Source organism: Gilliamella sp. B2828, from assembly GCF_026537125.1.
In the GTDB taxonomy this organism is placed as follows: Bacteria; Pseudomonadota; Gammaproteobacteria; order Enterobacterales; family Orbaceae; genus Gilliamella.
In genome coordinates, this window is sequence record NZ_JAFNMU010000013.1 from 1 (window position 1) to 56,699 (window position 56,699).

General features: G+C 34.7%; 51 protein-coding genes and 2 pseudogenes. 35 read left to right on the plus strand and 18 right to left on the minus strand.

Annotated features, from left to right (window positions below; genetic code table 11):
• From J3U19_RS10065 to J3U19_RS10085, 5 genes are all read left to right on the plus strand, one after another.
• The coding region (locus J3U19_RS10065; RefSeq protein WP_267346212.1) for a glycoside hydrolase family 108 protein at positions 1-854 on the plus strand (854 nt) is incomplete at its 5' end.
• A 3-nt stretch (positions 855-857) separates the two neighbouring features.
• Complete coding sequence (locus J3U19_RS10070; RefSeq protein WP_267346214.1) at positions 858-1,265, plus strand: hypothetical protein; 408 nt, start codon at positions 858-860, stop codon at positions 1,263-1,265.
• A gap of 56 nt (positions 1,266-1,321) precedes the next feature.
• Positions 1,322-1,759 (plus strand): hypothetical protein, encoded by a 438-nt coding sequence (locus tag J3U19_RS10075; RefSeq protein WP_267346216.1) that lies wholly within the window; start codon positions 1,322-1,324, stop codon positions 1,757-1,759.
• Positions 1,760-1,920: 161 nt separating this feature from the next.
• A complete protein-coding gene (locus J3U19_RS10080) occupies positions 1,921-2,046 on the plus strand; it encodes a hypothetical protein (protein WP_267346217.1) in 126 nt (41 codons plus the stop codon).
• A 416-nt stretch (positions 2,047-2,462) separates the two neighbouring features.
• Positions 2,463-3,992, plus strand: a complete 1,530-nt coding sequence (locus J3U19_RS10085; RefSeq protein ID WP_267341948.1) for a tannase/feruloyl esterase family alpha/beta hydrolase — start codon at positions 2,463-2,465, stop codon at positions 3,990-3,992.
• Positions 3,993-4,287: 295 nt separating this feature from the next.
• Here the strand turns inward: J3U19_RS10085 and J3U19_RS10090 are convergent, their stop codons facing one another.
• Complete coding sequence (locus J3U19_RS10090) at positions 4,288-4,815, minus strand: DUF4865 family protein (protein ID WP_267346218.1); 528 nt, start codon at positions 4,813-4,815, stop codon at positions 4,288-4,290.
• 126 nt (positions 4,816-4,941) lie between these two features.
• Here J3U19_RS10090 and J3U19_RS10095 point away from each other — a divergent pair, with 126 nt between their 5' ends.
• A complete protein-coding gene (locus tag J3U19_RS10095; protein ID WP_267346219.1) occupies positions 4,942-5,679 on the plus strand; it encodes a LysR family transcriptional regulator in 738 nt (245 codons plus the stop codon).
• 14 nt (positions 5,680-5,693) lie between these two features.
• On the opposite strand, the gene J3U19_RS10100 is transcribed toward J3U19_RS10095, so the two are convergent.
• The gene (locus J3U19_RS10100) at positions 5,694-6,563 is read right to left on the minus strand and encodes a helix-turn-helix transcriptional regulator (protein ID WP_267346221.1); all 870 of its coding nucleotides are present in this window, start codon (positions 6,561-6,563) and stop codon (positions 5,694-5,696) included.
• 27 nt (positions 6,564-6,590) lie between these two features.
• Positions 6,591-7,655: pseudogene (locus J3U19_RS11470) on the minus strand (LysR substrate-binding domain-containing protein).
• Here J3U19_RS11470 and J3U19_RS10115 point away from each other — a divergent pair.
• The 5 genes and pseudogenes from J3U19_RS10115 to J3U19_RS10135 all read left to right on the plus strand — a co-directional run.
• Positions 7,617-7,868 (plus strand): annotated as a pseudogene (locus tag J3U19_RS10115) (NAD(P)-binding domain-containing protein); the annotation flags it as partial. The pseudogenes J3U19_RS11470 and J3U19_RS10115 sit on opposite strands and share 39 nt — an antisense overlap.
• Before the next feature lie 59 nt (positions 7,869-7,927).
• Positions 7,928-8,107: a hypothetical protein gene (locus tag J3U19_RS10120; protein ID WP_267341940.1), complete on the plus strand. Its 180-nt coding sequence runs from the start codon at positions 7,928-7,930 to the stop codon at positions 8,105-8,107.
• 293 nt (positions 8,108-8,400) lie between these two features.
• Positions 8,401-9,063, plus strand: coding sequence for a fructose-6-phosphate aldolase (gene fsa / locus J3U19_RS10125; RefSeq protein WP_267341938.1), 663 nt, complete (start codon positions 8,401-8,403; stop codon positions 9,061-9,063).
• Positions 9,064-9,254: 191 nt separating this feature from the next.
• Positions 9,255-10,052 carry a siderophore-interacting protein gene (locus J3U19_RS10130; RefSeq protein WP_267341937.1) on the plus strand — a complete coding sequence of 266 codons (798 nt, stop codon included), beginning with the start codon at positions 9,255-9,257 and terminating at the stop codon, positions 10,050-10,052.
• 18 nt (positions 10,053-10,070) lie between these two features.
• The gene (locus tag J3U19_RS10135; RefSeq protein ID WP_267341936.1) at positions 10,071-10,658 is read left to right on the plus strand and encodes an ACP phosphodiesterase; all 588 of its coding nucleotides are present in this window, start codon (positions 10,071-10,073) and stop codon (positions 10,656-10,658) included.
• Between the two features lie 68 nt (positions 10,659-10,726).
• On the opposite strand, the gene J3U19_RS10140 is transcribed toward J3U19_RS10135, so the two are convergent.
• Both J3U19_RS10140 and ilvY read right to left on the minus strand, forming a co-directional pair.
• A complete protein-coding gene (locus tag J3U19_RS10140) occupies positions 10,727-12,814 on the minus strand; it encodes a 3-hydroxybutyrate oligomer hydrolase family protein (protein WP_267341935.1) in 2,088 nt (695 codons plus the stop codon).
• Positions 12,815-12,943: 129 nt separating this feature from the next.
• Entirely contained in the window at positions 12,944-13,840 is an 897-nt protein-coding gene (gene ilvY / locus J3U19_RS10145) for an HTH-type transcriptional activator IlvY (RefSeq protein WP_267341934.1), read from the minus strand.
• 206 nt (positions 13,841-14,046) lie between these two features.
• Here ilvY and prfC point away from each other — a divergent pair, with 206 nt between their 5' ends.
• Positions 14,047-15,639: a peptide chain release factor 3 gene (prfC, locus tag J3U19_RS10150; RefSeq protein ID WP_267346225.1), complete on the plus strand. Its 1,593-nt coding sequence runs from the start codon at positions 14,047-14,049 to the stop codon at positions 15,637-15,639.
• A gap of 89 nt (positions 15,640-15,728) precedes the next feature.
• On the opposite strand, the gene J3U19_RS10155 is transcribed toward prfC, so the two are convergent.
• Genes J3U19_RS10155 through J3U19_RS10170 form a run of 4 tightly spaced genes read right to left on the minus strand, consistent with a single transcriptional unit; the run spans position 15,729 to position 20,560 of the window.
• Positions 15,729-17,027: a hypothetical protein gene (locus J3U19_RS10155; RefSeq protein WP_267346227.1), complete on the minus strand. Its 1,299-nt coding sequence runs from the start codon at positions 17,025-17,027 to the stop codon at positions 15,729-15,731.
• Complete coding sequence (locus J3U19_RS10160) at positions 17,017-18,444, minus strand: glycosyltransferase family 2 protein (protein ID WP_267341931.1); 1,428 nt, start codon at positions 18,442-18,444, stop codon at positions 17,017-17,019. The genes J3U19_RS10155 and J3U19_RS10160 overlap by 11 nt, the downstream gene beginning before the upstream one ends.
• Entirely contained in the window at positions 18,441-19,382 is a 942-nt protein-coding gene (locus J3U19_RS10165; RefSeq protein ID WP_267341930.1) for a hypothetical protein, read from the minus strand. Before J3U19_RS10165 ends, J3U19_RS10160 begins: the two co-directional genes overlap by 4 nt.
• Positions 19,370-20,560, minus strand: a complete 1,191-nt coding sequence (locus J3U19_RS10170) for a YaiO family outer membrane beta-barrel protein (protein ID WP_267346228.1) — start codon at positions 20,558-20,560, stop codon at positions 19,370-19,372. Before J3U19_RS10170 ends, J3U19_RS10165 begins: the two co-directional genes overlap by 13 nt.
• A gap of 485 nt (positions 20,561-21,045) precedes the next feature.
• Between J3U19_RS10170 and ptrA the strand changes: the two genes are divergently transcribed.
• The 11 genes from ptrA (at position 21,046) to J3U19_RS10225 (ending at position 34,497) form a co-directional block, all read left to right on the plus strand.
• A complete protein-coding gene (ptrA, locus tag J3U19_RS10175; protein WP_267346230.1) occupies positions 21,046-23,919 on the plus strand; it encodes a pitrilysin in 2,874 nt (957 codons plus the stop codon).
• 114 nt (positions 23,920-24,033) lie between these two features.
• Positions 24,034-24,906, plus strand: a complete 873-nt coding sequence (locus J3U19_RS10180) for a helix-turn-helix domain-containing protein (RefSeq protein WP_267346231.1) — start codon at positions 24,034-24,036, stop codon at positions 24,904-24,906.
• A 31-nt stretch (positions 24,907-24,937) separates the two neighbouring features.
• Positions 24,938-26,218, plus strand: coding sequence for a 3-phosphoshikimate 1-carboxyvinyltransferase (aroA, locus tag J3U19_RS10185; RefSeq protein ID WP_267341926.1), 1,281 nt, complete (start codon positions 24,938-24,940; stop codon positions 26,216-26,218).
• A 1-nt stretch (position 26,219) separates the two neighbouring features.
• On the plus strand, positions 26,220-26,900 hold the full coding sequence (cmk, locus tag J3U19_RS10190; RefSeq protein WP_267341925.1) for a (d)CMP kinase: 681 nt from the start codon (positions 26,220-26,222) through the stop codon (positions 26,898-26,900).
• A 113-nt stretch (positions 26,901-27,013) separates the two neighbouring features.
• Entirely contained in the window at positions 27,014-28,696 is a 1,683-nt protein-coding gene (gene rpsA, locus J3U19_RS10195; RefSeq protein ID WP_267341924.1) for a 30S ribosomal protein S1, read from the plus strand.
• A 100-nt stretch (positions 28,697-28,796) separates the two neighbouring features.
• Positions 28,797-29,087, plus strand: coding sequence for an integration host factor subunit beta (locus J3U19_RS10200; protein WP_267341923.1), 291 nt, complete (start codon positions 28,797-28,799; stop codon positions 29,085-29,087).
• A 327-nt stretch (positions 29,088-29,414) separates the two neighbouring features.
• Positions 29,415-31,724, plus strand: a complete 2,310-nt coding sequence (locus J3U19_RS10205) for a DNA internalization-related competence protein ComEC/Rec2 (protein WP_267346232.1) — start codon at positions 29,415-29,417, stop codon at positions 31,722-31,724.
• Positions 31,725-31,820: 96 nt separating this feature from the next.
• Positions 31,821-32,834, plus strand: coding sequence for a tetraacyldisaccharide 4'-kinase (gene lpxK / locus J3U19_RS10210; protein WP_267341957.1), 1,014 nt, complete (start codon positions 31,821-31,823; stop codon positions 32,832-32,834).
• Complete coding sequence (locus tag J3U19_RS10215; RefSeq protein WP_267341919.1) at positions 32,831-33,016, plus strand: Trm112 family protein; 186 nt, start codon at positions 32,831-32,833, stop codon at positions 33,014-33,016. Before lpxK ends, J3U19_RS10215 begins: the two co-directional genes overlap by 4 nt.
• A 20-nt stretch (positions 33,017-33,036) precedes the next feature.
• Entirely contained in the window at positions 33,037-33,801 is a 765-nt protein-coding gene (gene kdsB, locus J3U19_RS10220; RefSeq protein WP_267341918.1) for a 3-deoxy-manno-octulosonate cytidylyltransferase, read from the plus strand.
• Positions 33,802-33,804: 3 nt separating this feature from the next.
• A complete protein-coding gene (locus tag J3U19_RS10225; RefSeq protein ID WP_267341916.1) occupies positions 33,805-34,497 on the plus strand; it encodes a DUF2461 domain-containing protein in 693 nt (230 codons plus the stop codon).
• A gap of 15 nt (positions 34,498-34,512) precedes the next feature.
• Here the strand turns inward: J3U19_RS10225 and J3U19_RS10230 are convergent, their stop codons facing one another.
• Positions 34,513-35,175 carry a MarC family NAAT transporter gene (locus tag J3U19_RS10230; RefSeq protein ID WP_267346233.1) on the minus strand — a complete coding sequence of 221 codons (663 nt, stop codon included), beginning with the start codon at positions 35,173-35,175 and terminating at the stop codon, positions 34,513-34,515.
• Positions 35,176-35,283: 108 nt separating this feature from the next.
• Positions 35,284-35,805, minus strand: a complete 522-nt coding sequence (locus J3U19_RS10235; protein WP_267341914.1) for a single-stranded DNA-binding protein — start codon at positions 35,803-35,805, stop codon at positions 35,284-35,286.
• 227 nt (positions 35,806-36,032) lie between these two features.
• On the opposite strand from J3U19_RS10235, the gene corA reads away from it, so the two are divergent.
• The 4 genes from corA (at position 36,033) to J3U19_RS10255 (ending at position 38,815) form a co-directional block, all read left to right on the plus strand.
• On the plus strand, positions 36,033-36,974 hold the full coding sequence (gene corA, locus J3U19_RS10240; RefSeq protein ID WP_267341913.1) for a magnesium/cobalt transporter CorA: 942 nt from the start codon (positions 36,033-36,035) through the stop codon (positions 36,972-36,974).
• A gap of 194 nt (positions 36,975-37,168) precedes the next feature.
• A complete protein-coding gene (locus J3U19_RS10245) occupies positions 37,169-38,128 on the plus strand; it encodes a glucokinase (RefSeq protein ID WP_267346235.1) in 960 nt (319 codons plus the stop codon).
• Between the two features lie 19 nt (positions 38,129-38,147).
• Positions 38,148-38,396, plus strand: a complete 249-nt coding sequence (locus J3U19_RS10250; RefSeq protein ID WP_267341911.1) for a YcgL domain-containing protein — start codon at positions 38,148-38,150, stop codon at positions 38,394-38,396.
• Positions 38,393-38,815 carry a YcgN family cysteine cluster protein gene (locus J3U19_RS10255; protein ID WP_267341910.1) on the plus strand — a complete coding sequence of 141 codons (423 nt, stop codon included), beginning with the start codon at positions 38,393-38,395 and terminating at the stop codon, positions 38,813-38,815. The genes J3U19_RS10250 and J3U19_RS10255 overlap by 4 nt, the downstream gene beginning before the upstream one ends.
• Positions 38,816-38,854: 39 nt before the next feature.
• On the opposite strand, the gene J3U19_RS10260 is transcribed toward J3U19_RS10255, so the two are convergent.
• Positions 38,855-39,412 carry a YggT family protein gene (locus J3U19_RS10260; RefSeq protein ID WP_267346237.1) on the minus strand — a complete coding sequence of 186 codons (558 nt, stop codon included), beginning with the start codon at positions 39,410-39,412 and terminating at the stop codon, positions 38,855-38,857.
• A gap of 37 nt (positions 39,413-39,449) precedes the next feature.
• Positions 39,450-40,151, minus strand: coding sequence for a YggS family pyridoxal phosphate-dependent enzyme (locus J3U19_RS10265; protein WP_267341908.1), 702 nt, complete (start codon positions 40,149-40,151; stop codon positions 39,450-39,452).
• A 36-nt stretch (positions 40,152-40,187) separates the two neighbouring features.
• Between J3U19_RS10265 and J3U19_RS10270 the strand changes: the two genes are divergently transcribed.
• The 4 genes from J3U19_RS10270 (at position 40,188) to J3U19_RS10285 (ending at position 43,011) form a co-directional block, all read left to right on the plus strand.
• Positions 40,188-41,132 carry a type IV pilus twitching motility protein PilT gene (locus tag J3U19_RS10270; RefSeq protein WP_267341907.1) on the plus strand — a complete coding sequence of 315 codons (945 nt, stop codon included), beginning with the start codon at positions 40,188-40,190 and terminating at the stop codon, positions 41,130-41,132.
• Between the two features lie 129 nt (positions 41,133-41,261).
• Complete coding sequence (gene proC / locus J3U19_RS10275) at positions 41,262-42,071, plus strand: pyrroline-5-carboxylate reductase (protein WP_267341906.1); 810 nt, start codon at positions 41,262-41,264, stop codon at positions 42,069-42,071.
• A 306-nt stretch (positions 42,072-42,377) separates the two neighbouring features.
• A complete protein-coding gene (locus J3U19_RS10280) occupies positions 42,378-42,587 on the plus strand; it encodes a cold shock domain-containing protein (RefSeq protein WP_267341905.1) in 210 nt (69 codons plus the stop codon).
• A 154-nt stretch (positions 42,588-42,741) separates the two neighbouring features.
• The gene (locus J3U19_RS10285; RefSeq protein WP_267346239.1) at positions 42,742-43,011 is read left to right on the plus strand and encodes a DUF5339 domain-containing protein; all 270 of its coding nucleotides are present in this window, start codon (positions 42,742-42,744) and stop codon (positions 43,009-43,011) included.
• Positions 43,012-43,028: 17 nt separating this feature from the next.
• On the opposite strand, the gene J3U19_RS10290 is transcribed toward J3U19_RS10285, so the two are convergent.
• The 3 genes from J3U19_RS10290 to J3U19_RS10300 all read right to left on the minus strand — a co-directional run bounded on the left by J3U19_RS10290 (position 43,029) and on the right by J3U19_RS10300 (position 46,036).
• Positions 43,029-43,514, minus strand: a complete 486-nt coding sequence (locus J3U19_RS10290) for a thermonuclease family protein (RefSeq protein WP_267346240.1) — start codon at positions 43,512-43,514, stop codon at positions 43,029-43,031.
• Positions 43,515-43,787: 273 nt separating this feature from the next.
• Positions 43,788-44,309, minus strand: a complete 522-nt coding sequence (fabA, locus tag J3U19_RS10295; RefSeq protein ID WP_267341901.1) for a bifunctional 3-hydroxydecanoyl-ACP dehydratase/trans-2-decenoyl-ACP isomerase — start codon at positions 44,307-44,309, stop codon at positions 43,788-43,790.
• A gap of 146 nt (positions 44,310-44,455) precedes the next feature.
• Positions 44,456-46,036 (minus strand): AAA family ATPase, encoded by a 1,581-nt coding sequence (locus J3U19_RS10300; protein ID WP_416380275.1) that lies wholly within the window; start codon positions 46,034-46,036, stop codon positions 44,456-44,458.
• Positions 46,037-46,414: 378 nt separating this feature from the next.
• Between J3U19_RS10300 and J3U19_RS10305 the strand changes: the two genes are divergently transcribed.
• The gene (locus J3U19_RS10305) at positions 46,415-48,190 is read left to right on the plus strand and encodes a DUF3413 domain-containing protein (protein ID WP_267341898.1); all 1,776 of its coding nucleotides are present in this window, start codon (positions 46,415-46,417) and stop codon (positions 48,188-48,190) included.
• Positions 48,191-48,393: 203 nt separating this feature from the next.
• Here the strand turns inward: J3U19_RS10305 and lipA are convergent, their stop codons facing one another.
• A complete protein-coding gene (gene lipA, locus J3U19_RS10310; protein WP_267341897.1) occupies positions 48,394-49,353 on the minus strand; it encodes a lipoyl synthase in 960 nt (319 codons plus the stop codon).
• Positions 49,354-49,371: 18 nt separating this feature from the next.
• Positions 49,372-49,989, minus strand: coding sequence for a lipoyl(octanoyl) transferase LipB (gene lipB / locus J3U19_RS10315; RefSeq protein ID WP_267341896.1), 618 nt, complete (start codon positions 49,987-49,989; stop codon positions 49,372-49,374).
• Positions 49,990-50,366: 377 nt separating this feature from the next.
• On the opposite strand from lipB, the gene aceE reads away from it, so the two are divergent.
• Genes aceE through lpdA form a run of 3 tightly spaced genes read left to right on the plus strand, consistent with a single transcriptional unit; the run spans position 50,367 to position 56,098 of the window.
• Complete coding sequence (gene aceE, locus J3U19_RS10320; RefSeq protein ID WP_267346241.1) at positions 50,367-53,033, plus strand: pyruvate dehydrogenase (acetyl-transferring), homodimeric type; 2,667 nt, start codon at positions 50,367-50,369, stop codon at positions 53,031-53,033.
• Between the two features lie 12 nt (positions 53,034-53,045).
• On the plus strand, positions 53,046-54,656 hold the full coding sequence (aceF, locus tag J3U19_RS10325; protein WP_416380274.1) for a dihydrolipoyllysine-residue acetyltransferase: 1,611 nt from the start codon (positions 53,046-53,048) through the stop codon (positions 54,654-54,656).
• 17 nt (positions 54,657-54,673) lie between these two features.
• Positions 54,674-56,098, plus strand: coding sequence for a dihydrolipoyl dehydrogenase (gene lpdA / locus J3U19_RS10330; protein WP_267346243.1), 1,425 nt, complete (start codon positions 54,674-54,676; stop codon positions 56,096-56,098).
• Positions 56,099-56,699 lie beyond the last annotated feature (601 nt).

Sequence of the window (56,699 nt, forward strand, 5' to 3'; positions counted from 1 at the left end):
AACTTAACTTATTGGGCATAATAAATGGGTTAGAAGATAAGTATAAATTATGGGAAAAAACCAAAGAAAAAGCGACAAAAATGCTGTGGTGGGATGATGTCGCCAAAGGTTTAGCTAAGCAAAGTCAACAGACAGAACAAAGTGACGCAGAAACTAAAAAAGAGCAATCAGCAGACACCTCAACTAATCAAACCGAAACTTTATCAACGCCTGCCACGTTAAGTCAAAATGGTCGGGTGTGGTTTATGCATCCTGTGGGTATTTCTATTTTCACAGAAAAGAAAATAGATTGTTGTTCTATAAAATTTCATAGAATTTCAAAAATTGTATTGAGACATGAAGGAGGATATGTAAATAATCCAAATGATTCTGGAGGTGCAACTAATAAAGGAATAGCTTGGAATACGTGGGTGGCATATGCAAAAAAAGATTTAGGAATAGAACCTACTTTAGAAAACTTAAAACAACTGACAGATGAACAAGCTGAAGTTATCTATAGAAAACGATATTGGCAACCGAAAAGATTCTGCAAAATAGAAAACGATAGATTAGGGTTAATGATATATGATTGGTCAATTACTTCCGGAGGCGCAATAAAAAAAGTTCAACAACTTCTAGTCGATGAGTTTGATCAAAATATCACTATTGATGGAAAAATGGGAGAAAGAACAGCTGTTATTATAAATTCTATTGCTGATCAAGATAACTTATTAACACGTATTACAGAAATCAGACGAGAATATTATACTAATTTAGCTATTAAAGCGGATGGAACTCATACAAAAAACTATGTATTTCTAGAAGGTTGGTTAAATAGAGTGGATGATTGTTTAAATGTGAAAATTGAGGATTAGTTTATGCGATATATATTTTTTGTTTTGCTTTTTTTATTTCATTTTAATTCCGCTTGTGCCTTAGCTATTAAGCAAACTTGGACAGAAGAAGTTCATTTAGAAAAAAATGAAATACCTTATAGTATTTTCTCAATACAATTGAAAATTGACACTAACAATAAAGTAGAGGGGGAATTATGTTCTATAGTTAATTATGGTAATAAAATAGATTGTCCTATACCTTTTGTATCTAAATTAATCAATAATGAAATCGAAGTTCATTTTGATAGTACTTTTGGTGGTAAAAATGGTGTAGCTATTCTTAGATTACAAGGAAAAAATTTAATTTGGGATTTAATCACTATTCCTAGTGGTGAATATTATTTTACGAAGAAAGCGAAATTACTTCCTGAAAATATTAAAAAACATTGATGATGAGTTAATTAGTAAAAAATATCCAATTATTATTAAATAAAATAGAAGAAAAAATGCTAAAAAAAATTAAAGCTACATTGGTATTAGTATTACCAACTTTGATAATTTTCAGTGGTATAGTTAATGCAAATGCTAATCCAAAAGATTGTGTATCGATTTTTGAAGAACTCATTAAAACCAGTAATTTTCTACCAGAAGTGAAATCAAGAAAATATTTTAAAATTGATTTATATGATGTTTCTGTAACAGATGAATCTATTTTTTTTAAAATTTATGATTCTGCTAGTACTAGACAGTATGGAAAGACAGTAAGTCAGGCTACTTTAGGTTGGATAAAATATAACTATAACCTAAAAAATATGGAGAATATAACATATGATGAAATTAATCCTATAAAAGTTATTTATAATAGAGAAATTGAAATGAAATTTTATAATTGCATGAATATTAATAAAATAAATATAAAACAATTTGCTACTGAGTATGAGTAAAAAAATTATCTGGAAAACTAATTTGCCAATGTATTTATTAGGATTAATAAAAAGCTTTTTACAAGCCCAGGATTCGAACAACAAAAAAGAGATTATCAACGTTTTCCCCCTGATTTTAAAGATGCCCCGACAAGAAATTAACACCGGAGCAACTTAAATTATTGGGCATAATAAATGGGTTAGAAGATAAGTATAAATTATGGGAAAAAACCAAAGAAAAAGCGACAAAAATGCTGTGGTGGGACGATGTAGTCGAAGAATTAGCTAAGCAAAGTCAACAGACATAACAAAGTGACACTGAAACTGAAAAAAGTCAAACATCCCCCCCTCAACTGAGCAAACCGAAACTTCATCAACGCCTGCCACCTTAAGTCAAAACGGTAAAGTTTGGTTTATGCATCCGCTTACATTATTTAATTTTTTTTTATGGTAAAGCCTGATAGACATTGAATTTTCTTTACTAAGAATAGGTTACCTTTTCTTCCAAAGTTTTCTTTTCCAATGAAGGTTTCATCGCGATTCACTACGACATATTGCAACTTACAAGTCTTTAAAATAGTCATAAATGTTGACAGCAATTTAATGATCCTACGTTTAGTTTTGTTAGAAATTAATCATTTTTATATTGTTATTTGTACAAATAATGCATAATGTTAAAGTTAACTCTTTTTAAAATAAATAGTTTGATGATAGGAATAGAGATATGATGAAATGCAATTTATTTTTTTTATCGGTTTTAAGTTGTTTGGGTGCTTCTGCTTATGCAACTCCAGTTTTATGGGATTCAGCCGTACACTGTCAAAGCTTGCGTAATTTGGAATTAGAGGGTGCAAAAGTAGTAAATACTGAGCTAATTGAAGAACACTTTATACCTTCGTCAAAATTAGCGGATACATTACGAGGGGCTAAAACTAAAGAATTTTTCGATTTACCAGAGATTTGTCGAGTTGAATTAATGATTGAACCAGCTATTAATGTTGAAATATGGTTGCCAAGTCAATGGAATCACCGTTTACAATCCATTGGCGGTGGGGGATACGCAGGATTTATACCATTTGATAAGTTAGCCGTAGCGGCTAAACATGGTTATGTCGCAGCAGCGACCGATACTGGACATGAAGGGAGTTTGTTTGATGGTAAATTTGTTTTTAAAGAGGGCAAATTACAAGTGGATTCGATAGCAGATTTTGCTTATCGCAGTGTACATGAAATGACAATAAAAACTAAACACATTATCGAATCCTATTACGGTCAGGCTCCAGATTATTCCTATTGGAATGGTTGTTCAACCGGTGGTAGGCAAGGATTAATGGAGGCTCAAAGATACCCAACTGATTATGATGGTTTATATATCGTAGCGCCAGCAATCTATTGGGATAAATTTATACCAGCAGAAATATGGCCACAAGTGGTGATGCAAGAAGAGTTAGGAAGGCCGATTGAAAGTAGCAAACTTGATGAAGTTAGAAAAGCCATTATTAAATTTGCTGATGAAAAAGATGGAATTAAAGATGATATCGTTAACGATCCAACAACATTACAAATTAGTGATGTATTACTCAATCAAGCTGGGCTTAATAAAGATGAAATTCGAACATTACGAAAAATATGGCAAGGTCCAACAGATCAAAATGGAAAACCTTTGTGGTTTAGTATTGAACCAACCGCGCCACTTGATGTATTAGCCGGTAATGAAGGCCCTTTTCCTATACCGGTTGATTATTTGAAGTATTGGATTAAACAAAATCCAAATTTTGAATGGAAAAGTTTAGGGTATAATGGTTTCGAAAATTATTTTGATGAATCAGTAAAAATGTTTGCTCCAATAATGGGAACAGATAACCCTGATTTGAGCCAGTTCAATAAATCGGGTGGAAAAATGATTATTTGGCATGGTTTAAATGATCGTCTGATAGCGCCAAAAGGAACGATTCAATACTATAATAATGTATTGAAAGTTATGGGGGGCAAAGATTATGTTGATAACTTTGCAAAACTCTATTTAGCACCGGGTGTTGACCATTGTAATGGTGGTGAGGGTCCCGATGACATTAATGGCTTTGAGTCATTAGTTAATTGGGTTGAGAAAAAACAAGCGCCAAGGAATCTGATTGCTAAAAAAATAGAAAATGGTCAAGTAACTTTACAAAGACCGATATGCCAATATCCTCAACAAACACTCTATAAAGGTAAAGGTGATACTAATAACCTTGATAATTATATCTGTGAATAATTCCGTCACTCGCTAACTGAATACTCGGTTAGCGAGCTTTTCAATGCTTGAATGGCAAATCATTTTTTATATTGAAAGTAGTTTGTACTTGTTGGTCATTACAAATTTTTTGGCATCTTTGTCTCTTTTATGATCGATATTTGATTTAAAGTAAAACGGTATAGACTCCTAAATTTTTTTTACAAGATAATGCTGTTTTATCTTGATAAGTGAATAGACTCTAATAATTTTTTGAGATTGTTTCAGATAATGTCAATCTACCCGATCAGGTATAACAATGTTAGACACCGCCTTGCTATAAGCCATTTGATAAATGCAAAATTTGATGGATATTTTTGTGTTGGTTATTTGGTTTTTGCTCGAAAAAAGTAAACGAAGTATATTGCCATTTATCCGGATTATAGATAACGACATTACCAACCTGATTTTGATATTCTGTAATTTTGAAATTAAAATTCTTTAGTTGAGCTTTCACCGGTATCGTGTGATGTTCTTCAAGTACATATTTACTGAGTAGAAAGTTATCTTCTAATTTAATGTTTGCGGTAATGCCGATATTAATATTTTGCCAGCCAAACGTATCAATTATATTGTCAAAGTAGCCATCAAAAATAAATTGAGTCATCCCGTTAGTATGTTGCCAAACATACAGTGGGCAATAGCTATTTGCTAGATTATCACTCCCTTTTTCTGAAATTAAATAAGCTTTAAAAAGTAAATCTTTAAAGCCATCCATTTTATAGCCATTGTGTTTGACACGATTTTTTATGATTTGCATATCATAATCGGCAGGTAAAAGAATTTTATATTGCATAGCTTGCATGTTTTTCTCCTTTGAATGTTAAAGTCAGTTTATAACTATGATTATGAGTTTAAGAAGGAAATTGAAGTTTGAATAATTCTAATTTATGATAGGGTTATCAAAAAAAGTGATAGGGGACTTTGTAAAATGGATTTTAAAGGATTACTGATTTTTAGAACGATTTATGATCTTAAAAGTCTCAATAAAGCGGCTAAAGCTCTGAACTGTACACAATCAAATTTAACGGCTCACTTAAAAAAGATTGAGTATGAATTGCAAGCTACCTTATTTATTCGTGGTTTTGATGGAGTTAAGCCTACTCAAGAGGGGCAACAATTTTATCATTTTACTTTGCAGACTTTAGCAAAGTATTCACAACTCAAAAAGTCTTTTAAAGGTAAGCGTAATACATTATTAATATCGGAGCTTTTATTTCAGTTTATTGTGATTGAAACAACAAAATATTGCATTGAATCTACTGAAATTGTCATTAAACGAACCAGTGATATATTGAATCAAATTCAACACCATTGTTATGATGAAGTGATTACTTTTGAAAAAGTTAAGCATCCTGATTATCTTTTAACAAATACCGAAAACTTAGCGATTGCTTTTTTGCAAAGCCAATCAATTGTAACTCCTGAGCGTTTGCCAATATTGATCAATAATGATGAACATTGCCCATTAAGAGTCAAAACGCTTACTTTGGGTTATCCATCGGAGAAAATTATTACGGTCGATTCTTTGAGCCAATTACTCAATCTTGTCGAAAGAGGAAAAGGCATAGCCTTGTTGCCCATTTTTTTAAAAAAAGATAAATTAAAAGCCATCAATAATCATTGTGACTGTATTGAATATTATTGTTATCAACATCATTGTGTTTAGTTTTTACTAAAATCTCATGATTTTTGTGATAATTTACTGTGATATTGTCGACGGTATTCGGTTGGTGAACGTTCGGTTTTTTTTCTAAAAATTCGACAAAAATAGTTACTGTCTCTAAAACCGGAAGCATGCGCAATCTCTTTTATATTTAAGTCATAGTTCTTAAGCAATGATTTGGCGTATTCTAAACGGATATGATTGACGTATTCATTCAATCCAATCTTTCCTTCACGTTGAAAAAGATGTGATAAATAATTCGGTGAGATATAAAACATCTTCGCTAAAAAATTGCGGGTCACATCTTCACGAAAGTGCGTATCGATATACTGGCGAATCGCTTCAAATAAACTGGTGGTTTTCGACGAAGTTTCGATAGTGGCGTTGAGCAAATCAAGTGTGTTACTCAGTAAACTATGTATAAGAAAATAGGCGGTTTGATTTTGTTCTGACGGTTGCTTATACCAGGTAAGTTCTGCAAGTGCCTGAATAATGAAGGTGCCAACACGTGGTCCACGTCTTGCAATATTGTATTGATCTTTAGAAATTATTTGCGTTCCATCCCAATGAAACAAACTTAAACCAATTTGTTGTTTTTCAAATAAAATACTTAAAATGGTAACTGGTTTATGCCAAAGGGGTTTATTCCAACTATTCGAGGTAACATAGAGAATATCATTGGAATAGAGCGTTTTACTGATTTGTTCACCTCTATCATTTGTCCATAACATCTTTTGTTGACCTTTTATGATGATTTCTATACGAGGAAAATTAACTTGGTAAGCAAGGATAGGAACTAAAGAAGGATGATTGACAAAGTATATCTTATTGATATTGATATTTTTATTAGCAAATTGTTTGAGTATTTGTTCAATAGATAAATCCATAACAACGCTCCAGATCAATTGATTTATTTATACTTGTCCAAATTTTTGTAGACAAAAGTCGATGAAACTGCCTAATTTTGGTGGAATACGGCGATCAGCAGCATAAAGTACATGCATAGGATGAGTGGGAATAGGGTATTTGGGTAATAATGGAACGAGTTGTCCTAATTCAATCACCGCTTTAACCATTTCAACCGGTTGTAACATGATTCCTTACCCACTGATTGCCGCCGGAAGTAACACATCGCTACCATCAGAGATTAAACATCCACTCACCGGCACTGAAATAAGTCCTTGCGGACCAATAAATTCCCAATGATTCTGTAATACCATTGAAAAAACGAAACATTCACGTTGCCTTAGATCATTAGGGGTATTTGCCGTTTTTAAATAGGAAGGTGCCGCACATAATAGTAGCCGATAAGGGGCAAGCGATCTGACGATTAAACCACAGTCTGATGGTTTTCCTACTGGTAAAACTAAATCATATCCTTCATCAATCAGATCAACTTTTCGATAGGTTAATGATAAATCAATAGAGACTTCAGGATGGGTTCTTAAAAATTCAGGCAGTAAGGGTGTAAGTGCGTGAGTACCAAAAGTTGTTGATGCGCTAATTTTTAACCGACCACGAGGCTTTACATTACTTTGTGCAGCGATGGTTTGGGCTTCGGCAACTTTGATAAGAATATTTTTGGCGCGTTCATAAAAAATGCTTCCTATCTCAGACAAACTTTGATGCTTTGTTGTGCGATTAAGTAAGCGAACATTTAAATATGTTTCGAGCATGCGTATGTATTTGCCGATCAACAGAAGAGACAGATTCAGTGCGTTGGCTGTGGCTGAAAATAAGCCAAGTTCAACAGTTTTAACGAAAATGGTCATGCAAATTAAGCGATCCATTAAAAACAAATTATTTATATAGATGAAATATTGGAATAATTTATCATGTTTTATTTCTATTTTATAGTGTCTGTGTTTTCGCAATTCTAAGGAGATAGAAATGAAAATTGCCATTATTGGTACTGGCAGTATGACCCAGGTCTTGCTAATGCACTCGCTGATGCGAACCATGAGATTGTTATCGGGCATCGAGATTTAGCGAAAAAATCACAAGCATTGGTTAAATCAATTGGTGCTAATGCTCAAGGTGAAGATATTGCAACCGTTGTGCATTTAGCTAAGGCAGTTATTTTAGCGTTATCCTATCATGCCATTAGTGATGTTATTGCAGTCGCGGGTGATCTTTCAGATAAAATTTTAGTGGATATCACCAATCTTGTGTCAGAGGATTTTCTCATTTAGTTATTGGACACACGACATCCGCCGCTGAAGAAATTCAGAAACTCGCACCCAAAGTAAGGGTGGTTAAAGCGTTTAATACTATATTTGCACAGTTAATCCCAAAAGAAGCTAGAAAAGCGGATAAAATACCGGTGTTTATTGCCATAAATGATGAAGCTGCAAGAGAGTTTGTTACCAAACTGGTCCGTAGCTTAGCCTTTGAACCTATTTTATTGATATTGAACGATGTATTTAGTTAGTTATTGGTCTATTTATGATAAATAAAATTAAACTCACTATTATTTAATGTGTGTACCATTGTTAACTTGAGTTGCAATGATAGGACAGTTAACTAGTGGTAAATTAATCAGAGTATTAAATTATTGTTAATGGTAACTATGTGATCACACTCTCATTTTTACATACAGCATACAAATATCCAGTAAATGGCAAATTTGTCTTCTAGGTTTTCAATTCGATATTTCTTACTATCACACTATTATTTATGTTTTACTTTTTATGTGTGATTGATTATTTAAACCAGGAGTTCACTATGGAACTGTATTTAGATACTGCCGATATTTTGGCAATTGAGCGTTTGGCACCAGTATTGCCAATTAATGGGGTAACAACCAACCCCACTATTGTGGCAAGGTCAGGTAAACCCATTTTTGCTTTGTTAGAAGAACTGCAAGATATACTGGGTTCAGATAAGGTGTTATTTGCACAAGTACTAGCCAGTGATGCGAAAGGCATGATTAAAGAGGCCGAACAACTTAACAAGGCAATACCATCGATTGTGACGAAAATTCCCGTTAATGAACAAGGTTTATTGGCTATTAAGGAATTATCTCAACAAGGTATTGTAACTTTAGGAACAGCGGTTTATGGTGCTGGACAAGGATTTTTGGGAGCACTTGCAGGCGCGAAATATATAGCTCCTTATATAAATCGCATAGATGCACAAGGTGGAAACAGTAAAGATACAATTTTAGAGTTACAACAATTGTTTGATTTGCATTGCCCTGAATCCATAGTGATAGCAGCAAGTTTTAGAACGCCAAGACAAGCTTTAGACTGTATGTTAGCGGGTTGTAAAGCCATTACCTTACCTGTTGATGTAGCAGAATTATTTATCTCCGATCCAGCAGTCGATGCGGCAGTGGCTAAGTTTAATCAAGATTGGTGTTGCGCATTTGGTTCATTAACCTATTAATGGCCTTTTCAAGGTTTTCTAAATTAGATAAAATTTTTAATATTGCTTGGTGAGTTCAATTCCATTAAATTTACGGGTAACAAGGTGTTTAATATTTAGACTGAAAAGTAGCGTTTTTTTTAATTTTTTGTTGTATGATAATTCAATGTGCAAAAGCACCAATACCCGTAAAAAATATAAGGATTTAAGTCATGGCAGATAAACACCAAAAATCAAAAAAGTTCATTATTAATGCACTGTTAAGCGTATTAAACGTTGAGAAGATTTCACCCAGCTTTATACGTGTGCAGTTTAGTTGTAATAAACCGTTAAGTGTTGATTCAGCTTGGATTTGTCCTCATATTAAATTATTATTTCCTGAGCCTAGCACGGGCAAAATTTTATTTCCTGAACTGAGCGAAGACAATAAGATTATGGTGAGTGATAAAGTCCGTCAACTGGCTCGCAGTTATAGTATACGTAAGTTTGATGCTATGACAAATCAGTTATTTGTTGATTTTGCAATTCATGAAGGTGGTTTGGCTTCTGTTTGGTCAAGACAAGCTAAAGTTGGCGATCAGATTGGCTTGGTCGGTTCTGTGGGTAAGCTTTCGTTTACAAATAATTGTTTGGTTTTGATGGGTGATATTTCAGGTATGCCAGCAATCTGTTATACGCTTGAACATTTACCGGAAAACCAAAAAGTTTATGCCTTTATTGAGGCTAATCATGCTATGGATGTTATTGAACTACCCAATAATGAACATGTGCAAGTCAGATGGTTAATTCAAGATAAGGAAAAATCCAATCAATTGGTTGATGCAGTGATCAATGCTGAATTTGCCGAACAAGATAAACTTATGTTTTGGGGTGGAATGGAAAGTTCATTAGCGCAGCAATTACGACGAGCATTGAAAGATAAATATACTCAGCTTGCACCTGAAGCAATTCATATCACAAGCTATTGGCGTGAAGGATTTGCTGAAGGTGAGTTTAAGCATCGTGACTAGTCAATCTTATCTGAATTCATGAATATTTTAGCGCATCTACATTTAGCTTTTCTAGTAAATAGTTCATTAATTGGTAATACGGTAGCGGATTTTGTTAAGGGTGATCCTTATTTAACTTATGCTAACGATGTGGCTGATGGAATTATGTTACATCGCAAAATCGATTGTATGACCGATAGTTTGCCAGAAGTGAAGCAAGCGAAATTATTGTTTCGCCAACCCCATCGAAGGGTGGCGCCAATTGCATTGGATATTGTGTGGGATCACTTTTTATCCAAACAGTGGTTGACTTTTGGCGTTATGGAAAGTGTTGGTGAATTTAATCAATATACTAAACAACAAATCCAACCGTTCATTAGGAAATATCCTATTGATTATCAAGGTTTTATGCAAGCCATGTGGCAAGGTAAATGGCTAGAAAACTATGCCTCAATTGATTTTGTTGAAAAAGTATTAAGTGGTATGGCAAAGAGAAGACCAAAACTCTGTTTATTAAAAGAGAACATTATTGATATTCGGCAAAATTATTCTGAGCTGGAAGCATTATTTGCAGTTTTGTATCCTAAAATAGGTACAGCCGTTATCTCATCCAAATTTACTTTATGAAGATTTTAACTATCGGGATTAAGCTAGATGTGACACTTAAGCCGATAGTTAAAAAGATCATTTACTTATTAATTAGGAATAATCAATTCCCCATTTTCTTTCTTGATTATATCGTTACTGTTAGGCGTTTGTAATATAGGTACTAAATTTTGGGCAGTGGCATCGGGCGTGAATGCAATTTTTCCTACACGGGGCATAGCATGAATTACCTGACTGTCAGGTAATGTTGCCTTATTGGTTAAATTTGCCCACAACCACTCCATTGCATCCTCTCCATAATAGTCAATTGAGACAAGTGAATTATCAAATGGCGGTTTGCCTTCTAAATAACTACTATTTTCTACTTCAATGTAACGTAATTGTGAATTGATGCCTTCTACTTGACTGTTTAAGGCCACGTAAGCACGAGATGTATAATCCGGTAGCTGTTTTACATTGTTACGACCATGGATGATAAATGTTTTGATTCCATTTAAATTGGCTGAGGCGACAACTTGTTTCATACCGAAAACAACTCGAGGATCTTTTAATTTTTCATACAAACAAATTGCCCCTTTACTGTTGTAGTCAATTTCATTTTTATTATCAGAACTTGAATAGAAATCTCGTCTTGGCGAATGAATGTCTTCATTGTTGACGAGTGCTAATAGGGTTGATTCATTTCCTAGCCATATTGGTAGATGTCCATCTGCCCATCCCCAAAGTTGCTGGAAATCTGTTTCTGATAAAGGTTCAACTTTACCTGTATAAAGAAGTGGATTTTTTTGGGTGCTTGCAACCGAATAATCACACATTCTTTCGGTAACGTCAAAATGACCATAGGCGCTAATATATTGATAAGGTAGCCCTATTGTTTCTTTATAATAATAATAGGGAAGTTGTCTCTCCATTTCTGGTGTCCAGCCATATTGACGCAGTTTTTCAAGCGCTTCTTTAGGGGTTCCATAAATGAGTAATTGTGCTTTTTTTAAGGCATTACAACGATTTTTCGCATAAGTGTAATTATCAGCAAAAGGTATATTCATATCTTTATTTTCATTGATTATTGCTGGAACAGCACAAGGTATATACAGTGATGCATAAGTACTATATTCCGCTATTGAAAGATATTCAATTCTTGCAGATGGTTTTTCACCAACTTTAACGTTTACAGGTATCGTTTCAGAGTAAGGTGAGATTTGAGGATTAACTGCCACAATACCTTTTATTGTATTATTTTTGTCTAACTCTCCAGCTTTTAGAGCGGCTCCTCCGCCATCAGTTGCGCCATAAACTAATACTAACGTATTGTCTTTATCGAATATCACCTTTTTAGTAGGGGAATAGTGAGAGTTGATTTGGTAAAAAGCAAATTCAATGGATTTTAAAACAAATTCCCCCCAACGTTCTTCGGAGTTTTGTTTTGAGTGCAGTTGTTTTATTGCATAGCGGTTAGGGTAGGTTTTTACATAGTGCTTTCGATTTTCGATATTAGGTTTAAATAATAAGTTATTTGTTTGCACTTTGCCATTAATCGCAAATCCCCGTTGATGCGTTATATCATAAATACCATTACCCAACCCTTTATCATTATAAACGACGGCACAGTTATGACGAAGGCCCCATAATCCCCGAATTTGTATATCATATGCATTGAATAAACCATCTGAATTTGTTGATGGTACGGCAACAATACACGGTTTATTTTTATCAAAATCCAATGGGATTTGTACTAATAGCCCTACACTTTCTTCATTATTTTTATAGGTGGCTAATATTTCAGTACCTGCTATTTTACCATCAAATAATTGGGTAAGATTTTTTCTTTGAAAACCAAAAAGTGACCCTTCTCCAGTTTTGATATCAATAAAACGATTTAATTTCAATTGTCTGAGTTCTTGTAGGGTAGGTTGAGCAGGATGAGCTACTGTCGGTTTAATCACGATTGTTGATAAAGGCGTGAATCCCAAACCTGCTGTTACTAAGTCATCGCTATCCCCGTCATAGTAAGTAGAACTTTCTATTGTTATCCCAGCCGGATATTGGATGAGATTCATCTCTTCACGAGATATACTTAATCGTAGATCACTTTTAGCTTGAACTGCAAAAGGAAGGATAGCGGAGGTAAAACACATTAACGATACCAATGCTTTTATTTTTATATTTTTAATTCTCATTGCAAGTATTTCCTTTCTTAACAACCAAATTATTTTAGATAGGACTATCCTGATATTTTTTAGGTTGTTATAAATAATATTATCTTTATTTTTTGAACGATGAATGAATATTATATTTTATTTTTTTGATTATTGGGTAGATTTAAGAACGCAAAGTGTCCAAAAAGCTGCAATGATCCTTTCAGACAATCGTCTTTTTTGGACACAAATACCCACATCAAATGGTTCCATTAAATTAGTTGACCATTCGGTTATTCGCTCTCGGATTCGTTCAGGACTGTTTTCCATAACTACTTTCGGTAACAACGCTACGCCACACCCTAATGCAACCATTGATACGATTGCTTCATGTCCAGCAACAGTAGCATAAATTTTCGGGCTGCTGATTTTTTGTTGTTTAAACCAAAGATCAATTCTGTGTCGGCTTGGTCCGTGTTCAGGTAAAATAAAAGGGATATTATCCCAATCAGGTTGTTTTTGATGCAGTTTATCACTAAAGGTACTGTTAAGTTTTGGTATCAATAGAACCATTTCAATTTCACCAAGCTTTAAAAATTCAACCCCAGCAGGTAATTGTTTGGGTTTACCTGCAATAGCTAAATCCGCAAGATTCGATTGAACTTTTTCAACGGCATCCGCTGCATCGCCAGTAGAAAGCTTAATTTCAACTTGAGGATAATGAATACGAAATCTATCAAGGATTTCAGGTAAATGACTATAAGCCGCGGTAACCGAACAAAAAAGGGTCAGTTCACCTGCTAATTGTTGATCGGATTGATCCAAATCTTGCTTTACTTGTTGATGTAGGTTCACAACTTGTTGAGCAAAACGTTTTATTTTTTCACCTTCAGGAGTAATTTGTACTTGGCGATTATCACGAATAAATAAGGTATAACCAAAATGTTCTTCCATGCGTTGGATCTGTCTTGATAACGTTGACGGACTTACGTGCATGGCATCAGCTGTCATACCAAAATGACACGTTTCGCATAAATGTAAGTACAACTTTAGATCACGGATATTCATAACAAGTTCCATTTTTATACTGAAACGTTAGTGTAACCTGAAACTTCTTGTCAAAAAGACAAACATCAGCTAACAATATTGAATGTAAACATTATGCATAGATAAACAAATAAGGCAAATAGCATCAGTTATAACATCAATGGCAAAACAGTCAGATACCTGTTAAAATATACGACTATTTTGTATGGATTAAGACAGTTAATTTTATGACAGAACAAGCTTATTTAGATGAGGTGAATGCACGTCGCACTTTTGCTATCATCTCGCATCCAGATGCGGGTAAAACAACCATTACTGAAAAAGTGCTTTTATTTGGGCAAGCAATTCAAACAGCGGGTACCGTTAAAGGTCGTGGAGCGAATGCTCAACATGCCAAATCAGACTGGATGGAGATGGAAAAACAGCGTGGTATTTCGATCACTACATCGGTTATGCAGTTTCCTTATAACAATTGCTTAGTTAACTTACTAGATACTCCTGGACATGAAGATTTCTCAGAAGATACTTATCGTACTTTAACTGCGGTAGATAGCTGCCTGATGGTCATTGATGCGGCTAAAGGGGTCGAGGATCGTACTCGTAAATTAATGGAAGTAACCCGTTTACGTACAACGCCAATATTAACCTTTATGAATAAGCTTGACCGTGACATTCGTGATCCAATGGAACTGCTTGATGAAGTTGAAAATGAACTTAATATTATGTGTGCTCCAATCACTTGGCCAATTGGTTGCGGTAAGTTATTTAAAGGTGTATATCATTTAGCTAAGGATGAAACGTATCTTTACCAATCAGGCAAAGGTCATACCATTCAAGAAGTTCGAATTATTAAAGGTCTAACAAATCCTGATTTAGATACTGCTGTAGGTGAAGATTTAGCCCAGCAACTGCGTGAAGAGTTAGAATTGGTACAAGGTGCATCAAACGAATTTGATTTAGAGGCTTTTTTGTCAGGCGATTTAACCCCAGTCTTTTTTGGTACCGCATTAGGTAATTTTGGTGTCGATCATATGCTTGATGGTTTAACGGTTTGGGCACCGACACCCCAACCACGGCAAACTGATAAACGAGAAGTTGCATCATCAGAAGAAAAGTTCAGTGGTTTTGTATTTAAAATCCAAGCTAATATGGATCCGAAACATCGTGACCGCGTGGCATTTATGCGCATTGTATCAGGTAAATACGAAAAAGGAATGAAGTTGCGTCATGTTCGTTTAAATAAAGATGTGAATATTTCTGATGCGTTAACTTTTATGGCCGGTGATCGTGAGCATGTTGAAGAAGCTTACGCTGGCGATATTATCGGTCTGCACAATCATGGCACAATTCAAATTGGTGATACTTTTACCCAAGGTGAAAATTTTAAATTTACTGGCATTCCTAACTTTGCACCAGAACTGTTCCGACGGATTCGTTTAAAAGATCCACTTAAACAAAAACAGTTATTAAAAGGACTGGTTCAGTTATCCGAAGAGGGTGCTGTGCAAGTATTTCGTCCCATCACCAATAATGATTTAATTGTCGGTGCTGTTGGGGTACTTCAGTTTGATGTGGTAGTTGCACGATTGAAATCGGAATATAATGTTGAGGCAATTTATGAGCCGGTTAATGTCACTACAGCGCGTTGGGTTGAGTGCAGCGATGTGAAAAAACTTGAAGAGTTTAAACGCAAATGTGAGCAAAATTTAGCGTTAGATGGTGGTGATAATCTATCTTATATTGCACCAAGTATGGTAAATCTGAATTTAACACAAGAGCGTTATCCTGATGTTGAATTTAGAAAGACACGCGAACATTGATCATTTTTTTATATGAATAAATGAAAATCTATTGATAATTAAAGAGCTGGTTTACCAGCTCTTATGCTTTACTTAAAAGACATTATAATTTATAAAGCAAGACCATGTAAGGCGATGCCGTCAAAAGAATTCCATTGAGTTAAGTCATTTCCCAGTAAATCTACCGTTTGAAATAATTTATCTTCGTCCCCCATAAAACTGATGTCTCTACTTCCTGCTCTAGGCGACAATGGCGAGGAGTAAGTATAAGTGTTACTATCGATATGCAGTTTATCTTTATTGAGTAAAATAAACTCTTTATCATTAAATTCGGCTTTTTCTAGCTCGTCACTGGTCAAAATTGGAATGTAAAAATTCTCAACTCCATCATCAAGTAGGCTATTTTCAAGCGCAATCATGATTTTTTGTTCGTTTTCATCTCCCCATATTAACCATTTCGCACTTATATTATAGATTTGAGTATAATCGGTACGATAAGCCATAATAGTATATCTTGAAATGTAGGATTGAATACTCTGTACGATTTGTTCACCATTGTCGATATAAAGTAACCAAAAAGGGATAACAATCTCGATTTTATCGCCCCATGACTGACTGAGCATTTTTATGGCATTATGCCAAAGTTTCCAAATATAATCGGGATCTTGATTGTAGTCATCTAACACATAAGGTTCGATGTCATATTGAATACCTGCAAGACAGGGTTTGTCTTCACGCATAGAACAAAACTGTTTAATGATTTTATTGCGTTCAATAGCATTTCTTAATCCTGAATCAATGACCATATCCGGTGAGCCTTCAACTGCAATAATTTTTATCTGATTTTCATAGGCAATATCGAGCAATTGATTTAATTGTTCTTTATATTTTATGTTTTCATTTTCAATTGCTAGTTGTAGATAGATTTGATTGATGCCTTTTGCTCTTATTTGGTTGATAAACTGTTCGGGAGAAGTATCCCAAGTACGAGTTTCCCAGTTCCACATTCCAAGATTGATTAATTTTTTTGTAATTATTTCCTCATTGGTCACGGGAAGTTGGGTATTTACTGTTTGATTGTCAAAGAGATCATCGTCAGTTTGTATCAAATCGGGCGTTTCATCCATATTGGTTGGTTTAATTACACTGTCGTTATTATAACCAGATAATACGTTATTGAAATTTTGTTCTTGTTTAGAGGAAACTGAGTTTAATATTCCGTTTTTAGTTTCACTAAAAATCGTTTTTTTCTCACACGGATGCAAATCATCATTTGCTTGCATCCATAAAGCGTTATAAGTACCGTTTTGAGTTGTTCCTACAAAACGATCAGCAGCAAAAGAAGAATGAATCATAAAAGCTATGATAAATAATAAGATAAATCGTATTGTAGCGGCATTATTTGTCAAATTTGACCCTTTCCATTTTTCCCCAAGTAATTTTACCTTTCTTTAATCGAAGAAACCCTCTGATTTTCCAATACAAACAAATTTGTCGATAACCGAAATTTTCCAGAAAAGAGATTAAAAAAAGGGACATCAAATATTTTACTTTATCTAATCCTTTAAGTAATAATCCATCAATAGAAATGGCGACAGAACTAATAAATATATTGTAACAAATGACTAACAAAAAGTAGGACAATATTATATTACCGTTTACAATCTGAAGATACCAAAAAAGCGGCAATAGCACGTAACCTAAGAGCTCAGACAACGGTCCGATAATATCGGTCAGTATTGAAAAAGGTAAAATTAAAAAACTTACCCTACTGTATTTTATATTAAAAATTAAGTTTTGGAAATGAAAAAATGTTTGCAAAGCGCCAATATGCCAGCGAATACGCTGATTTTGTAAAACTCTCCATTTTTCAGGTACCTGTGTCCAACAAATGGCAGTAGGTACATATTTAATTTTATAATCCACCTTTGAATCATAAATGTATTTATGTAATTTTACCGTAAAGTCATAGTCTTCACCTACCGAACCAACAGAAAAACCGCCAATACGAATAGCAAAATCCCGACGAAATAAGCCAAAAGCACCGGATATAATTGGTAATGCACTAATATGATTCCATGCAACTTTTGCCATTAAAAAAGATCGCATATATTCAATTATCTGTAATAGAACAATGTATTTTTGAGATAAGTTAATTTTTTTCACTAAACCATTTTTGATCAAACAACTATTAGCAACACGTACAGTTCCTCCAACTGCGATGGTTTTCGGATCATCAATAAAGGGAACCATAGCATTTGTAAGGGCATCAGGTGCTAAAATTGAATCCGCATCTAAAAGGCAAATAATGGGTGAACGGCTTAAATTAATCGCGGCATTATGTGCATCAGCCTTGCCACCATTCACTTTATCGATAACGCGTAACCGACTATCTTTGCGAGAAATATAAACCCCTTTTATTTTAGCGTGCGAAAGTAGATTGGGATTATTAGTATTGAGATTGTGTAATGTTCTTTCTAAGTTGAAAAATTGATTAATTAACTCAAAAGTATCGTCGGTTGATCCATCATTGACTACTATTACATCTGCATTGGGATAATCGGATGCAAGGATGGACTTAATACTTTCAATTATGGTAATACTTTCATTATAAGCGGGCATAATAATCGTAATTGGATGCAACATACCGTCATTTTTTTGTATGCTTTGTATTTTTCTTTCTTTGTGCGGATTATCAAAAAATACATATAACGCTATGATAAGTTGTATAAAGTAAATGAAAATTTGTAACAGTCCAATAAACATAATAAAATAAACTGTTACTTGCAGTGTAGAAATTAAAGCATCGTGTAGATAACTACTCATAATGTTGCCCATACCTGATTTTTATAAATACCATTATTGCTATCAGCCCAATAAACAAATAATTTAGTATCAAAATTAAAATTATTTGTTATTAGTTCCTGAATACTGCATATTTTTTCTTGATAACAAAGTTCATTAATGAAATTTAAAATGTAACAACTGTGAATTATTCCTGATGCTTTACATTGCAAACTGAGTAATGTTTCAAATAATTGTTGCATGTAATCTCGTTGATCTTCTCTGGCAAACATAACGTAAGGAGTGATGTAGTTATTGGAAATTTCCCTTAACATGGTTTGTAGCGTACCATCAAAATTTCTTGATTCTTCATCAATGACTTGAGATTCAAATTGTAATAAGTTATACGATGGAATAAGGCGGAGAAAACAAAATAATCCTTTTTGTGGTATGGAATTAAACAGTTTAGTAATGAGTTCAACTAATGATACATTAGGATCACTGACCACTAAGCTTAATGCTGCAGCGATAGCGACTTCTTGACGACGATCTAAACAAGCTCTTTCTAATGCACTAAATGATTTTTGGCATGGATAATAAGACAACATATTGGCAGCTTCAATACGTTGTTGAACCGTTCCTTTTAGTAAAAGTAAACGTAATTTTTTTTGGAACGTTTCTTCCGCAAAAAAAGGAAGAAATTTTTGCAATTCATAGCGCTGTCTTTTGGCAAAAAAAGAGACAATAAGTATAAGTGAACCTGACGATAATGTTTTATCAACGGTATTTTTAAAAATAATATGATTATTTTGTTTAATACTTTTGTTGTAAGCGGTGATTAAGGTTAATTTTAATTTGTTATAGTGACGGCGTTGTTTTCTTCTTTTACAGTAAATTATTGATGTTATGATTATCACAATGCAACCCAACAGCACCAAACTACCATTATAAATATTGATGTAACGTATTAAAATATCCATTTTATTCCGCAGCCTAAAGTTTTTTTGTTATATAATTTACGGTTATGGGTCGTTTCTTTACGATCTTCGTCAGTATAGTTGAGGTTTAAGGTAACAATTTCAGTAATATCATAAGAGAGGCCAACAAAACGAGCAGTTACTTTAATTAACGAACGAGTCAAATTGCTTGATCGATCTGATGTTTCTTGAGAATTGGAATAGCCTGCAAATAAGCGGAGTTTTTCCGTAGGAGAAGCGGCTATTTTAACTAAAAAACCACTCATATGTTTATTATCTTGATCAAAGGTATTATTCCATTTTCCAGATAAAGAAAGTCGTTCACCAAAAAAATATTGAGTTATACCTGGATCAATACTTTTTATGTTGCCATCATTGTAATGATCAAGCTTCAAATCTAAAGTAACATGAAAAGAGTTAACATCATCATTTATCGAATTAAATAAGGTGTAATCGATTCCATTTATCAATGTGTATTTAGAAAATAATTTATTTGAGGAAGAGACAAATCCTGTTAAATAACCATACGCTTTATTGTTGAACGTATGCCATAGTGTCCCTCCATACTTTTGATCGTTCATATGAAAACGATGGGATTGTGCGAAGTAACCCGTAATGGTATCTGTTTTGGATAATTTATAAGATAGAGCCATCTCCATTTCGTTCCAATCAGCGTAAGATTTTGATAAATGGCTATGAGTACCACCTAAATTAAACTCCCAATTATGTATAGAATTTTTTACAGCTTCGATACTTTTGCTAATTGTTAATAACTGAATATCGTTAGGTGATTGCTCTAAATATTGATTGAGCAGTTTTTCCGCTTTGTTAGGGTCATCAGGATTTTGCGCTAGAATAACGCTAACCAGGCCATATTGTGCATCAATATAATCAGGCGTAATGGATAAAGCGTCTTGAAATGATTGTTTGGCTTGATCTAATTTGCCTAAAGCATAATAATTGAAGCCCAATTGGACCAAAATATCAGAATTAGTTGGTGATAGTTCATAGGCAAGTTGCAATTTTGACAATGAAAGGTCGTAATTCTGAAACTTTTTAGCTTCTATACTCTCTTTTAACAGTTGATCGGCTTTAACTGCATTATCAAAATCGTTGGTGTTGGCTATCACTGAGGAACTATAAGTTAAGATACTAATTATTAAGACTATTTTACAGAACATATAAAACCTTAATCCATTATATTCTTGCTTGGTATTTTGTGTGTAAGTACTTGTTACCAATTAATATACTGCTAGTCTGACCATAATTTGGCAGAATTAAATTAAGGAGTATTTAGATACAAATGAACGAAATACTCCCTTCCTTTTTGAATCAATGCATTTTCGATAAAAATCTAAACTACTTTGAATCAATTGCAGCTACTAACTAATAGTGTTAATTTGAACTGATTCTGATACCGATAAGAACGTATCATTTTTGTGAAATAAAATGGTAAACAATTTATAACATTACTGAACTGACCGTATTATGGTTGAGATTACTTATTCAACAGTAGTGATTGGATTATAGTATTCTTTTTAGACAAAAGAAATTTGACCTTCGTTAATTTTTGTTAAGAAATTTTAACGTGCAAATAATGTGTGTTTCTCTCCCTAATTGCTTAAAAAAAGACTATAATATTATTTTTTTGTTAGGCGAAGATTATATGGATAAGATAAAAATTATTTTTTTTATAATATCAGTGCTTTTTATTTTTAATTCCTCTTTTGCAATTGAAAACAAAATTTCCTTCCCAGCGCTTTTAGAGAAAATACAACAAAGTGATCGCGATAAGCGTCAATATGAAGTAATTGAATTAGCCAATCAAATGCGGGTACTATTGGTATTCGATCCTAAAGCGGCAAAATCATTAGGCTCATTAGCTTTACCAGTGGGATCACTGCAAGATCCTAAAGATCAACAAGGATTAGCTCACTACACAGAACATATGGTACTGATGGGATCCAAAAAGTACCCTAAACCCTCAAGTTTTTCCGAATTTTTAAACCGTCATGCGGGCAGCTATAATGCCAGTACTGCTGCACATCGAACTGCTTTTTATTTTGAAGTTGAAAACAGTGCTTTAGATACCGCGATGGATTATTTGGCCGATGCGATAGCGGAACCTAAATTAGATTCTAATTTTGCGGATAAAGAACGCAATGCGGTTAATGCTGAAATGACAATGGCCAGATCAACCGATGGCTTTAGAATCCGGCAAGTTAATGCGGAAACCATCAATCCTGATCATCCTGCAGCGCAATTTGCAGGCGGTAACTTAGAAACATTAAGTGATAAACCAAACAGTAAATTACAAGATGCATTAGTCGCATTTCATAAAAATTACTATTCATCCAATATTATGGTAGGGGTGATTTATAGTAATCAATCTATTAGTAAATTGGCAAAATTAGCTGAAACAACTTTTGGCAAAATTCCGAATAGAAATGTCACTGCTCCTAAAGTGGATAAACCGGCTTTAACACCAAATGTACTAAGTAAACAAATTGCTATGGTGCCAGCACAACCGAAAAAAGTGCTATTTTTACAGTTCCCAATGGAAAGTAATTTGGCTAAATTTGCCGATAAAACCGATGAATATATCAATTATTTGATCAGCAATAACAGCCAAAATACATTATCCGATCAACTGAAAAAGCAAGGATTAATTGAAGCAATAAGTTCAACTTATGATTCTATACGTTATGGTAATAGTGGTACGTTTAGTATAAATGTCAGTTTAACTGATGAAGGCCTCGCTCAGAAAGATAAAGTGATTGGTGCGATTTTTAATTATTTACAATTAATTCAAAAGCAGGGTGTTTCTGACGCCTATTATGAAGAGCTTAAAAAAGTTCTAGCTTTAGAATTTAAGTATGAAGATGTAGATCGGGATATGTCTTATGTTGAATGGCTATCTGATCAGATGTTGTTATATCCAGTACAAAATATATTAAATTCCAATTACATTGCCACTAATTTTGATAAAGCGGCAATTATTGCTCGCTTGAAAAGTTTAACGCCTGATAATACCCGAGTTTGGGTGATTTCACCAGATCAAAACACGGATAAAACTGCTTATTTTGTCAATGCACCTTATAAAATTGAAAATATCACTAGCGAACAAAAAGCTCGTTGGTCAACATTGGGTAAGAGTTTTACCTTCTCTTTACCTCAATTAAATCCTTATATTCCTGATGATTTCTCAATTGTGAAACAAAATTATGATCAAGCTCAACCAACAGAGTTTAGTAAACGTGGTAATCATATCCATTTTGTAAGTCAGTATTTCAAAAATGAACCTAAAGCTGCTATTGTCGTCTCTTTGCGTAGCAATCAAGCCTTTGCTTCAGCCAAAGCGGATGTCGCTTTTGAATTACTTGACTATATTGCAAACCGAAGTTTGAGTGATTTACAATTTCAAGCTGCGGTAGCGGGGATCTCGTTATCCACTCAAGGTGATAATGGCTTGATGATCTTAGCAAGTGGTTTTAGTCAACACTTATCCAAAATGGTGACAGCCGTTCTTGATGGTTATCGTAATGTCACTATTGATGAACAAACTTTAGCTTTAGCGAAATCTTGGTATCTACAAAAACTTGATAATGCCGATCATGCTAAAAGTTACTGGCTAGCTGTTCAACCCATTAATGCTCTATCTGTGTTACCTCGTTATTTTGAACGAGATGAACGACGTCAAATTACGGCCAATATTACTATTAAAGATATTGTCGATTATCGTGATAACTTACTTTCTCGCTCTGTGCCATATATGATTAGTTTAGGTAATTTATCTAACGAGAACTCTTTAGATCTTTACCACTCTATCCAAAAAACATTAGTACGGGATGTTGAATATACACCGAGTGAAAACATTATTATCAAAAATTCGCTGGATGCTAAAATTATTCAACAAGCAAAGAGTACTGATAATGCCTTAATAATGGGTTATATTCCAACAGGCTATAATAGAATTCGTAGTGGTATATTAAGTTATACTTTGTCTAAAATCCTATCCCCATGGTTTTATGATCAAATACGGACTAATGAACAATTAGGTTATGCAGTATTTGCAACTCCGATGACAATAGGTGATTCCATAGGAATAAGCTTTACAGTACAAAGTAACCAATATGATCCAGCTTATTTATTTAAACGCTATCAAGAATTTTATCCAGTGATATCAAATAAATTGCAGGCTTTATCTAAAGATGATATTAATCAATATAAAAAAGCAGTGTTTGAAGAATTGACTATGCCACCACAAACTTTAGATGAAGAATTAAGCCGTTATTTACCTGACTATCGAAATAACCGTTTCGCGTTTGATTCATTGACAAAAAAAATTGAGCAAGTGAAGAAAATCACCAAGCAAGATCTTATTGACTTTTATCATCGCTCCATTATAGAACCCAAAGGTTTAGTCTTAGCGTCCCAAGTATTAGGTAAACGCCAAACTGATGCAAAGCAACCAGAAGCAATTTCAGAATTTACCGAATATGAAAAAGTTTCAGCTTTACAAAAGGTTCTATTAAACTGATTTCTGTTTTAAATATGAACCTAAAAATAGGTTCAACCTGATAAATTTTTACAAAAATTGGCATTGTTATCACCATGTGATACACTGCCAAAATCCTAATGTTTTGAGTGTATTATGATTACTGGAACGATTGATTATTGTGCTATAGGTCAGCGCTTGCGCGCATATCGTATTGCTGCTTCGCTAAAAGCAGAAGATGTTGCAAAAAATCTTAAAATTTCACGAGCAGCGGTATATCGGTTAGAGAAAGGTGAAATTGTTAAAATTGAAACATTAGAACGGTTGGCTTTTTTACTCAATACCTCTTTTGCAAGTTTACTTGGAATTGATACAGAATATTATTCAAGTGGCGAAGGTTTTTTTGAACGTATGCGACAACTTGAAGAACAATCAACTCATATTTATTCTCATTTCGATCCTTTCTCATTTTTATTAACTTCACCAAACTATCTTAATCATTTAGCTATGATGATAGAAGAGTCTAGTGAGTCAATTGAACCGCAAAAATATGCAGTTATTTTGTCAATTTTAAAACATCGTAAAATACAATTTTACCAGTCAATTCCTAAGGTGATAAACTTAATTAGTTTACGTAATGTTGAACGTTTTTTGCATATCGGCTTAGTCGGTAACTTAACCATTTCGCCAGGTAAAAAATCAGAAAGGATGCTGCTTGCTCGTAAAGAAGTCTATCATTTAATTGAACTCATTGAACAACAATCTTATGCGCCAACCATCGCTATTACTCAAGAAGCGATTCCATCAATTGCTTTTCAAATTTTTTATCAAAATGGTGAGCCAATTTCACTTGCAATGAGCCCTTTTCGTTTAGGCGAATTACCAAATGTGACAACAGGTATTGCTTCAATTACCTCTTCGAATGATGCCATTAAACGCTATCGCTCGTTATTTGATAGATTATGGAAAAATAGTGCCAAAGATGAGCATGCCATTGATTTGTTAAAAACAACACTAGATAAATTTTAAAAAACTACAATAAATATTAAAGAGAGTCATCATGTTATCCTTAACTTTACAACCAATAAAAAAATTTAACGGCACCATTAATTTACCCGGTTCTAAAAGTGTGTCTAATCGTGCATTACTATTATCCGCTTTGAGTAAGGGTAATACGCGTTTAACCAATTTACTTGATAGTGATGATGTCCGCTATATGCTAGATGCTTTATCGGCTTTGGGTGTGAAGTATCAGCTATCACATGATAGAACCATCTGTGATGTCGAAGGTGTAGGTGGTATGTTACCTTCGTCAAACGCCTTAAAACTTTTTTTAGGGAATGCTGGTACCGCAATGCGACCACTCGCTGCGGCTTTATCTTTAGGCAATAATAATATTGTACTAACCGGTGAGCCACGCATGAAAGAGCGTCCAATTGGTCACCTAGTTGATTCTCTCCGTCAAGGTGGTGCTAAAATTGATTATCTTGAAAATGAAGGTTATCCGCCATTACACATTCATGGTGGTTTTATTGGCGGTAATATTCAGGTTAATGGTTCAGTTTCTAGCCAATTTTTAACTGCATTATTAATGGCTTCACCATTGGCGCCAAACGATACTCAAATTACGATAATTGGAGATTTAGTATCTAAGCCTTATATTGATATTACAATTAAAATGATGGCGATTTTTGGTGTAACAGTCACAAATCATCATTATCAAAAGTTTACAATTAAAGCCAACCAATGTTATCAATCGCCGGGCAATTATTTGGTTGAGGGTGATGCTTCATCCGCTTCTTATTTTTTAGCTGCTGCTGCGATTAAAGGTGGTACAGTACGAGTTACAGGTATCGGTAAAAAAAGTTTACAAGGCGACACTCAGTTTGCCCATGTACTTGAAAAAATGGGCGCTAAAATTACTTGGGCAGATGACTATATTGAGTGTACTAGTTGTGATTTAAATGGCATCGATATGGATATGAATCATATTCCTGATGCAGCAATGACCATTGCAACAACAGCACTTTTTGCGAAAGGACCAACAACAATTCGCAATATTTATAACTGGCGCGTAAAAGAAACTGACCGTTTATATGCGATGGCAACTGAATTAAGAAAAGTTGGCGCTACGGTTGATGAAGGTGAAGATTATATTACAATCGTTCCTCCAGCTAAATTAACCCATGCTGAGATAAAAACTTATAATGATCACCGTATTGCAATGTGTTTTTCATTAGTGGCATTATCGGATACACCAATAACAATATTAGATCCTAAATGTACAATGAAAACTTTTCCAGATTATTTTGAACAATTTAAACGTTTAAGTGAAGAATAAAATGAATCGATCTGTTCCTGTTATTGCCGTTGATGGCCCAAGTGGTGTTGGTAAGGGTACATTATGTCAAGCGTTGGCAAATCATTTTAAATGGCGTCTTTTGGATTCCGGAGCAATTTATCGCGTTCTTGCACTTTCGGCGCTTAAACAAAATATTGCTCTTGATGACGAGCAAAAACTTGCCCAATTAGCGTTTAATTTGCCATTGGCATTTGATACAACTGGTAGTGAAGTAAAAGTTTTGTTAAATAATCTCGATGTTTCAAAAGAGATTCGCACAGAACAAACCGGTGGAGCAGCCTCAAAAGTTGCCGCAATGAATAGTGTTCGAACCGCTTTATTACAACGCCAACGAGACTTTAGACAGGCACCAGGATTAATTGCTGATGGTCGAGATATGGGAAGTGTTGTGTTCAAAGATGCGCCTGTTAAGATATTTCTGGATGCGAGTGCGGAGTCCCGAGCAGAAAGAAGAATGAAACAGTTGCAAGAGAAGCAAAATCATGTTAAATTCGCCGAAATTTTGCAGGAGATAACTGCGCGTGATGAGCGCGATCGAAATCGAACTGTTGCGCCACTTAAACCTGCGGATGATGCTTTAATAATTGATACCACATCCCTATCTATTCAAGATGTTTTCAATCAATCTATTAAGTATATAAATAAAGAACTTGCATTGTAAGTTTTTTCTTGCAGTGTAGAACTAGCTCCTATATAAGGATGTATGGAGTATCACCAACAACCCCACAAGACAGGATGTAATGTGGACGTTAATTTTAACTAAAGTATATAAATATGACTGAATCTTTTGCTCAACTCTTTGAAGAGTCTTTAAATCAACTAGACACTCGTTCTGGTAATATGATCCGTGGTACTGTCGTTGCAATCGACAAAGATGTTGTTTTAGTTGATGCTGGTTTAAAATCTGAATCAGCAATTCCAGTAGAGCAGTTTAAAAATGCACAAGGCGAATTAGAAGTTCAAGTTGGCGATGTAGTTGATGTCGTTCTTGATTCTATTGAAGATGGCTTTGGCGAAACAATCTTATCTCGTGAAAAAGCTAAACGTCACGAAGCGTGGCTAACATTAGAAAAAGCAGTTGAAGATGCTGCAACAGTATTAGGTGTAATCAATGGTAAAGTTAAAGGTGGCTTTACGGTTGATCTAAATGGCGTTCGCGCGTTCCTTCCTGGTTCGCTTGTTGATGTTCGTCCATTACGCGATACTTCTCATATTGAAAACAGAGAAATCGAATTAAAAGTTATTAAATTAGACCAAAAACGTAACAACGTAGTTGTTTCACGTCGTGCTGTTATTGAATCTGAAAATAGTGCAGAAAGAGAACAACTTCTTGAAAATCTACAAGAAGGTTCAGAAGTTAAAGGTATTATCAAAAATCTTACTGATTACGGTGCATTCGTTGATCTTGGCGGTGTTGATGGGTTACTTCATATCACTGATATGGCTTGGAAACGTGTTAAACATCCAAGTGAAGTGGTTGAAGTGGGTCAAGAATTACTTGTTAAAGTACTTAAATTTGACAAAGATCGTTCACGCGTATCTCTTGGCTTAAAACAATTAGGCGAAGATCCATGGGTATCAATTGCTAAACGTTACCCTGAAGGAACTAAAGTAACTGGAAAAGTAACCAACTTAACTGATTACGGTTGTTTTGTTGAAATTGAAACGGGTGTTGAAGGTTTAGTTCACGTTTCTGAAATGGATTGGACAAACAAAAACATCCACCCATCTAAAGTTGTTAGCTTAGGTGATGTGGTTGAAGTCGTTGTTCTTGAAATTGATGAAGAACGTCGTCGTATCTCTCTCGGTCTTAAACAATGTAAACCAAATCCATGGTTACAATTTGCTGAATCACACAATAAAGGTGATAAAGTTAGCGGTAAGATCAAATCAATTACTGATTTTGGTATCTTCATTGGTTTAGATGGTGGTATCGATGGTTTAGTTCATCTTTCAGACATCTCATGGAATATGCCTGGTGAAGAAGCTGTTAAATCTTATAAGAAAGGCGATGATATCGAAGCTGTTGTGTTACAAGTTGATGCAGAACGTGAACGTATCTCTTTAGGTATTAAACAACTTGAAGATGATCCATTCAGTAGCTTTGCTGCTAACTACAAAAAAGGCACAATCGTTAAAGGTACTGTTACTACAGTTGATGCTAAAGGTGCAACTATTGAAATCGCAGAAGGTATTGAAGGTTACTTAAAAGCCCAAGATATCGCTCGTGAACGTATCGAAGATGCAACTACTGTATTAAAAGCTGGTGATGAAGTTGAAGCTAAGATTGTTAACATCGATCGTAAAACTCGTGCAATTTCGTTATCAATTCGTGCGAAAGATGAAGCAGACGAAAAAGAAGCACTTGCAGCGGTGAATAACACGACTACTCAAGAAGATGCATCATTTACTAACGCAATGGCGGAAGCATTTAAAGCAGCATCAAAAACTGAGTAAAAATTGTTTATGCAAAGAGTAAAGAGGGCTTGCCCTCTTTTTCTTTTGTAGTATAAAATGAATTGATTTTATGCCGCGCAAAAATTAATTAGGAGTGACCATGAACAGATCAGATTTAGCAGAAAAAATAGCCAACTGGCGGGCACACCTTCCCGTGCAGCTAGTTGACGATGCTGTGAGAGATATTATCGAACAGATCGCTTTGGCTATGGAAAGTAATGATCGTGTTGAAATTCGAGGTTTTGGTAGTTTCAGTTTAAATTACCGAGCCCCACGTAAAGCAAGAAATCCTAGAACTGGTGGTAATGTAGAAGTTAAACACAAATATATTCCTCACTTTAAACCGGGTAAAGAATTACGTGAAAGAGTGGATAATGCTGCTAAAGCGTAATATGTAAATATTATCGTTTTTGAAGCCTTTGAGTAAAATCAAAGGCTTTTTATTTCACTACCATTTAATCACGACTGTCAATAAATTACTATACTATTATAAAATTTCCCTACATTAGCAATTCTTTATTATCAAATCAACCTTATTTTTGTTCTGATAGTTAACAATATTTTCACAATAAAATGATGAAATAAACTTATTATCTGAAAATTACTCTCAATTCATAGATAAATTGGAAGCCAGCTCTAACATTACACGATACATTGATTAATTCAAATCACCATGCGATATGTTAAGTGTTCTATCAAATGAAGCTTATTTAGATTAATGCGACAATTATTATCAGTTGATTTATTGGCAATCATATTTTCATTGGGTTGTTTGCCATTGATGTTTTTACCTTCACTGCTCGGTGATGTTCAATGGTATATCATAGTTTCAATATTAATTGTTTTAATTTTGATTGTGCCGTTTCAATTGCAAAGTTATATGATTGTCATTTCTGTATTTTCTATTAGTTTTTTATGGTCTATAGCGTATTGTAAACAATATTTTACAAGAATTGAGCCATACATCGACAAAATTGTTGTGGTAAAAGCAGAAATTAAAAGTATAAACATTCAAGATTTAACTACGCCAACAGATCCTTATTATGTAAAAATTGCAGTCAATGATGATTCTCAACCTTTTATATACCCTAAGGTAACCATATCGGTATATTGGGATCAACAAATCAAGCCAAAAGCAGGGCAAATTTGGCAATTAACTTTGAAAACAAAAGCAGTACATGGCTATTTAAATGAAGGTGGATTTGATAGCCAACGTTTTGCTGTAGCCAATCGAAACCTTCTATCTGCAAAATTATTTCAAGCAGAGTTAATTGAAGATAATTTGAACATTCGGCAGTTTATCGCTGATCATTCGTTACCCTACATTGATTCATTTACTTATCAAGGTATTTTATTGGCATTCGCTTTTGGTGATCGCAGTCAAATGATTGATGAGCATCGTTTCATTATGATGCAAACAGGCGTTGCACACTTAATGGCTATTTCAGGTATGCACATTTTGCTGATTTTTGGTCTTTGCTGTACTTTTATAAAAGTTTTGATGTTTTTTATTCCTCAGCGTTTTATATATTTTTTTTTCCCACTGATAATAGGATGGTTAGGCGCACTATTTTATGCTTGGTTAACTGGGCTTAGTCCCCCTACATTACGTGCTATACTAGCATTGTCTATTTGGATATATTTACGTTTCAAAAATAGTCAAATCAGTGCCTGGCAAAAATTAAATCGTATCATTGCACTATTATTATTCTTTGATCCGTTAATGATTCTATCTGAAAGTTTTTGGTTATCTTGTTATGCGGTAATAAGCTTAATTTTTTTATTTGATTGGTTACCTTTGCCTAAAGTGATAAACAATAAAAAACGTTGGTATTGGTTCAGGTTGTTGCATTTGCAATTGGGTTTGATCTTATTATTGTTACCTATTCAATTGGTTATCTTTCAAGGGATAAGTTTGGTCTCTTTGTTAACAAACTTGATTGCTATTCCTGTTATTACCTTATTCACTTTGCCTGCTATTATTTTAGCGCTGTTATTTAGTGTCATTCATTGTTCGCATCTTGCGTTATGGTGTTGGTTTATTGCGAATAAATCGCTGGAATGGCTATTTATCTGCTTGGATAAATTTAATTTTTTATGGCTTGATATTTCTCCTGATTTTTATCTTTTAAGTATTATCGGTTGGCTCTCCTTGGTTGTTGTACGTACCGAGTTATGGCGGCGCTTTAGTGTTACATTATTAATAATCTTGATGATACTTTGCACCCCCTTTTTTAAACAACCAGAGAATTATTGGCGGTTAGATATGCTGGATGTTGGGCATGGACTGGCGATTGTTATTCATAATGGCAAATCAGCAATTTTGTTTGATACGGGAGCTAGATGGGAACAAACTTCCGCAGCAGAGCGGATTATTCTACCCTTTTTACGATGGCATAATTTGAATTTGGATGGGATCATCATCAGCCATCAACATAATGATCATATAGGCGGTTTAGCTTTACTTCAACGTCGTTTTCCTAAAGCTTGGCTAATGAGCTCATCTTCAGCATTAGATAACCATCATCAATGTTTAGCGGGCAACACTATTGTTTGGAATCATTTGTTTTTGAATGTGTTATGGCCAACTCAATTAGTTCAATATGCACAAAATGCCGATTCGTGTGTGATACAGATGAGCGATGGGCATTTTTCAGTACTTTTAACTGGGGATTTAGAACGTAATCAAGAATATCAATTAGTAACAAAATATCGAAATAAATTAGCATCAACTATATTGCAAATTCCTCATCATGGAAGTAGTACTTCATCTAGTTATGCTTTTTTAAATCATGTTAAACCAGTAAAAGCATTAGCCTCAACTTCTCGATATAATCCATGGAAGTTACCATCTGGTAATGTAGTAGCAAGATATCAAGATCTACACATAGATTACTATATTACTGCTAAAACAGGGCAAATCAGTCTGATTTTTGAAAATCAAAAATGGGTATTAAAAACGATGCGCAGTGAAATTAAACCAAGATGGTATCATGATTGGTTTGGTAGTTTACCGATTTATGAGTAAAATAACTTATCTTTTGCTGTAAGCAACTAATTTAGTCAATGCTATATCGAAAAGATATACAAAAAACTATAAACATAATTGAGTGATATTAACGTGATGATTGAAAAACTTTGGTATGGTAAAAATCGGTTATTTTGGTTACTAATACCATTTTCTCTATTATATGGAATAATTGCGTTTGTTCGTCGCTTTTTATATAAAATGGGTATTTTCAAATCCTGGCACTCACCCGTACCTATCATTGTTATTGGTAATTTATCGGTAGGAGGTAATGGCAAAACGCCATTGGCTATCAGTTTAATTGAAGCGTTGGAAGCAAAAGGATTGAAAGTTGGTCTTGTCTCACGTGGCTATGGGGGCAAAGCGGAAAACTATCCACTTATTTTAGATAATACGACAACAACCGATCAGGCAGGTGATGAACCCGTTCTCATTTATCAACGAACCCATGTTCCTGTAGCCGTCTCGCCTAATCGTTGCCAAGCCGTTAAAGCATTATTAAAAAAAAACCAATTAGATGTAATTTTAACTGATGATGGTCTGCAACATTATGCATTAGCTCGAGATATTGAAATTGTCGTAGTGGATGGTAAACGATTATTTGGTAATAATTGGTGGATGCCAGCAGGTCCAATGAGAGAGAGAAGCAATCGGTTGAAATCGGTTGATTTAATTATCGTAAATGGTGATAGTGTAAATAATTTAGTCGAGCAATATCCCGATAAAACATACACCATGCAATTAATACCAAAATATGTGATTAATTTGCTAACCAAAGAAAAGAAAGAGTTATCTTCGTTATCAAACATTTGTGCCGTTGCTGGTATTAGTAATCCACAAAGATTTTTTGATATGTTGATTAGTATGAAGGCTGACTTAAATAAAACCGTCGCTTTTGCTGATCATCAAAAATTTTCCTTATCATTATTAAATAATGTCGCACGTCGTGAGCAGACATTGTTAATGACTGAAAAAGATGCTGTCAAATGTCAGCTATTTGCTGAACCCAATTGGTGGTTTTTGCCTATTGATGCTGTGATACCAAAACCAGCCATTGATCATATCTGTTTATTATTAGATAAAATAAATCTCAAAGAGAATAAAAAATGAAACAAATTTTATTAAGTGCACTTGCTTGTCCTAAATGCCATGGACAATTGCAGTATGATGCAGAACATCAACAATTAATTTGCCAAGCGGATAATCTGGTTTTTGCGATTAAAGATAATATTCCTGTATTGCTTGAATCCGAAGCACAATCATTCAACCAATCACCATCTATTAAAGAATAAAAGAATATAAGGCTTTAGTTATGAAATTTTCGGTTATTATTCCAGCTAGGTATGCTTCGAGTCGTTTACCCGCTAAACCATTGGCAGATATCCATGGTAAACCAATGATTGTACGTGTTATGGAGCAAGCACAAAAATCTTCAGCCCATCGTGTTATTATTGCTACTGATCATCAGCAAGTCTTTGATGTGGTTAAAGCGTATGGTGGTGAAGTTATTCTAACTAGTGATAAGCATCATTCAGGCACTGAACGTTTAGCTGAAGTGATTAATCGTTATCAATTCGCTGATGATGAGATAATTGTTAATGTGCAAGGTGATGAACCATTAATTCCTCCTGTAATTATCGATCAGGTGGCTAAAAACCTAGTGCAATATAAAACGGGGATGGCAACATTAGCTGTAACTATTGATTCACCACAAGAGGCTTTTAATCCTGGAGCAGTAAAAGTTGTAACCGATAAAGATGGTTATGCGTTATATTTTTCTCGTGCAATTATTCCTTGGGAGCGTGATCGATTTGCTAAATCAACCGATTTACTGAAGCAATCAAGCATCGGTGATTTTTATCTACGTCATATCGGCATTTATGCTTATCGTGCAGGTTTTATTCGACAATATATCAATTGGGCTCCATCATCCCTTGAGCAAATTGAAATGTTAGAACAACTGCGGGTGCTTTGGTATGGTGAAAAAATTCATGTGGCAGTTGCCAAACAATCTCCTGCAATTGGTGTAGATACTCAAGAAGATTTAGAAAAAGTAAGAACATTATTTAAGGAGTAAGCAATGGCAAACTTTACTGGTTTTACGCAAGCAGGGCTCAATTTTCTACAAGATGCTTGGATCAACAATAGTAAACCGTGGTTTGAAGAGCACCGTGCAATTTATGACAACGATTTAATTAAACCTTTTCGCTTACTGGTCGAACAACTCACACCAGAAATGCTTAGTATTGATGAATGGTTTGAAACGCGCCCAGCGATTGGTAAAACGATATCGCGTATTCATCGTGATACGCGGTTTTCTAATGATAAATCCCTTTATCGCAGTCGTTTATGGCTAACATTTAAACGACCTAATCGTGATTGGAAAGAAGCGCCTGCTTACTTTTTTGAAATAACCCCAAGTAGTTATCAATATGGACTTGGTTATTATTGTTCTTCAAAACAGACAATGGATATTTTTCGACAAGAAATTCTTAATGATACGAATAATTTTCTAGATATGACTCGCTGCGTTAAAAAACCATTTGAATTGGTTGGTGAAAGTTATAAACGCCCATTAATTAAAGAACAAGATGAAAAGATCGCGACCTGGTACAACCGTAAAAATTTAGCTGTGATGGTAACAAACAATCATGTTGAAGATGTGCTAAATGAAGAATTACCTAAAAAATTGGCAAAAGGATTTAAACAGTTAGTTCCACTTTATGATTATTTAATGAGAGTGGAAATGATTAAAAATATCCCAAAACTTTGAATTTTATAATAAAAACTATATATTTGGGAAATTCATTACTAATTCTTTAATGCCATTAATAATAAATTGTGTACCTACACAAACTAACAAAAATCCCATAATTCTTGAGGTGGCTTCAATGCCACTTTTTCCCATAAATCGCATAATATTACCAGCACTACGCATACAAAACCATAGTATAATACATAATGATAAAGGAACCAGAATCGACGCAGCGTAAACAACCCAAGTTGAAATATCGTAGCCTCCGCTTTTAACTGTTGAAGACATACTAATGATCATTGCGATAGTTCCTGGACCTGCGGTACTTGGCATAGCTAGTGGCACAAAGGCAATATTATTGGAAACTTCTCTCTTTTTAGCATCTGCCTCAAGGGTCTTATGAGATGGCTGTTGAGGAAACAACATTCTAAAACCTATAATACCAACAATCATTCCTCCTGCTATACGTAAACCGGGAATAGATATTCCAAATGTATTCATCACCAGTTGTCCACAATAAAAGGAAACAACCATAATCAAAAACACATAAATACAAGTTAATTTTGATTGGTTATTACGTTCTTCATTGGTCATATCGCCAGATAAACCCAATAAAAGTACAACGGTGGTTAATGGATTAGTTAATGGGACAAAGAGAATTAAACCAAAGCCAACAGTTTGTAACAGTTCCAACATAGCTATATCTTCTATCCATTAGAAATTACAGCTAAGTATAAATGAAATAATTAAAAAATGATATATGGGCGCGTAGATTCACGCCCAAATTTAACAGTGGTAGTCATTTTAGAATGGAATATCGTCATCAAAATCCATTGGTGGTTCAGGTGCTTTAGGTTGTGGTGCTGGTACATTTTGATTGGGTTGACGAGATGACGCTGCGGGTGCCGATGACATATTATTAGCACTTTGCCCCCAATTATGAGAACCATCATCAAAATTATCATTACTATTTCCACGTGAACCTAGAATTTGTAAAGTTCCACCGATAGGATTAATTACTACTTCCGTTGTGTAACGATCTTGTCCTGATTGGTCTTGCCATTTTCGAGTTTGTAATTGTCCTTCAAGATAAACTTGAGTGCCTTTTTTAATGTATTCACCTGCAATTTCGGCTAATTTACCAAAAACGACAACTCGATGCCATTCAGTGCGATCACGGGTTTCTCCGGTTTGTTTATCTCTCCATGATTCTGAGGTTGCTACACTAAAATTAGCTACAGCATTTCCATTTGGCATGTAACGGACTTCGGGATCTTGTCCTAAATTACCAACTAAAATGACTTTATTTATTCCTCGGTTTGCCATTATAAACTCCTAAAAATTGCATAAGTATTTAAGTGGCATATTGTAACATGAGACAATAGTAATATCAGCGAATTTAATTTATTAATGGAATTTTTATCCCATTTTATAAATTTGTAAATATGTAGAAAGATTGGGTTAGACATAGGAATTTTTAGCCATAACGAGTATAATGCCTACCATTTGTTAAAGTATTGTTCTAAAACGTTCCCCTTACTACAGGAGTCCTTATGATTAATGCGTTTGGATTAAAAAACAAACAATTAGTAAAAATTAATGAAAGCGATATAAATAATGCGACTTGGGTTGATTTAATCGAACCAGAAGAAGCCGATCGCGATTTTGTTTTAACACATTTAGGACAAAACTTAGCAACGAGTATTGAATTAGACGACATCGAAGCGTCAGCTCGTTTTTTTGAAGACAATGAAGGCTTACATGTTCACTCATTTTTCTTTTATGAAGATGCAGAAGATCGAGCCGGTAACGCAACGGTTGCATTTACAGTACACAATGGTCGACTTTTTACTTTACGTGAACGTGATTTACCGGCTTTTCGTTTGTATCGAATGCGATCACGTTATCAGGGGATGATCGATGGGAACCCATACGAAGTATTACTTGACCTTTTTGAAGTTAAAGTTGAACAGTTAGCTGACCAAATTGAAAACATATATAGTGAGCTGGAAGAATTAAGTTTGATAATTATGGATCGTTCATCTCAAGAACATTACGATGAAGCAATTACATCATTGGCCGAACTTGAAGATACTGCATGGAAAGTTAGACTTTGTTTAATGGACAGTCAACGAGCAGTCAATTATCTTGTGCGTCGTGCGAAGATGCCAGTAGACCAATTGGAACAAGCTCGTGAAGTTATTCGCGATATTGAATCACTTGTTCCACATAATGAATCATTATTTCAAAAAGTAAATTTTTTAATGCAAGCTGCAACCAGCTTCATCAATATTGAGCAAAGTCGAATTATTAAAATATTTTCAGTTGTGTCTGTTGTATTTCTACCTCCAACTGTGGTGGCATCGGCTTATGGTATGAACTTTGAAAATATGCCAGAATTGAAATGGGAATATGGTTATCCATTTTCGTTAATCTTGATGTTACTCGCAGGGGTTGCACCTTATATTTATTTTAAACTTAAAAAGTGGCTATAAATCTTATTTACTTATAATGGTAAAATAATTATCTGCTGACTAGTTAGCAGAAGTGTTTATTGTGGTAATCATCAGTTAAAGGAATAAACTTAATGTAACTAGTTAATCATATTACCAGTTTTGCTTTCTTTAATAAATGAATGTAATGCTTGTTTTTTTAAAGAAATGAATTAATTTTTACAGAAGGGAATAACATGAACCAACATGCACTAGTTACTGATATTGGTGGAACCAATGCCAGATTTGCACTTTATAATTTAGCAACTAACGAACTGTCAGCGATTACTAAAATTCCAATTTCAAAACACGATGTTTTATTAAATTTAATCAAAGAGTACTTACAAGCACAAACAGTCAAAATTGATTCAGCCTGCATCGCCATTGCTTGTCCGATAGGGGATGAAGATATTATCAATATGACAAACAATAATTTGTCATTTTCACGGTCAGAACTGATTAAAGAATTAGGTTTGGTTAAGCTTGAAGTCATTAATGATTTTACAGCTGTATCGACATCCATTCCTAAATTATCTAAACAAGATCTGGTCAAAATTGGTGGTGATGAGTCTAATTTAGATTATCCGATCGCAGTTTATGGAGCGGGTACGGGACTTGGCGTATCGCATTTAATCAAGGTCAATGAACATTGGATCAGTCTGTCAGGAGAGGGGGGACATACTGAATTGCCCATGACGAACGAAGATGAAGATCGCATTTTAGCACAGCTACGGAAAAAATTTGGTCGTGTTTCTTCAGAACGCTTTTTATCAGGTAATGGCATTGTGAATATTTATCAAGCTTTATTACAAATTAATCATCAACCAGAAGAAGACATCACCCCCGATGTTATTGTTAAAAAAGCATTAGACAAAAGTTGCCCAATTTGTTTACAGACGCTTACCTATTTTTGTACGTTTATGGGGCGTTTTGGTGGTAATTTAGCTTTAACGCTTAATACGCAAGGTGGTGTTTATATTGCTGGGGGGATTGTACCGCGTTTTATTGAATTTTTTAAAGCATCCCCATTTAGATCAGCTTTTGAACATAAAGGTCGTATGTCATATTTAGTCAAAAAAATCCCAGTTTATGTGATAACACATGAAGATCCTGGTCTATTTGGCGCCGGTGTTTATTTACAAAATAGTCTTAAATAATTGAATAAGGTTCCATTCTATGATGTGGTGTTATATTTATCGAAGTACTAAAAAAGAAAATTGTTATTTATATATGGAAAATGAAAAGGATTTTTCAGCAATTCCTGAAAAAATAATGTCTATTTTTGGTTCTCCAGTGTTTGTAATGAAGGTACTACTCGATGGTAAACGCCAATTTGTGGTTGGTACTGCACAGGAAATAGAAGAAAGAATTAAAACGGAAGGATTTTTCTTACAAATGTTAAAAGAAGATGATTTTAAAGTATGATTGAGCCATTTTGGGAAAACAAAACTTTAGAACAAATGACCGATGATGAGTGGGAACAGCTTTGTGACGGCTGTGGTCAGTGTTGCTTAAACAAATTACAAGATGAAGATACAGGTCAAATATTATATACCAATGTTGCTTGCAATCTGCTTGATTCTAATACTTGCCAATGCAGGCATTATCATAATCGTTTTGCCTATGAACCGGATTGCATTAAGTTGACACGAGAAAATCTTCTCACTATAGAATGGTTGCCGTTGACCTGTACTTATCGTTATTTTTCAAAAACAGGACAACTGCCTCAATGGCATCCTCTGATAATGGGAAATAAAAAGCTTATGCATAAATTAAAAATTTCAGTTAAAAACCGAATTGTGTATGAAAAAGATGTGATTTGTTGGGAAGATCATATTCTTTAAAAAGGGAGCTGGTGCTCCCTTTTTTTCGTTTGAGATGATTTAGAGTAAAATCCATATGTAGCCCACAAGATCGAAAGCGAGCATATTCAAAAACATCAAAATAAATACAAAAATCATAAAGGAAATATCAATCATCCCAAGGGGAGGGACAATACGACGGATCGGAGCTATAAAGGGTTCGGTTAATTGAGTCAGTAACTCATCGGCTCCAGAATGTCCTCTGCTTACCCAACTGAGAATTGCTCGAAATAGTAATAACCAAAATAAAAGATGCCCTACAGCATGAACTATTGCAGCGACAGCATATAAAAGATATTCAATAGTAAATAGTGGAGCATTCGTTAAGTTAAAGTATAAAACAAAAATAATTTTGAGCACTGCAAGCAGATATAACAGAACCCATGTAGCTGTATCAACATGTCCAATTGACGGAATCACCTTACGTAATGGAGCAATAATAGGTTGGGTTATTTTAACAATAAATTGGGTGAAAGGATTATAGAAATTTACGCGTACACGTTGCATCCATAATCTTAAAATCAAAACATATAAACCAATGGTTAAAACGGTTTTCCCCAAAAAGAAAATCGATGTCATTTAAAATTCCTCAAAATAAAGATATTCGGTCAATATATCATAAATACTGCCGTGCACCAAAGATAGCCGTACCAATACGAACCATGGTGCTGCCCGCAATAATGGCTGCCTGCATATCACCACTCATGCCCATAGATAATGTGTCTAAAAATGGATAATCTTTCTGTAATGATTGTAAAAGTTTTTGCATCTTAGAAAACACATTAACTTGTTTATTAAAGTCATTTTCAATTTCAGGGATTGCCATTAGTCCACGTAAATTTAGATTAGGCAAGGTGACAATCTGATTAACTAAATCAGCAACCTCTTCAGGTTTTACCCCAGATTTACTGGCTTCTTGACTAATATTAACTTGAATCAACACATTCAATTTAGCCAAATTTGTGGGTCGTTGATCATTTAATCTTTGTGCTATTTTAAATCGATCGATGGTATGCATCCAATCGAAGTGTTCAGCAACCAATTTACTTTTATTCGATTGTAATGGACCTATAAAATGCCATATCAACTCATTGTTTGGCAGGTTTTTATTGAAATACTGAATCTTTTCAATACCCTCTTGGACATAATTTTCGCCAAAAACTAATTGACCTGCATCAATAGCCTCCATAATTTCCTCAACAGGTTTGGTTTTACTCACGGCAATAAGTTGTATTGTATTGGGATCTCTTTCGCACTTTTTAGCAATTCTTTCAATATCATTTTTAATGTTAAGTAAATTGTCTTGTACTGTATTCATGTTAATTCTCAAAGGATAATTAATAGGTAAAATTTAATGTTAAACTCAATGTTGGCACTTAGTGTAACGCAAAATGCGTCGGATTTGCACCTTTCAAGTGGTGAAGCGCCTTACGTTCGTATTAACGGACAATTACAGTTTTTAGTTGTTGATAAGCTTATACCAAATACTCTTGAAATGGCATTATTTCATTTAATGAATGAAACCCAAAAAAAAATTCTGAAGCAATATCAGCAAATAGATTTTGCTTATCACTTGCCTAAAGTAGGGCGATTTAGAGTGAATATTTTTTATCAGCACCGTGGTATTTCAGCCGTGTTTCGCGTGATCAATCATCGTATTCCTACGTTATCTGATATTGGTGCTCCTGCTATTTTTAGTGAGCTTGTAAAAAATGATTCAGGTATCATTCTTGTAACAGGATCAACGGGCAGTGGTAAATCCACTACTTTAGCTGCTTTAATTCAATACATTAATATAACAATAGCGAAACACATTATTACGCTTGAAGATCCTATAGAATATATCTATCAAAATGATAAATCATTAATTCAGCAACGTGAAATAGCTGACTTTGGTCAAACCATTGATAGTTTATTAAGACAAGATCCGGATATCATTTTGTTAGGCGAATTACGCAATAAATCATCAATTCAAGCCGCATTGACTGCCGCAGAAACAGGTCATTTGGTTTTTGCTACTTTGCATACTAACTCAGCGATACAAAGTATTAATCGAATTGTTGATGTTTTTGAAGATCATTGTCGCGATTTTGTTCGCAGTCAACTTGCTAACTGCCTAAAAGCCATCATAAGCCAAAAGTTAATATGTCATAATAATGAACGTAAAGCCCTTTTTGAAATATTGATTAATACTCCTGCAATCAGTAATTTAATTAATGAAGGTAAGAGCAAACAAATTTTATCCCTTATGCAAACAGGCCAACAATATGGTATGCAAGTGATGCCAGACAGTTTTTAATAAAGTTTAAAAGTTGAATGATGTAATATTACTACTTCAATCCAGAATGATTGCAAAAGATAAATTTTGAGTTTTAGCTAAAAAATAATCTATAATCAATTTTATTGACATTGATAGGAGTATAAAAAAATGGAACAACGTATTGGTTTAATTGGCTTAGGTAATATGGGAAATGCTATATTACAAGGTATTTTAGGAAGCAATATTGTATCGGGAACGCAGATTTATATCTATGATACTCATCCGGAAAAAGGAGAAGAATTAAATAAATCTCACGGAATAAATAATTTAGCTTCAGCAAGAGAGGTAGCTCGAGAATCCGATATTGTTTTTGTAGCCGTAAAACCTAATGTAATTATTGATGTTCTCAATGATATTCAAAAAGAATTAAAAAAGAATACCATTGTTGTCTCAATAGCGGCTGGTGTGACAATTAAAACGATTGCGAAAAGCATTGGTTATGAGCAAAAAATTATTCGTGTGATGCCAAATACACCAGCTCTAGTAAATGCTGCTATGTGCTCTATTACTCCTAATACTGAAGTTACAAATGAAGAGTTAACAACAGTACAAGAATTATTGAATTGTATCGGTGAAACTGAAGTTGTGTCAGAATATTTAATTGATGCAGTTATTGGAGCAAGCGGTTCTTCTCCAGCGTTTGTTTTTATGTTCATTGAAGCTTTAGCGGATGGCGCAGTTAAAGGAGGATTATCCAGAAAACAAGCCTATAAATTTGCTGCTCAAGCTGTTATGGGATCTGCAAAATTATTGCTTGAAACAGGTAAGCACCCTGGTGAGCTTAAAGATATGGTCTGTTCTCCGGCCGGTACGACTATTGAAGGTGTCCATGCATTAGAACAAAAAGGGTTTAGAGCGGCGGTTATTGACGCAGTTGAAGCAACAATAAAAAAATCTCAATCAATGGCTGAAAACTAATATACTTAAATAAATTATACTATTACAATGTAAATCTAACCTTATAAATTATTTTGTTTTGCTATTGTGAATAATTATTTTAAAAGATCGCTTGCATTAGTTATCTATTTATGAGTAAATAGGCTCCAGCATATGACATGCGGATTTATTTTGTAACATTTAGATATATGTAGTTGTAGTTTACTTTAAGTCAGGTATTGGTTTTCTTCAGTCTCTTCTTATCAGTGTTAATAAGTAGTCTAAGTTTTATGTTTTATGAGTATAGCCTTAATAGGTTAAGATTAATTTATTTATAGGAAGATTATTATGTCTAAGATTACTGGTCAAGTAAAATGGTTCAACGAAAGTAAAGGTTTTGGTTTTATTTCTCCTGCTGATGGTAGTAAAGATGTGTTTGTACATTTCTCTGCAATTACTGGTGATGGATTCAAAACATTAGGTGAAGGTCAACAAGTAGAATTTTCTATTCAAGATAGCCCACGTGGTCCTGCTGCAGCAGACGTTTCTGTGATCTAATCTTCATCTCTTATCTTATCAGTAAACCATTACTGGTAAGATAGATACTAGTCATCTGCGTTATAGTCTAAATCTTCTCTTTTTTTCCGCAAAAAATCACAAATTATCATTTTAGTAAAAATTTTAATAATTATTAAATCATAAAGGGAAAACAATGAAAAAGTTAATATTAACATTAACTATGGTCATGTTGAGTTGCTGTTCTGCTGCAACAGCGGATACAACAGAATCATGTAAAGTATATTTCGATAAAGTAGAAAGCATTTATAAAAATGTGCCTGAAAATTCCTTCAATAAAGAAATCATTGAAATAATAAAACAAAACCTCGAGAAAGCAAAACAAGAAATTATTGCTATGCCAGAAGATAAACAAATTGAAGCTTGTGCTCAAGGTTTAGCGATACTTAAACAGATCGAAAAATAGAATTTTGCTAGAAGAATTTAACGGTTGTTATTACGCCGAAAATCCCAAGGGGCTATTGGTTTTTCATCTTTCCATAGTCCTTTTTTGCTTTGTCTAGCCTTTTCTTCGATGTTCACCATGAGTTTATTGTTGGCCATACCTTTATACCGATAAGCCCAAGCATAGCCACTTTCAACCATTTTAGTATTAATATTTACTTTATTTAAGAAAATAGTGCCTAATGTTCTTTTATACATATCTTTTTTGCTTGACTTAACAAACACTCTTTTACCGGCGATAAGTGAGGCTAAATATTGTTTCGACTTATTGCCATATGCCTGATTGCTTTCGGGTGCATCAATATCAAGTAAACGGACTCGAATTTTTTGTTTCTTAATGGTTAATATATCAACTGTATCGCCATCAATAACTTTGATTACTTTACCATTAACATCAGCGTAAACAAAACTATTTAAAAATAAAGATAAAAGAATAAAAATAATAAAACGTTTTAAGAAAATCATAAATTGTACAGGATTAACAGGGTTAGATATTAAAATCAGATAAGCAGAGTGATGAGTTAGCGTTATGACTTATTGAAAGTGACAATGCGTTTTGCGTTATGGTGAAAATGTCTTTCAATCTGTTATAAGACATCAACAATATAATAAAAAATTTTATTATATTGCATCAATAAAGCATAACCATGATGACAATAACTTATAAAGCTAACTAAATAGATTTGGTATTCTATTCTTACATTATAAGTAAATATAAGAATAGATATTCAAATTAACTTAAAATTCACTTGTATCTTTAAAAAGCCCCACTTTTAAATCTGATGCTTCGTAAATTAACTTACCATCAACAAAAACTTCACCATCGCCAATCCCCATAATTAATTTACGATTAATCACGCGTTTAAAATGAATTTTATAAGTCACTTTTTTATTAATTGGAAGTATTTGTCCTTTAAATTTAACTTCGCCTACTCCTAAAGCACGACCTTTACCTTTACCGCCAATCCAACCTAAATAAAACCCGACTAATTGCCACATAGCATCAAGACCAAGACAACCAGGCATTACCGGATCATTTTTGAAATGACATTTAAAAAACCATAAATCAGGGTTAATATCAAGTTCTGCTTCGACATAACCTTTACCAAAATTACCACCATCTTCATTCATTTCAATTACACGATCCATCATTAACATTAAATCAGATGGTAATGGTGGACCATCATGACCAAATAGTTGACTGTTGCCTGACTTAATCAGATCTGCTTTATCATACGAAGATTTACGTTCAAATGTCATAAAAAAAACCTTTTATCAAATGTAATTACATGCGTGGCAAATATAATAAAATTATTTAGCGCCATGCTTAAAAACCCCAAAAGCGAGTAATACACTTCATTTAAACCAATTAATCAATGAAATGCTGAGATAAAGTTTATTGCGTATTACTGTTTTTTGCAATATTTTTGCAATTTTTTCAGCCAACTATCGTGTTTTTTTTCTTGTATTAATACTGATTGCATACGCGCATGTATCAGTTTATATAAGTTGATGCTACTGTTATCTTTATAAGGTATTCCTGTAAGCAGATAAAGTGCATCAGCGATATGCTCAACTGTCCAAATTGAGAACTGCTTTTGTTCAATTGCTTCAATAACCTCATCATTTAAACTTAAATGACGTTGATTCGTTGCAGGGATAATCACACCTTGTCGTCCAGTTAAGCCTTGATGTCTACAAACAGCAAAAAAACCTTCAATTTTTTCATTCACACCACCAATGGATTGTACATGACCAAACTGATCCACTGATCCAGTTACTGCCAGTTGCTGATCTATGGCCTGACCCGATAAGGCGCTAATGATTGCACAAAGTCCAGCAAGTGATGCACTATCGCCATCTATTTCATTGTAAGATTGTTCAAAAACCAATGAAGTAGAAAAAGGAATTTGGTGATTAATAGCAAATTCAGACATGATAAAAGCTTGCATAATCATCATTCCTTTGCAATGGATATTACCCGCTAAATCCGTTTTACGTTCAATATCAATTAACTCTCCATCACCCAAATGAATAAGACAACTTAAACGTGCTGGCTCTCCAATTGCTTTTGGATACCCAGGATATTCAATCACAGATAAACCGTTAATTTGACCCACAACATGATCTTTTGTGTTAATCATGATTTGATTAGTAAAGATTTCATCATGTAATCTTTCTTGCAAATAAGCTTCATGCCAGAATTTTTGTTCGATTGCTTGAGTAATAGCGAATTCGTTTATAGTATCATCTTGTGCATAATGGGTTGCATTTACCAAAACAGAATGAACCCAATCCACTGAAAGAGGTAAATAATATTGATCACCTGTATAGCGTGTTGCTTCTTTGTAAAGTTTGCCAAGCGCTGAATTATCGATATTAAGCAGCTGATGGCTGTCAGCAATAAATCTCAAATAATCGATCCATTGATTAATGTCTTGTGATGATTTTATTGGTAATTCATTCTCATATTCAGTATATATTGAGGTTGCATAAAATTCTGGTTCAAAATCTTGTAACTCAGCTAAGCTTAATCTATCACCAACCAAAATAACCCGTAAATCAAGGGGCATTGAAGGTATAGACAACGGTAGAGGATGTGATTCATCAGACGAAAACCATTCAAACTCCTGCTTAATGACCATTTGTTTTAATTTTGTCCAAAGCTCTGGTTGGTTAAGTAATGAACGCAGCCCCAAAATTAAAATGCCACCATTCACTTGATGAACTAAACCAGCTTGTAGTTTGATTTGACCATTTTCAGGTTGTCTGACACAACCAAATAGCTTTTCAAAATCAACAGCCGAAACAGCTAAACAACTGTCTTGAACGGCAAAATTATCTTGTCTGCTTTTCGCTTTGCTCAGCGTAATTTTATTTTCATTGAAAAAATAGCTATAACCTAATTCTGATGTTGATAAATCAGATTTAACTGCTTTCGCTAATAAAGAAAATAAAAGCTCACTTTCTGGTGCTTTTAATAGCATAAATCGTGGACTGTAATTTGCTCTTTTATGCGGGCATAATAATGATAAAGCCGAAGCAATGCGAGGTTGCCATTTAAGTAAATGACCTGTTCTATCAGATACGGATCGGGTTGTATCTCCTTGTGTACTCAGTGCATAAATTTTTGCTAAATCGGGTTGGATCTGTTGTGATTTGAGTTGTGTAATTGCCAAAATTATAATCTTTATTGTTAGCTAAATCGATCCGAGAATTATAACAAGTATCGATTATAACGCCAACAAATTACCTAAATCTTTATGCTAACGAATAAAAAAATTACAGAAAGATTTTTTAAAATCAGGTAAACTATATCACAAATTAATAGGTACTTACCATCTCATCATTACCAACGATTAAATATGCTCAAACTTAAAAGTAACCACTTCAAAGATGAACAGACCACTCAAATTGTCAGTTGGGGGCATTGGTTTACCTTGTTTAATATCTTTGTCGTAATTGCTTTAGGTAGTCAATATTTATTTATTGCTGATTGGCCGCGTACTTTTATGGGGCGATTTTATGCCATTATTAGTGCAATTGGTCACTTCAGTTTTTTAACGTTTATTGCTTATCTAATCTTACTCTTTCCCTTAAGCTTTTTTATTCGTTCGGCTTGTTGGCAACGAATGATAGCCATAATCATTGCTACCTTAGGTATTGCATTACTTCTAATTGATATTGAAGTATTTTCGCAATTTAGAATGCATCTTAATTTATCAATTTGGCAACTGTTAACAACGAAAAATGGTTCATTTTTAAGTACTAACCTAATTATTGTTCCATTTATTTTGCTTTTAGAAATATTGTTTGCAGTATGGAGCTGGAAAAAATTACGCAGTTTAAGTAAACGAAAACGCTTTGCGAAACCTATTGTCATTGTGTTTATGCTGAGTTTTGTCTCTTCCCACCTAATTCATATTTGGGCAGATGCCAACTTTTACCGACCAATAACCATGCAACGGTCTAGTTTGCCTCTTTCTTATCCGCTGACTGCTCGGCATTTTCTTGAGCGTTATGGCTTTATTGATGAAAGTGACTACCGTAATCGTATTACTCAAGAAGGGAATCCGTTTGCGCTTACCATTGAATATCCTTTAGATCGTATTACATTTGACGATACACAATTATCGAAAAAAAATGTACTTATGATAGTTATTGATGGTTGGAATTATAGTTTACTGACAGAAAATATGCCGTGGTTAAGTGACTTTGCTAAAAATAATATTTACTTCAATAATAATTATGGTACAAGTAATCAAGCCTATTTAAACGATTTTTCACTATTTTATGGTTTGGATCCCAATTATTACAACAGCATATTAACCAGTCATAAAACATCTACGCTTTTTGATGTAGTGAATAAACAGCACTATAATTTAGGATTATTTTCAACAAGTGGATTTGCTGAGCCGCTTTATCATTATGCTTTATTATCTAACTTTACCTTACCCGATCCAAAAAATAAGAATAACAAACAGACAACGGATAATTGGATCACATGGTACGATAAACAAAGTAAGTTAGACAATCATGCGCCACTGTTTTCGATTATTCAATACTCGGTTGGTAACAAAAATAAAAAAATGTCCTTATCGGAATTAGAATCCAATGCGACCAAACTCGATCAGTGTTTGAAATCAATAATTGATCATTTAAAATTGTCTAATCTATTTGCTGACACCATTATTGTCATTACGGGCACTAACGACCTAAAAATTGATAAAGTTAAAAAAACAGTTTCACGTAATGATGGTAACAACTTTAATCGAGAATATCTAAAAGTACCATTAATTATTTCCTGGCCGGATAAAGAAAATATCGAATATCACCATGTTACTTCACAAACCGATATATTGCGGACATTGATGCAAGATGCATTCAATGTCACAACGCCACCACAGCAATACAGCCAAGGTAAAAATTTATTTAATCAAACCTCTAAACCGTGGATCGTTGCGGGAAGTGAAAGTAAGATTGCGGCACTTTATGATGATAAAACCATAGTGATTGATGAATACGGTCGTTCCAAAGTTTATGATCTGACGGATAAATTATTAAAAGATGAAAAAATTAGTTTGCCAATATTTTTACAAATTGTCACCGAAAACCGCCGATTTATGGTGGTCGATAACTAACGTTACTTGATTTATTTATTATATTTTATCATCATAAAAATGAATTAGTACACATTTTGCTCAAAAAACTCAAATAAGAACATTTTGTATTAATCTGCTAGGATGACCGATATATAAAATTAGATGATATAACGGTCATCATCATCGAAAAATGACAGCCTAATATAAGCATGATTTTTTTAAAATCAATTGCCAAATTTTGCCTATTTCACTTCTTTTCCCATCGCTTGTAAATCGGCATGATAAGAGGAACGAACAAATGGTCCACAGGCAGCATGAGTAAATCCCATACTTAAAGCAATCTGTTTGAGTTCGTCAAATTCTTCCGGTGACACATAACGCTTAACTGGTAAGTGGTACTTACTTGGTTGTAAATATTGACCAAGCGTTAACATGGTTACCCCATGACTTCGTAAATCTTTAAGAACCTGAATTAACTCTTCATTCGTTTCTCCAAGACCAACCATTAAACCTGACTTGGTCGGAATATCGGGATGCTTTTCTTTGAATGCCGATAGTAATTTAAGGGAGCCTAAATAATTGGCACCAGGTCGAATTTCTTTATATAACCGTGGAATGTTCTCTAAATTGTGATTAAAAACATCAGGTGGATTATCGCTTAATACTTCAATTGCCTCGTCGATACAACCGCGAAAATCGGGTGTAAGCGTTTCAACTTTAATAGTGGGGCTAAATGCACGAATTTCCCGTGTACAATCGGCAAAATGGCTTGCTCCGCCATCTTTTAAATCGTCACGATCTACTGAGGTGATCACTACATAACGCAATTTCATCTCTTTAATGGTTTGAGCGAGTTTACTCGGTTCTTCTCGATCGGGTGGTAATGGGCGCCCGTGGGCAACATCACAAAATGGACATCGACGCGTACAGATATCCCCTAAAATCATAAAAGTGGCTGTACCATGATTGAAACATTCCGCGAGATTAGGGCAAGACGCTTCTTCACACACAGAATGTAAGCCATGTTTGCGCATGGTACTTTTAATATGAGTGATATTAGTGGAATGAACAGGTATTTTAATTTTCATCCATTCAGGTTTTTTTAATGGTGCCGCATCTTCTAAGGTAACGGTCGGAATAAGTCGTGTTTTATCCGCATCTCGATATTTTGAACTTCTGACTATAGTTTCATTATTTTGCATAATAGATATCTTATTAGATTAGTTTGTTAACAGATTGATAAAATTATTGGTTAACAGGTGTTTTAATTCAGAACGATTAATTTGTGGGACAAATTCTTTTAATTGCGTCATCTGCAATCCAGCGTAACCACAAGGATTGATGTTTTTAAATGGTGCCAAATCCATATCGATATTTAATGCAAGCCCATGCAAAGTGCATCCTCGTTTGATATGTAATCCTAAAGAGCAGATCTTTTTATGATTAATATACACCCCCGGAGCCTCCGCTTTGGCATAAGACATAATAGCATAATGTGCCAAAGTTTGAATGACGGATTTTTCTAAACAGTGAACAATATCACGAATACCTATTTTACGACGTTTTAAATCAAATAAGATATACATAATTTGCTGACCTGGTGCATGATAGGTAATTTGTCCACCACGATCGGTTGCTACAACCGGAATGTCAGATTGATGCAATAAATGTTCTGGTTTGCCAACTTTGCCTTGAGTAAAAATGGGATAGTGTTCAACTAGCCATATTTCATCAGGCGTTTGTTCATTGCGATTGAGCGTAAAGTCATGCATGGCTTGGTAGGTTTGCATGTAGGGTTGAGTATCTAACTCTCTAATTATAATATTGTTAATCATCATAATATTTTTCGCTCTAAGCAAATTTTAATTTTAGTAAATTAACTTCTATATATCAGATTTTACTATAGCTTGACAACACATAGGCAAACACGGTATAACCAAGCATAGTATTTCTTGCAATTCTATGTTTCTTAAATTTGATTTATATCATATAATTAACTTTTTTTTTACATATTAATTGAAATAGTTGATTAATTTGATAGGAATTAACATTCCTTTCTAACCAATTGTCTGCTTTACTTTTTTTTGGAAAATGGCAGACTTATGTTCATGAAGCTCCGTAATGCAGAGTTGAAGCTTGTAAAGTTAGTTATAGTTTTGACTGTAGCTAAGGATGGCAAATCCTGCATTTTTATAACAAAAAAAGAGGTTTTTATATGTCGGACATGCAAATGAATGATATCGATCCTGTTGAAACGCAAGATTGGCTCAAGAGTCTTGATTCAATCATCCGTGAAGAAGGAATCGAACGCGCTCAGTACATTATTGAACAAATCGTCAATAAGGCAAAAGAAGGAGGGGTTCCTTTACTTTTTGGTTCTTCAACAAGTAATTATATTAATACCATTCCAGTAGAAGAACAGCCAGCGTATCCGGGCGATTGGGAAATAGAAAGACGTATCCGTTCCATCGTACGTTGGAATGCAATTATGATGGTGTTAAGAGCATCTAAAAAGGATTTAGAGCTTGGTGGTCATATGGCATCATTCCAATCCGCAGCAACTTTTTATGAAGTCTGTTTTAACCACTTTTTTAGAGCTCGAAATGATAAGGACGGTGGTGATTTAGTTTATTTCCAAGGTCATATTTCCCCAGGTATCTATTCAAGAGCATTTATCGAAGGTCGTTTGACTGAAGAACAACTTGATAATTTCCGCCAAGAAGTACATGGCAAAGGTCTTCCATCTTATCCGCATCCTAAATTACTCCCTGAATTTTGGCAATTCCCGACAGTTTCAATGGGATTAGGACCAGTTAGTGCTATTTATCAAGCACGATTCTTAAAATATTTAAATCACCGCGGTTTAAAAGATACAACAGAACAAACTGTTTATGCTTTCTTAGGTGATGGTGAAATGGATGAACCTGAATCTAAAGGTGCGATTACCGTTGCCACTCGTGAAAAACTCGATAACTTAGTTTTTGTTATCAACTGTAACTTACAACGTTTAGATGGCCCAGTGACAGGTAATGGTAAAATCATCAATGAATTAGAAGGTGTTTTTGCTGGTGCAGGTTGGAATGTTATCAAAGTTATTTGGGGCGATCGTTGGGATAAACTTCTCCAAAAAGATAAATCTGGTAAGTTAGTAAGATTAATGAACGAAACGCTGGATGGTGATTACCAAACCCTGAAATCAAAAGATGGTGCTTATGTACGTGAGCATTTCTTTGGTAAATACCCTGAAACAGCAGAATTAGTAAAAGATATGTCTGATGAAGAAATTTTCAGACTTAATCGTGGTGGTCAAGACCCATCCAAAATGTTTGCTGCTTTCATGCGTGCAAAAGAAACCAAAGATCGACCGACAGTTATTTTAGCGCATACTATTAAAGGTTATGGTATGGGTGAAGCTGCAGAAGCGAAAAATATTGCTCATCAAGTGAAAAAAATGAATATGGATGGTGTGCGTCATGTACGTGATTTCTTCAATATTCCAGTTACCGATGATGCATTAGAAAAATTACCTTATATTAAATTTGAAGAACATACACCTGAATACAAATATATTCATGAACGCCGTAACGCTTTACATGGTTATGTTCCGTCAAGATTAACTCATTTTTCAGGTACTGTCTCAATTCCTTCATTAACGGAGTTTGCTCCATTACTTGAGGCACAAACTAAAGAAATTTCAACCACCATTGCTTTTGTACGAGCGCTTAATATCATGTTAAAAGATAAAGAATTGGCGCCACGTCTGGTACCAATTTTAGCTGATGAAGCTCGTACGTTTGGTATGGAAGGTCTATTCCGCCAAATCGGTATTTATAATCCGCATGGTCAACAATATACGCCACAAGATAGAGAACAAGTGGCTTATTATCGTGAAGATGAAAAAGGACAAATCCTACAAGAAGGGATTAATGAATGTGGTGCTACTGCATCATGGATTGCGGCAGCAACATCTTACAGTACTAATGATTATCCAATGATTCCATTTTACATCTACTACTCAATGTTTGGTTTCCAACGTATTGGTGATTTGATGTGGGCAGCAGGTGATCAGCAAGCGCGTGGCTTTATGATTGGTGGTACTTCTGGCCGTACAACCTTAAATGGTGAAGGGTTACAACATCAGGATGGTCATAGCCATATTCAAGCTTTAACAATTCCAAACTGCATATCTTACGATCCGGCTTATGCTTATGAAGTTGCTGTTATTATGCAAGATGGTTTACGTCGTATGTACGGTGAACAAGAAAACGTTTATTACTATATTACGACACTAAATGAAAACTATGCACAACCTGCAATGCCTGAAGGTGCGGAAGAGGGTATCCGTCGTGGTATCTATAAATTGGATACCGTTCAAGGTCAAAAAGGGAAATCAACCGTTCAATTATTGGGTTCAGGCTCTATTTTACGTCATGTTCGTGATGCGGCGGAGATATTAGCAAAAGAGTATGGCATTGGTTCGGATATCTACAGTGTAACGTCATTCACTGAACTTGCTCGTGATGGTCAAGATTGTGAACGCTACAACATGTTGCATCCAAGTGAAACGCCAAAAGTACCTTATGTGGCACAAGTGATGAATAATAATCCAGCCGTTGTTTCAACCGATTATATGAAACTGTTTGCAGAACAGATTCGTGGTTTTGTACCAGCTGAAAATTATCGTGTATTAGGAACGGATGGTTTTGGACGCAGTGATAGCCGTGAAAATTTACGTCATCATTTTGAAGTTGATGCTTCTTATGTTGTCATTGCTGCATTGGGTGAACTTGCTAAACGTGGTGATATTGAAGCCAGTGTTGTTGAAGACGCGATCAAAAAGTTCGAGATCAATGCCGATAAACTCAACCCACGTATTGCATAAGAGGTAACAAGAATGAGTATTGAAATTAAATTGCCTGATATCGGTAATGATGAAGTTGAAGTTACCGAAATTTTAGTAAAAGTGGGTGATAAGGTCTCTATTGATGATAACATCATGACTGTTGAAGGTGATAAAGCCTCAATGGAAATTCCTGCTCCACAAGCTGGGATTGTTAAATCGATCATTGTAAAAGTGGGTGATAAAGTTAAAACTGGTGTGGACATCATGGTCTTTGATGAAGAGGGCGGCGCCGCTGCACCAGCTCCGCAAACCGCAGCACCAAAAGTTGAAGCCACGCCGACGACTTCATCTGTTAGTCAAATTGTTGATGTCAATGTTCCTGACATTGGGGGTGATGAGGTCGAAGTTACCGAAATTTCAGTCAAAGTAGGTGATACTGTTGCAATTGATGACAATATTATCACCGTTGAGGGTGATAAAGCCTCAATGGAAATTCCTGCACCTGTTGCAGGGGTAGTTAAAAATATTATCATTAAAGTGGGTGATAAAGTTAAAACAGGTTCCAAAATTATGGAATTTGAAACAACCACAGCAACTTCACCTGCGGCTATTAGTACAGCACCTGCGACAATACCTACTTCAAGCCCATCTGCATCAACAACTGCGGTTTCGGTATCGCCGACTGCGCCAACCACTGCACCAGCATCAGTACCCTCTACCTCTGGCAATGATTTTGTTGAAAACGATGCCTATGCGCATGCCACACCGTCAGTACGTCGCTTAGCGCGTGAATTTGGTGTTAATTTAGCTAAAGTCACACCGACAGGACCAAAAAATCGTATTTTACGTCAAGACATTCAAACGTATGTTAAAAATGCGGTTAAACAAGTGGAAAGTGGCGTTGCGGGTGGTGCTTTACCTGGCTTATTACCTTGGCCAAAAGTTGATTTTAGCAAATTTGGTGAAATAGAAAGCTTACCATTGACCAAAATTCAAAAAGTATCGGGAGCTAATTTACATCGTAACTGGGTAATGATCCCTCATGTAACCGAGTTTGATGAGTCAGACATTACCGATCTTGAAGTATTCCGTAAACAACAAAATGCCGAAGCAGAGAAGAAAAAACTCGATCTTAAAATCACACCACTGGTCTTTATCATGAAAGCGGTAGCCAGCGCATTAACAGCGTACCCACGTTTTAACAGCTCGCTATCTGAAGACGCACAAACACTAATTATCAAAAAATACATTAATATTGGCGTAGCGGTTGATACACCAAATGGTCTTGTTGTGCCAGTATTTAAAGATGTGGATAAAAAAGGTATTGTTGAGCTTTCTCGTGAACTTGCAGAAATTTCCAAAAAAGCACGCGATGGCAAATTAACCGGTAGTGATATGCAAGGCGGTTGCTTTACCATTTCTAGCTTAGGAGGAATTGGTACTACTTCATTTACGCCAATTGTGAACGCGCCTGAAGTAGGCATTTTAGGTGTTTCTCGTTCTAGCATGAAACCAATTTGGAACGGCAAAGAGTTTACGCCTCGCTTAATGTTGCCATTATCATTATCTTTTGATCACCGCGTGATCGATGGTGCAGATGGTGCACGCTTCCTAAGTCATATTGTTAACGTCTTATCCGACTTACGTCGTTTAGTGATGTAGTGGGAGGAACATAGATTATGAGTCAAGAAGTTAAAACACAGCTTGTCGTATTAGGTGCAGGTCCAGCGGGTTACTCCGCTGCCTTTCGAGCGGCCGATCTTGGGCTGGAAGTCACCTTAGTTGAACGTTATTCAACCTTAGGCGGTGTATGTCTGAATGTAGGGTGTATTCCTTCTAAAGCATTGTTGCATGTCGCAAAAGTTATGGATGAAGCCAAATCATTGACCGCTCACGGTATTCATTTTGGTACACCAAAACTCGAATTAGATAAAGTGCGAGCTTGGAAAGAAAAAGTCGTTAATCAACTGACTAACGGTCTTGCTGGCATGGCAAAAATGCGTAAAGTAAACGTGATTCAAGGTGATGCTCAGTTTACTGGTAGTCATACTATGGATGTCATCTCAGCCAAGGGTATTACTAAAATTACTTTTGATAATGCCATTATCGCCGCAGGTTCCCGCCCTATTCAATTACCTTTTATTCCTCATGACGATCCTCGTATTTGGGATTCAACTGATGCATTGGCATTAACAACCATCCCTAAAAAATTATTATTAATGGGAGGGGGAATTATCGGTCTTGAAATGGGTACGGTATATCATGCTTTAGGTTCAGAAGTGGATGTGGTTGAAATGTTGGATCAAGTGATCCCGGCTGCCGATAAAGATGTGGTTAAAGTCTTTACTAAGCAGATTCAAAATAAATTCACGTTAAGGCTTGAAACGAAAGTGACAACAGTTGAAGCAAAACACGATGCAATTTATGTCACTATGGAAAAGAAAGACGGAACCGTTGAAACTCATACTTATGATGCGGTATTAGTGGCAATTGGTCGCACTCCTAATGGTAAACTCATTAGTGCTGAAAAAGCTGGCGTAAATGTTACCGATCGAGGTTTCATCGAAGTTGATAAGCAAATGCGTACCAATGTTCCTCATATTTATGCAATTGGTGATATTGTTGGTCAACCAATGTTGGCTCACAAAGGTGTACATGAAGGGCATGTTGCAGCAGAAGTGGTTGCGGGTAAAAAACACTTCTTTGATCCTAAAACGATTCCTTCCATCGCCTATACTGAACCTGAAGTGGCTTGGGTTGGTTTAACTGAAAAAGAGGCAAAAGAAAAAGGCATCGATTACGAAGTTTCGATTTTCCCATGGTCAGCATCTGGACGAGCTATCGCATCTGATTGTTCAGAAGGTATGACTAAGTTGATTTTTAATAAAGCCGATAATCGCTTACTTGGTGGTGCCGTAGTGGGAGCAAATGGTGGTGAATTACTTGGCGAAATCACTTTAGCCGTTGAAATGGGCTGTGATGCAGAAGATATTGCCTTAACCATACATGCTCACCCAACATTGCATGAATCAATCGGTTTAGCTTCTGAAATTTTTGAAGGTTCCATTACCGATCTACCTAATGCAAAAGCTATAAGAAAATAAACTTTCCTTTTGAGGAATTGCCGTCAGTTAACGCTGACGGCTTTTTTATTCTTATCTTATTGGATTAAATTTTATTTTAGACAAAACAGCCAATGATTCAGTGCATTGCATATTAAAGGCGCGTTCATTTGATAACACCTATTTAGTGAAAAAAGAAAACGAAACGGCATACACTCCTGAATATTTTTTACAAATTATTTTTTCATGTGTTCATAAAATCCGATTTCTAACGCATCATAAACTTCATTTTTTAACCACACGAAAATTCCATTTATTTGGTTTATCTTATTGATAGGTTAAAACCCATTTTTTATTTTGCCGTTCGTGATTTTGTCAAAAAGTTTGAGGAAAAGGGTATGCTTCAGTAACCATAATTTTGGCAATTAAAACTTGATTAACATTCCGTACAAACTATTCCAAAACAATCGGCGAAAGTACAATGCGATTTCTCGTTTTCTTTAATAATGCTTAAGCAACAAATCTCAAAGATATTTTATTGATTTATTAATGATCTGGGTAAGTTATCTTCTTAAATTAAAATTAAAGTATTTTTCAAAAAAAGGTTGCAAAATACACGAAACAGGGTATTTTATATTCTTTT

What these genes read in the sequence shown, in the direction of transcription:
- J3U19_RS10260 (WP_267346237.1), bottom strand. Translation starts at nt 39,412, where the DNA reads ATGACATCGATTTTCTTTTTGGGGAAAACCGTTTTAACCATTGGTTTA.
- J3U19_RS10290 (WP_267346240.1), bottom strand. Translation starts at nt 43,514, where the DNA reads ATGATTTTCTTAAAACGTTTTATTATTTTTATTCTTTTATCTTTATTT.
- J3U19_RS10100 (WP_267346221.1), bottom strand. Translation starts at nt 6,563, where the DNA reads ATGGATTTATCTATTGAACAAATACTCAAACAATTTGCTAATAAAAAT.
- aceE (WP_267346241.1), top strand. Translation starts at nt 50,367, where the DNA reads ATGTCGGACATGCAAATGAATGATATCGATCCTGTTGAAACGCAAGAT.
- fsa (WP_267341938.1), top strand. Translation starts at nt 8,401, where the DNA reads ATGGAACTGTATTTAGATACTGCCGATATTTTGGCAATTGAGCGTTTG.
- J3U19_RS10085 (WP_267341948.1), top strand. Translation starts at nt 2,463, where the DNA reads ATGATGAAATGCAATTTATTTTTTTTATCGGTTTTAAGTTGTTTGGGT.
- J3U19_RS10135 (WP_267341936.1), top strand. Translation starts at nt 10,071, where the DNA reads ATGAATATTTTAGCGCATCTACATTTAGCTTTTCTAGTAAATAGTTCA.
- cmk (WP_267341925.1), top strand. Translation starts at nt 26,220, where the DNA reads ATGAATCGATCTGTTCCTGTTATTGCCGTTGATGGCCCAAGTGGTGTT.
- J3U19_RS10170 (WP_267346228.1), bottom strand. Translation starts at nt 20,560, where the DNA reads ATGTTCTGTAAAATAGTCTTAATAATTAGTATCTTAACTTATAGTTCC.
- J3U19_RS10140 (WP_267341935.1), bottom strand. Translation starts at nt 12,814, where the DNA reads ATGAGAATTAAAAATATAAAAATAAAAGCATTGGTATCGTTAATGTGT.
- prfC (WP_267346225.1), top strand. Translation starts at nt 14,047, where the DNA reads ATGACAGAACAAGCTTATTTAGATGAGGTGAATGCACGTCGCACTTTT.
- J3U19_RS10255 (WP_267341910.1), top strand. Translation starts at nt 38,393, where the DNA reads ATGATTGAGCCATTTTGGGAAAACAAAACTTTAGAACAAATGACCGAT.
- J3U19_RS10200 (WP_267341923.1), top strand. Translation starts at nt 28,797, where the DNA reads ATGAACAGATCAGATTTAGCAGAAAAAATAGCCAACTGGCGGGCACAC.
- rpsA (WP_267341924.1), top strand. Translation starts at nt 27,014, where the DNA reads ATGACTGAATCTTTTGCTCAACTCTTTGAAGAGTCTTTAAATCAACTA.
- J3U19_RS10130 (WP_267341937.1), top strand. Translation starts at nt 9,255, where the DNA reads ATGGCAGATAAACACCAAAAATCAAAAAAGTTCATTATTAATGCACTG.
- aceF (WP_416380274.1), top strand. Translation starts at nt 53,046, where the DNA reads ATGAGTATTGAAATTAAATTGCCTGATATCGGTAATGATGAAGTTGAA.
- J3U19_RS10215 (WP_267341919.1), top strand. Translation starts at nt 32,831, where the DNA reads ATGAAACAAATTTTATTAAGTGCACTTGCTTGTCCTAAATGCCATGGA.
- J3U19_RS10280 (WP_267341905.1), top strand. Translation starts at nt 42,378, where the DNA reads ATGTCTAAGATTACTGGTCAAGTAAAATGGTTCAACGAAAGTAAAGGT.
- J3U19_RS10265 (WP_267341908.1), bottom strand. Translation starts at nt 40,151, where the DNA reads ATGAATACAGTACAAGACAATTTACTTAACATTAAAAATGATATTGAA.
- lpxK (WP_267341957.1), top strand. Translation starts at nt 31,821, where the DNA reads ATGATTGAAAAACTTTGGTATGGTAAAAATCGGTTATTTTGGTTACTA.
- J3U19_RS10160 (WP_267341931.1), bottom strand. Translation starts at nt 18,444, where the DNA reads ATGAGTAGTTATCTACACGATGCTTTAATTTCTACACTGCAAGTAACA.
- J3U19_RS10285 (WP_267346239.1), top strand. Translation starts at nt 42,742, where the DNA reads ATGAAAAAGTTAATATTAACATTAACTATGGTCATGTTGAGTTGCTGT.
- J3U19_RS10230 (WP_267346233.1), bottom strand. Translation starts at nt 35,175, where the DNA reads ATGTTGGAACTGTTACAAACTGTTGGCTTTGGTTTAATTCTCTTTGTC.
- J3U19_RS10075 (WP_267346216.1), top strand. Translation starts at nt 1,322, where the DNA reads ATGCTAAAAAAAATTAAAGCTACATTGGTATTAGTATTACCAACTTTG.
- J3U19_RS10225 (WP_267341916.1), top strand. Translation starts at nt 33,805, where the DNA reads ATGGCAAACTTTACTGGTTTTACGCAAGCAGGGCTCAATTTTCTACAA.
- J3U19_RS10270 (WP_267341907.1), top strand. Translation starts at nt 40,188, where the DNA reads ATGTTAAACTCAATGTTGGCACTTAGTGTAACGCAAAATGCGTCGGAT.
- proC (WP_267341906.1), top strand. Translation starts at nt 41,262, where the DNA reads ATGGAACAACGTATTGGTTTAATTGGCTTAGGTAATATGGGAAATGCT.
- J3U19_RS10090 (WP_267346218.1), bottom strand. Translation starts at nt 4,815, where the DNA reads ATGCAAGCTATGCAATATAAAATTCTTTTACCTGCCGATTATGATATG.
- ptrA (WP_267346230.1), top strand. Translation starts at nt 21,046, where the DNA reads ATGGATAAGATAAAAATTATTTTTTTTATAATATCAGTGCTTTTTATT.
- lipA (WP_267341897.1), bottom strand. Translation starts at nt 49,353, where the DNA reads ATGCAAAATAATGAAACTATAGTCAGAAGTTCAAAATATCGAGATGCG.
- J3U19_RS10300 (WP_416380275.1), bottom strand. Translation starts at nt 46,036, where the DNA reads ATGCTATTAAAAGCACCAGAAAGTGAGCTTTTATTTTCTTTATTAGCG.
- J3U19_RS10245 (WP_267346235.1), top strand. Translation starts at nt 37,169, where the DNA reads ATGAACCAACATGCACTAGTTACTGATATTGGTGGAACCAATGCCAGA.
- J3U19_RS10165 (WP_267341930.1), bottom strand. Translation starts at nt 19,382, where the DNA reads ATGGATATTTTAATACGTTACATCAATATTTATAATGGTAGTTTGGTG.
- J3U19_RS10205 (WP_267346232.1), top strand. Translation starts at nt 29,415, where the DNA reads ATGCGACAATTATTATCAGTTGATTTATTGGCAATCATATTTTCATTG.
- J3U19_RS10250 (WP_267341911.1), top strand. Translation starts at nt 38,148, where the DNA reads ATGATGTGGTGTTATATTTATCGAAGTACTAAAAAAGAAAATTGTTAT.
- fabA (WP_267341901.1), bottom strand. Translation starts at nt 44,309, where the DNA reads ATGACATTTGAACGTAAATCTTCGTATGATAAAGCAGATCTGATTAAG.
- J3U19_RS10180 (WP_267346231.1), top strand. Translation starts at nt 24,034, where the DNA reads ATGATTACTGGAACGATTGATTATTGTGCTATAGGTCAGCGCTTGCGC.
- corA (WP_267341913.1), top strand. Translation starts at nt 36,033, where the DNA reads ATGATTAATGCGTTTGGATTAAAAAACAAACAATTAGTAAAAATTAAT.
- J3U19_RS10235 (WP_267341914.1), bottom strand. Translation starts at nt 35,805, where the DNA reads ATGGCAAACCGAGGAATAAATAAAGTCATTTTAGTTGGTAATTTAGGA.
- J3U19_RS10095 (WP_267346219.1), top strand. Translation starts at nt 4,942, where the DNA reads ATGGATTTTAAAGGATTACTGATTTTTAGAACGATTTATGATCTTAAA.
- kdsB (WP_267341918.1), top strand. Translation starts at nt 33,037, where the DNA reads ATGAAATTTTCGGTTATTATTCCAGCTAGGTATGCTTCGAGTCGTTTA.
- lipB (WP_267341896.1), bottom strand. Translation starts at nt 49,989, where the DNA reads ATGATGATTAACAATATTATAATTAGAGAGTTAGATACTCAACCCTAC.
- ilvY (WP_267341934.1), bottom strand. Translation starts at nt 13,840, where the DNA reads ATGAATATCCGTGATCTAAAGTTGTACTTACATTTATGCGAAACGTGT.
- lpdA (WP_267346243.1), top strand. Translation starts at nt 54,674, where the DNA reads ATGAGTCAAGAAGTTAAAACACAGCTTGTCGTATTAGGTGCAGGTCCA.
- J3U19_RS10070 (WP_267346214.1), top strand. Translation starts at nt 858, where the DNA reads ATGCGATATATATTTTTTGTTTTGCTTTTTTTATTTCATTTTAATTCC.
- J3U19_RS10305 (WP_267341898.1), top strand. Translation starts at nt 46,415, where the DNA reads ATGCTCAAACTTAAAAGTAACCACTTCAAAGATGAACAGACCACTCAA.
- aroA (WP_267341926.1), top strand. Translation starts at nt 24,938, where the DNA reads ATGTTATCCTTAACTTTACAACCAATAAAAAAATTTAACGGCACCATT.